This window comes from Streptomyces ficellus, from assembly GCF_009739905.1.
Lineage (GTDB): Bacteria > Actinomycetota > Actinomycetes > Streptomycetales > Streptomycetaceae > Streptomyces > Streptomyces ficellus_A.
This window is the reverse complement of the sequence record NZ_CP034279.1, coordinates 6,694,199-6,751,076: the sequence shown is the minus strand read 5'-3', so window position 1 is coordinate 6,751,076 and position 56,878 is coordinate 6,694,199. Positions and strand designations below refer to the sequence as shown.

Annotated in this window: 48 protein-coding genes (2 of these 48 cut by a window edge); 23 read left to right on the top strand and 25 right to left on the bottom strand. The window is 74.6% G+C overall.

Annotated elements, in window-relative coordinates:
• The 4 genes from EIZ62_RS30325 to EIZ62_RS30310 form a co-directional block, all read right to left on the bottom strand.
• Positions 1–968, bottom strand: the 5' portion of a protein-coding gene (locus EIZ62_RS30325) for an aminotransferase class I/II-fold pyridoxal phosphate-dependent enzyme (RefSeq protein ID WP_156695856.1). Its footprint begins 499 nt before the window's first position; the window shows 968 of its 1,467 coding nt (coding positions 1–968); it begins with the start codon at positions 966–968; the stop codon falls past the left edge of the window.
• A gap of 42 nt (positions 969–1,010) precedes the next feature.
• Entirely contained in the window at positions 1,011–1,244 is a 234-nt protein-coding gene (locus EIZ62_RS32630; RefSeq protein ID WP_156696674.1) for a hypothetical protein, read from the bottom strand.
• A gap of 78 nt (positions 1,245–1,322) precedes the next feature.
• Positions 1,323–1,736, bottom strand: coding sequence for an SRPBCC family protein (locus tag EIZ62_RS30315; RefSeq protein ID WP_156695855.1), 414 nt, complete (start codon positions 1,734–1,736; stop codon positions 1,323–1,325).
• A 267-nt stretch (positions 1,737–2,003) separates the two neighbouring features.
• Positions 2,004–3,488, bottom strand: coding sequence for an MFS transporter (locus tag EIZ62_RS30310; protein ID WP_156695854.1), 1,485 nt, complete (start codon positions 3,486–3,488; stop codon positions 2,004–2,006).
• 84 nt (positions 3,489–3,572) lie between these two features.
• Here EIZ62_RS30310 and EIZ62_RS30305 point away from each other — a divergent pair, with 84 nt between their 5' ends.
• Positions 3,573–4,364 carry an SDR family NAD(P)-dependent oxidoreductase gene (locus EIZ62_RS30305; RefSeq protein WP_156695853.1) on the top strand — a complete coding sequence of 264 codons (792 nt, stop codon included), beginning with the start codon at positions 3,573–3,575 and terminating at the stop codon, positions 4,362–4,364.
• Here the strand turns inward: EIZ62_RS30305 and EIZ62_RS30300 are convergent.
• The 4 genes from EIZ62_RS30300 to EIZ62_RS30285 are packed head-to-tail and all read right to left on the bottom strand — an operon-like array spanning position 4,361 to position 9,023.
• Entirely contained in the window at positions 4,361–5,404 is a 1,044-nt protein-coding gene (locus EIZ62_RS30300) for a 2-hydroxyacid dehydrogenase (RefSeq protein ID WP_156695852.1), read from the bottom strand. The genes EIZ62_RS30305 and EIZ62_RS30300 overlap by 4 nt on opposite strands.
• 13 nt (positions 5,405–5,417) lie before the next feature.
• On the bottom strand, positions 5,418–6,038 hold the full coding sequence (locus EIZ62_RS30295; protein WP_156695851.1) for a histidine phosphatase family protein: 621 nt from the start codon (positions 6,036–6,038) through the stop codon (positions 5,418–5,420).
• A complete protein-coding gene (locus tag EIZ62_RS30290) occupies positions 6,035–7,519 on the bottom strand; it encodes an FGGY-family carbohydrate kinase (protein WP_156695850.1) in 1,485 nt (494 codons plus the stop codon). The genes EIZ62_RS30295 and EIZ62_RS30290 overlap by 4 nt, the downstream gene beginning before the upstream one ends.
• Positions 7,512–9,023 carry an FGGY-family carbohydrate kinase gene (locus tag EIZ62_RS30285; RefSeq protein ID WP_156695849.1) on the bottom strand — a complete coding sequence of 504 codons (1,512 nt, stop codon included), beginning with the start codon at positions 9,021–9,023 and terminating at the stop codon, positions 7,512–7,514. The genes EIZ62_RS30290 and EIZ62_RS30285 overlap by 8 nt, the downstream gene beginning before the upstream one ends.
• A gap of 204 nt (positions 9,024–9,227) precedes the next feature.
• On the opposite strand from EIZ62_RS30285, the gene EIZ62_RS30280 reads away from it, so the two are divergent.
• The 17 genes from EIZ62_RS30280 (at position 9,228) to rfaE2 (ending at position 29,869) form a co-directional block, all read left to right on the top strand.
• Positions 9,228–10,010: a DeoR/GlpR family DNA-binding transcription regulator gene (locus EIZ62_RS30280; protein WP_208828106.1), complete on the top strand. Its 783-nt coding sequence runs from the start codon at positions 9,228–9,230 to the stop codon at positions 10,008–10,010.
• A gap of 278 nt (positions 10,011–10,288) precedes the next feature.
• Positions 10,289–11,632 (top strand): MFS transporter, encoded by a 1,344-nt coding sequence (locus tag EIZ62_RS30275; RefSeq protein ID WP_244376039.1) that lies wholly within the window; start codon positions 10,289–10,291, stop codon positions 11,630–11,632.
• A 2-nt stretch (positions 11,633–11,634) separates the two neighbouring features.
• A complete protein-coding gene (locus EIZ62_RS32065) occupies positions 11,635–11,799 on the top strand; it encodes a hypothetical protein (RefSeq protein ID WP_167536443.1) in 165 nt (54 codons plus the stop codon).
• A 205-nt stretch (positions 11,800–12,004) separates the two neighbouring features.
• A complete protein-coding gene (locus tag EIZ62_RS30270; RefSeq protein ID WP_156695847.1) occupies positions 12,005–13,309 on the top strand; it encodes an MFS transporter in 1,305 nt (434 codons plus the stop codon).
• 109 nt (positions 13,310–13,418) lie between these two features.
• Positions 13,419–15,203 carry an N-acetylglutaminylglutamine amidotransferase gene (locus EIZ62_RS30265; RefSeq protein WP_156695846.1) on the top strand — a complete coding sequence of 595 codons (1,785 nt, stop codon included), beginning with the start codon at positions 13,419–13,421 and terminating at the stop codon, positions 15,201–15,203.
• Positions 15,176–17,302 (top strand): prolyl oligopeptidase family serine peptidase, encoded by a 2,127-nt coding sequence (locus tag EIZ62_RS30260; RefSeq protein ID WP_156695845.1) that lies wholly within the window; start codon positions 15,176–15,178, stop codon positions 17,300–17,302. The genes EIZ62_RS30265 and EIZ62_RS30260 overlap by 28 nt, the downstream gene beginning before the upstream one ends.
• Positions 17,303–17,435: 133 nt before the next feature.
• A complete protein-coding gene (locus EIZ62_RS30255) occupies positions 17,436–18,437 on the top strand; it encodes a glycosyltransferase family 2 protein (RefSeq protein ID WP_156695844.1) in 1,002 nt (333 codons plus the stop codon).
• Complete coding sequence (locus tag EIZ62_RS30250) at positions 18,434–18,985, top strand: D-glycero-alpha-D-manno-heptose-1,7-bisphosphate 7-phosphatase (protein ID WP_156695843.1); 552 nt, start codon at positions 18,434–18,436, stop codon at positions 18,983–18,985. Before EIZ62_RS30255 ends, EIZ62_RS30250 begins: the two co-directional genes overlap by 4 nt.
• Positions 18,982–19,989: a glycosyltransferase family 9 protein gene (locus tag EIZ62_RS30245; RefSeq protein ID WP_156695842.1), complete on the top strand. Its 1,008-nt coding sequence runs from the start codon at positions 18,982–18,984 to the stop codon at positions 19,987–19,989. Before EIZ62_RS30250 ends, EIZ62_RS30245 begins: the two co-directional genes overlap by 4 nt.
• Complete coding sequence (locus tag EIZ62_RS30240) at positions 19,986–20,939, top strand: glycosyltransferase family 9 protein (protein WP_156695841.1); 954 nt, start codon at positions 19,986–19,988, stop codon at positions 20,937–20,939. The genes EIZ62_RS30245 and EIZ62_RS30240 overlap by 4 nt, the downstream gene beginning before the upstream one ends.
• Positions 20,940–21,034: 95 nt before the next feature.
• Positions 21,035–22,129, top strand: a complete 1,095-nt coding sequence (locus tag EIZ62_RS30235) for a carboxylate-amine ligase (RefSeq protein WP_156695840.1) — start codon at positions 21,035–21,037, stop codon at positions 22,127–22,129.
• Between the two features lie 463 nt (positions 22,130–22,592).
• Positions 22,593–23,561, top strand: coding sequence for a UDP-glucuronic acid decarboxylase family protein (locus EIZ62_RS30230; RefSeq protein ID WP_156695839.1), 969 nt, complete (start codon positions 22,593–22,595; stop codon positions 23,559–23,561).
• 52 nt (positions 23,562–23,613) lie between these two features.
• Complete coding sequence (locus tag EIZ62_RS30225) at positions 23,614–25,281, top strand: carbamoyltransferase family protein (RefSeq protein ID WP_156695838.1); 1,668 nt, start codon at positions 23,614–23,616, stop codon at positions 25,279–25,281.
• A gap of 16 nt (positions 25,282–25,297) precedes the next feature.
• Complete coding sequence (locus tag EIZ62_RS30220; protein ID WP_156695837.1) at positions 25,298–26,263, top strand: glycosyltransferase; 966 nt, start codon at positions 25,298–25,300, stop codon at positions 26,261–26,263.
• Positions 26,260–27,663, top strand: a complete 1,404-nt coding sequence (locus tag EIZ62_RS30215) for a glycosyltransferase (RefSeq protein ID WP_156695836.1) — start codon at positions 26,260–26,262, stop codon at positions 27,661–27,663. Before EIZ62_RS30220 ends, EIZ62_RS30215 begins: the two co-directional genes overlap by 4 nt.
• A 134-nt stretch (positions 27,664–27,797) precedes the next feature.
• Entirely contained in the window at positions 27,798–28,469 is a 672-nt protein-coding gene (locus tag EIZ62_RS30210) for a D-sedoheptulose-7-phosphate isomerase (protein ID WP_156695835.1), read from the top strand.
• Positions 28,466–29,869: a D-glycero-beta-D-manno-heptose 1-phosphate adenylyltransferase gene (gene rfaE2 / locus EIZ62_RS30205; RefSeq protein WP_156695834.1), complete on the top strand. Its 1,404-nt coding sequence runs from the start codon at positions 28,466–28,468 to the stop codon at positions 29,867–29,869. The genes EIZ62_RS30210 and rfaE2 overlap by 4 nt, the downstream gene beginning before the upstream one ends.
• Before the next feature lie 403 nt (positions 29,870–30,272).
• Here the strand turns inward: rfaE2 and EIZ62_RS30200 are convergent, their stop codons facing one another.
• Positions 30,273–31,496 carry an MFS transporter gene (locus tag EIZ62_RS30200; RefSeq protein ID WP_244376037.1) on the bottom strand — a complete coding sequence of 408 codons (1,224 nt, stop codon included), beginning with the start codon at positions 31,494–31,496 and terminating at the stop codon, positions 30,273–30,275.
• A 374-nt stretch (positions 31,497–31,870) separates the two neighbouring features.
• Between EIZ62_RS30200 and EIZ62_RS30195 the strand changes: the two genes are divergently transcribed.
• On the top strand, positions 31,871–32,605 hold the full coding sequence (locus tag EIZ62_RS30195; RefSeq protein ID WP_156695832.1) for an SDR family oxidoreductase: 735 nt from the start codon (positions 31,871–31,873) through the stop codon (positions 32,603–32,605).
• Between the two features lies 1 nt (position 32,606).
• On the opposite strand, the gene EIZ62_RS30190 is transcribed toward EIZ62_RS30195, so the two are convergent.
• From EIZ62_RS30190 to EIZ62_RS30180, 3 genes are all read right to left on the bottom strand, one after another.
• Entirely contained in the window at positions 32,607–33,644 is a 1,038-nt protein-coding gene (locus EIZ62_RS30190) for a DNA topoisomerase IB (protein ID WP_156695831.1), read from the bottom strand.
• Between the two features lie 75 nt (positions 33,645–33,719).
• Complete coding sequence (locus tag EIZ62_RS30185; protein WP_156695830.1) at positions 33,720–36,089, bottom strand: SpoIIE family protein phosphatase; 2,370 nt, start codon at positions 36,087–36,089, stop codon at positions 33,720–33,722.
• 59 nt (positions 36,090–36,148) lie between these two features.
• Complete coding sequence (locus EIZ62_RS30180) at positions 36,149–38,656, bottom strand: SpoIIE family protein phosphatase (protein WP_156695829.1); 2,508 nt, start codon at positions 38,654–38,656, stop codon at positions 36,149–36,151.
• 176 nt (positions 38,657–38,832) lie between these two features.
• Here EIZ62_RS30180 and EIZ62_RS30175 point away from each other — a divergent pair, with 176 nt between their 5' ends.
• Positions 38,833–39,765 (top strand): MurR/RpiR family transcriptional regulator, encoded by a 933-nt coding sequence (locus EIZ62_RS30175; protein WP_208828104.1) that lies wholly within the window; start codon positions 38,833–38,835, stop codon positions 39,763–39,765.
• A gap of 302 nt (positions 39,766–40,067) precedes the next feature.
• On the opposite strand, the gene EIZ62_RS30170 is transcribed toward EIZ62_RS30175, so the two are convergent.
• On the bottom strand, positions 40,068–40,322 hold the full coding sequence (locus EIZ62_RS30170; RefSeq protein WP_156695828.1) for a DUF5133 domain-containing protein: 255 nt from the start codon (positions 40,320–40,322) through the stop codon (positions 40,068–40,070).
• Positions 40,323–40,759: 437 nt separating this feature from the next.
• Between EIZ62_RS30170 and EIZ62_RS30165 the strand changes: the two genes are divergently transcribed.
• Positions 40,760–41,758 (top strand): glycosyltransferase family 2 protein, encoded by a 999-nt coding sequence (locus EIZ62_RS30165; RefSeq protein ID WP_156695827.1) that lies wholly within the window; start codon positions 40,760–40,762, stop codon positions 41,756–41,758.
• Positions 41,755–42,222: a GtrA family protein gene (locus tag EIZ62_RS30160; protein WP_156695826.1), complete on the top strand. Its 468-nt coding sequence runs from the start codon at positions 41,755–41,757 to the stop codon at positions 42,220–42,222. Before EIZ62_RS30165 ends, EIZ62_RS30160 begins: the two co-directional genes overlap by 4 nt.
• Here the strand turns inward: EIZ62_RS30160 and EIZ62_RS30155 are convergent.
• From EIZ62_RS30155 to EIZ62_RS30120, 8 genes are all read right to left on the bottom strand, one after another.
• The gene (locus EIZ62_RS30155; protein ID WP_156695825.1) at positions 42,197–43,711 is read right to left on the bottom strand and encodes a DUF6056 family protein; all 1,515 of its coding nucleotides are present in this window, start codon (positions 43,709–43,711) and stop codon (positions 42,197–42,199) included. The two genes, EIZ62_RS30160 and EIZ62_RS30155, sit on opposite strands and share 26 nt — an antisense overlap.
• 162 nt (positions 43,712–43,873) lie before the next feature.
• Positions 43,874–44,605, bottom strand: a complete 732-nt coding sequence (locus EIZ62_RS30150) for a class I SAM-dependent methyltransferase (protein WP_156695824.1) — start codon at positions 44,603–44,605, stop codon at positions 43,874–43,876.
• Positions 44,606–44,615: 10 nt separating this feature from the next.
• On the bottom strand, positions 44,616–47,360 hold the full coding sequence (locus tag EIZ62_RS30145; protein WP_156695823.1) for a SpoIIE family protein phosphatase: 2,745 nt from the start codon (positions 47,358–47,360) through the stop codon (positions 44,616–44,618).
• Between the two features lie 104 nt (positions 47,361–47,464).
• Positions 47,465–48,091: an alpha-ketoglutarate-dependent dioxygenase AlkB gene (locus tag EIZ62_RS30140; protein WP_156695822.1), complete on the bottom strand. Its 627-nt coding sequence runs from the start codon at positions 48,089–48,091 to the stop codon at positions 47,465–47,467.
• Complete coding sequence (locus EIZ62_RS30135; RefSeq protein ID WP_244376035.1) at positions 48,088–48,870, bottom strand: polysaccharide deacetylase family protein; 783 nt, start codon at positions 48,868–48,870, stop codon at positions 48,088–48,090. Before EIZ62_RS30135 ends, EIZ62_RS30140 begins: the two co-directional genes overlap by 4 nt.
• The gene (locus EIZ62_RS30130) at positions 48,867–49,127 is read right to left on the bottom strand and encodes a hypothetical protein (protein ID WP_156695821.1); all 261 of its coding nucleotides are present in this window, start codon (positions 49,125–49,127) and stop codon (positions 48,867–48,869) included. The genes EIZ62_RS30135 and EIZ62_RS30130 overlap by 4 nt, the downstream gene beginning before the upstream one ends.
• Positions 49,124–49,987, bottom strand: coding sequence for a DMT family transporter (locus EIZ62_RS30125; protein ID WP_156695820.1), 864 nt, complete (start codon positions 49,985–49,987; stop codon positions 49,124–49,126). The genes EIZ62_RS30130 and EIZ62_RS30125 overlap by 4 nt, the downstream gene beginning before the upstream one ends.
• 4 nt (positions 49,988–49,991) lie before the next feature.
• Positions 49,992–50,819 (bottom strand): SDR family NAD(P)-dependent oxidoreductase, encoded by an 828-nt coding sequence (locus EIZ62_RS30120; protein ID WP_156695819.1) that lies wholly within the window; start codon positions 50,817–50,819, stop codon positions 49,992–49,994.
• A gap of 182 nt (positions 50,820–51,001) precedes the next feature.
• Here EIZ62_RS30120 and EIZ62_RS30115 point away from each other — a divergent pair, with 182 nt between their 5' ends.
• On the top strand, positions 51,002–52,153 hold the full coding sequence (locus tag EIZ62_RS30115; RefSeq protein ID WP_156695818.1) for an MGDG synthase family glycosyltransferase: 1,152 nt from the start codon (positions 51,002–51,004) through the stop codon (positions 52,151–52,153).
• A 100-nt stretch (positions 52,154–52,253) separates the two neighbouring features.
• Here EIZ62_RS30115 and EIZ62_RS30110 read toward each other — a convergent pair whose 3' ends face one another.
• The 4 genes from EIZ62_RS30110 to EIZ62_RS30095 form a co-directional block, all read right to left on the bottom strand.
• Positions 52,254–53,105, bottom strand: a complete 852-nt coding sequence (locus EIZ62_RS30110) for an arylamine N-acetyltransferase family protein (RefSeq protein WP_156695817.1) — start codon at positions 53,103–53,105, stop codon at positions 52,254–52,256.
• Positions 53,106–53,129: 24 nt separating this feature from the next.
• Positions 53,130–54,320 carry a lanthionine synthetase LanC family protein gene (locus EIZ62_RS30105; protein WP_156695816.1) on the bottom strand — a complete coding sequence of 397 codons (1,191 nt, stop codon included), beginning with the start codon at positions 54,318–54,320 and terminating at the stop codon, positions 53,130–53,132.
• Between the two features lie 145 nt (positions 54,321–54,465).
• Positions 54,466–54,612, bottom strand: a complete 147-nt coding sequence (locus tag EIZ62_RS30100; RefSeq protein WP_156695815.1) for a hypothetical protein — start codon at positions 54,610–54,612, stop codon at positions 54,466–54,468.
• Positions 54,613–54,647: 35 nt separating this feature from the next.
• Positions 54,648–56,878 carry the 3' portion of a lantibiotic dehydratase gene (locus EIZ62_RS30095; RefSeq protein ID WP_156695814.1) on the bottom strand. 385 nt of this gene lie beyond the right edge of the window, so the window shows 2,231 of its 2,616 coding nt (coding positions 386–2,616); its start codon lies off the right edge, out of view; the stop codon is at positions 54,648–54,650.

The following is a 56,878-nucleotide window of genomic DNA, read 5'->3' as shown; positions in this document are numbered from 1 at the left end:
GGGTCGAGGTCCGCCGCGCGGCCGGGGCCGCAGAAGTCGTCCCGCCCGTGGACGTGCATGCCGTCGATCTCGGCGATGCGGGCCCGTACCGACTTGGCGAGGGCCAGCGCGTCGTCGTACAGGGCGTGGCCGTGCTGGACCATCTGGCGGCGCCAGCCGTCGAGGGCGGCGTAGAGGAGCACGGAGGGGCTGGTGGTGCCCAGCAGGTCCTCGCGGTTCTTGAGGACGTCGGGGTTGATCAGGTCGCCCTGGAGATGGAAGACCGAGCCCTGTTCGAGGCCGGAGCCCATCTTGTGGACGGAGGTGACGCAGACGTCGGCCCCGGCGTCCATGGCCCAGGTCGGCAGCTCGGGGTGGAACGGCAGGTGGGCGCCCCAGGCCTCGTCGACGATGAGCGGCACGCCGTGGTCGTGGCACGTCCGGGCGATGGCGGGCAGGTCCGAGCAGGTGCCGTAGGGCGTGGGCGTGGTGACCAGGGCGCCGCGGGCGTCGGGGTGCTCGGCGAAGGCGGCCCGGAACGCCTCGGCGGACGGCGGGTGGGCGAGGTGGCGTTCGGCGTCCCACTGCGGGTCCACCCAGACGGGCACGATTCCGGCGAGGACCAGCCCGGACACCACCGACTTGTGGGCGTCACGCCCGACGAGGAGCTTCTCGTGCGGTCCGGCGACGGACAGCATCGCCGCCTTGACGGACAGGGAGCTGCCGCAGGTGGAGAAGAACGTGTGCTCCGCCCCCACGGCGTCGGCCATCAGCTCCTGCGCCTTGGCGAGGACGCCCCGGGAGGACATCCGGTCGTCCAGGCCGCTGATGGCGAGCACGTCCGAGCGGAAGACCGCGTCGCCGAGGACGGCGCGTACCCGCGGGTCGGCCCCGAGGCCCTGCTTGTGGCCGGGCGGGGTGAAGGGGGTCTGCTTCTCGGAGTGGTACGCGGCCAGGGCGTCGAGCACGGGTGCCTGTGAATGGTCCATGGCACCCCAGTGCCCGCGCGAACCAGGGAGAAAACGGGACGATCACGGACGGGGGTCGATGCTCTGCCGGCGCGGCCGGGCGCCGTCGCCGCGGCCGGCGACGGAGGCGCAGCGGGGGCGGACCCGCTGGACCCGGTCCGCGGCGCCCCCGGTCTCGGGCAGGACGTCCTGCCGGTCGACGTGCGGGAAGCGGTCGAGGCGGGACCTGCTGAGGGACAGCCGGCAGACGGTCTGGTTCAGGCCGGGTTCCCAGGCGTGGACCTTGCCGGCGGGCAGCCGCCCGTGGCCCTCCTCCTCGTCGGTCCAGCGGCCGGAGGCGGCGACGGCGTAGCGTTCGGGCGGGGCACGGCAGGGTCAGCCCGCGGCGTTGTCGACGCGCGTGCGGACCTGGTCCTCCAGGCGTTGCAGGCTCCGGTCGAGGGCGTCGTTGACGGGCCCGCCGCCCGGGTCGTGGCTCTCGTCGAAGAACGAGAGGTGCACGGTCACCTCGCTGGCGCCGCTGCCGATTCCGGCGACCTGGAGCCATCCGGCGTAACTGCCCTGCTTGCTGGTGCCCCACTCGATGCGCATCTGGTCCTTGCGGGCCCGCAGCAGCGCGGAGGTGTCCTCGTCGGTGCGGTCCTCGTGGACGGTGACGGCGGGCAGGTCCCCGGGGTGGACGTGCAGGGCCTCGGGCAGCCAGGTGTCGAGCCGGCCGACGTCGGCCGCCTGGTCGAAGACGTGCTCCGGCAGTGCCGGCATGGTGCGGGATCGCTCGTACTCGGTCATCGCTCCACCGTTCCTCGTCTCGTCGGCTGTCGCTCTCGGTCTCGCTCTCTGTCGTGCGAGGGGACGAGTGCCCGGTCGGCGGGGACTGAAGCGGGCCGGGGCGCGGCGGGAAAAGGAGAGCCCCGGCTGGACGGGGGAACCAGCCGGGGCAGTGTGTGGCGATCGTGAAGGCGTCTTCACAACCGACTGAATGAACGATAAACCATTGAGTGGCGTTCGATCCAATCGATCGCCGTTCGAGGCTGGGTCACCGGCTTCCAGCCGGGGTCATCGGCTTCCGGCACCCTCCGCCGCCGCCTGGGCGGACAGCGGGGTCGCGATGTCCTCCAGCGACCTGCGCTCGGCGGCGACCGCGAAGAACAGCGCCACCAGGCCGGCCAGCACCATCAGGGAGGCGCCGATGCAGAAGGCGAGCACCGTGTCCCCGACCACACCGCTCTCGGTGAGCTTGGCGAAGATCAGCGGGCCCGAGATGCCGCCCGCGGCCGTGCCGACGGCGTAGAAGAACGCGATGGCCATCGCGCGGGTCTCCATCGGGAAGATCTCGCTCACCGTGAGGTAGGCGGAGCTGGCGCCGGCGGAGGCGAAGAACAGGACCACGCACCAGCTGACGGTCATCGTGGTCGCGGTGAGCCAGCCGTTGGAGAACATCCACGCCGTGACGAAGAGCAGCAGGCCGGACAGGATGTACGTACCGGCGATCATCGGCCGGCGGCCCCAGGTGTCGAACAGCCGGCCGAGCAGCAGCGGCCCGGTGAAGTTGCCGAACGCGATGACCGCGAAGTAGTAGCCGGTCGAGCCGGTGCCGACGTCGAAGAACGTCACCAGGATCGCCCCGAACCCGAAGGTGATGGCGTTGTACAGGAAGGCCTGTCCGATGAAGAGGGCCAGGCCCAGCACCGCCCGCCGCGGGTAGGCGCGGAAGAGCGTACGGGCGATCTGGACGAAGCCGACGCTGTGCCGCTGCTTGATGGTGATCGACCCGGCGGGCTCGGGCAACGGGCGGCCCTTCTCGGCCTCCACCTGCCGCTCGACGTCCGCGACCAGTTCCTCGGCGCCCTCCTCGCGGCCGTGGATGAACATCCACCGGGGACTCTCCGGGACGTGGCGCCGCACCAGCAGGATGACCAGGCCGAGGACCACGCCGAGGGCGAAGGACACCCGCCAGCCGATGTCCTTGGGCAGGATGTCGGTGTCGAGGAGGACCACGGACAGCAGGGCTCCGCCCATGGCGCCCAGCCAGAAGCTGCCGTTGATGATGAGGTCGACCCGGCCGCGGTACTTGCTGGGGATCAGCTCGTCGATGGCGGAGTTGATGGCCGCGTACTCGCCCCCGATGCCGAAGCCGGTCAGGAAGCGGAAGACGAAGAACCACCAGGACGAGAAGGACAGCGCCGTCAGCGCCGTCGCCGCGAGGTACACCGCCAGGGTGATCAGGAAGAGCTTCTTGCGGCCGTAGCGGTCGGTGAGCCAGCCGAAGAACAGTGCCCCGGAGCACGCGCCGGCGACGTAGAGCGCGGCGGCGATGCCGGTGACCTGGGCGCTGCTGATGTCGAGCCCGCTGCCCTCCTCGGACAGCCGGCCGGCCATGCTGCCGACGATGGTGACCTCGAGGCCGTCCAGGATCCAGACGGTGCCCAGGCCGATGACGATCATCCAGTGCCAGCGCGACCACGGCAGTCTGTCCAGCCGCGCGGGGACCTTGGTGGTGATGGTCCCGTTCGACGCTCGCCCGAGCTCCGGCTCGCTCATGCCCACCTCCGAGGCGTAAACACGGCAAGCGCGTACCCCATGATCAATCCGGTGAAACGGTGCCGTTCCGGGTACCCGGCGCGCATGGACGCGGTGAAGCCCCTCGCGGTGGTGACCGGTGCCTCCAGCGGCATCGGACTCGCCCTGGCCCGGCAGTTCGCCCGGCACGGGTTCGACCTCGTGGTGTGCGCCGAGGACGGTGCGGTGGCGACCGCCGCCGACGAGCTGCGCGGCCGGGACGTGGACGTCGTCGCGGTACGGGCCGACCTGGCGACCTACGACGGCACCGAGCAGCTGTACGCGGCCGTGCGCGCCACCGGCCGCCCGGTCGCGGCGGCCGCGCTCAACGCCGGCGTCGGTGCGGGTGGGGCGTTCACCCACGTGGCCCTCGCCGACCACGCCCGGATCATCGACCTCAACGTCACGTCGACGGTTCACCTCGCGCACCGGCTGCTGCGGGACATGGTCGCGGAGGGTTCCGGCCGGCTCCTGATCACCTCCTCGGTGGCCGCGATGGCGCCGGGCTCCTTCCAGTCGGTGTACAACGCCTCCAAGTCGTTCCTCCAGTCCTTCGCCCAGGCGCTCGCGCAGGAACTGCGGGGCACCGGGGTGACGGTGACGTCCCTGCTGCCGGGTGTTACGGACACGGCGTTCTTCCGCCGCGCCGGACTGGACAGGACCCGCCTGGGGCGGATGCGCAAGGACGACCCGGCGAAGGTCGCCGAGGACGCGTTCACGGCCCTGATGCGCGGCCGGAACCGGGTGGTCGCCGGGTCGGTGGCCACCAAGGTGCTGGGCGCCGTCACCAAGGTGGCCCCCGACCGCCTCAAGGCCGCCGGGCAGCGTTTCCTCTCCGAGCCGCGCTCCAGGGGTTAGCGCCCCAGCACCTCCGGGTTGGCGCAGTGGGCGAGCGGTTCGCCGCGCAGGAAGCGGGCCGCCTCGGCCGCGACGATGCGGGCCGCCTTGTGGGCGACCTCCCGGCTGGCGCCCGCGATGTGCGGGGTGAGGACGACCCCCGGGGTGGACAGCAGCCGTGCCCCGGCCGGCACCGGTTCGGCGGGGAACACGTCGAAGCCGGCGCCCGCGAGGTGGCCCGAGTCGAGCGCGTCGCACACGGCGTCGTAGTCGACGAGGGCGCCGCGGGCGCAGTTGACGAGCACCGAACCGGGCGGCATCGCGGCGATCTGCGGGGCTCCGATCACGCCCGTGGTCTCGTCCGTCACGCGCGCGTGCAGGGAGACGATCCGGGAGCGGCCCAGCAGCTCGTCCAGCGGGACGAGCCGGGCGATGCCGTGCACCGCCTCGGGTGCCACGTACGGGTCGTGGACCAGGACCGTGGCGCCCATGGCGGACAGGACGCGTGCCACGCGTGAGCCGATCGCGCCGTAGCCGACCAGGCCGACCACCGAACCGTCGATCTCGATGCCGCAGTTGTCGTAGTCGTAGTAGTCGCCGCGCCAGGTGGCGTGCTTGAGGTCGGTGTGGACCTCGCCGATCCCCCGGGCGGCGGCGAGGATCAGGGCGAGGGTGTGTTCGGCGGTGGCGACGGCGTTGCGGCCGGGGGCGTAGCAGACGGCGACACCGTGCCGGGTGGCGGCCTCCAGGTTGGTGTTGACCGGGCCGCCCCGGCTGACGCAGAACAGCTCCAGGTCGGGGCAGGCCCTGAGGATGCGCTCGGTCAGGGGCGCCAGCTGGGTGAGGCAGATCCGTGCGCCGCGCAGGGCGTCGATCAGCTCGTCCTCGGTGCCGGACGCCTCGTCGACCTCGGCGACCTTCCCGAACGGGGTGTGCGGCCAGGGCAGTTGGATTTCCGTCACGTCGAGGCCGGCCGCGGAGGGCGCGGCGGCCCGCAGTTCCTCCTGGAGGAGGCGCGGCAGGACGAAGTGGTCGCCGGCGGCGAGGACGGTGGTGGTCACGGTGGGGCTCCCGTCAGTGGGTGGGGTGGGCGGCGGGTGCGTTGAGCCGCAGCAGGGACGCCGGTCCGCCGGCTGGCAGCCGCAGTTCGGTCAGGGCGCCGTTCTCCAGGGCGGGGAAGACCTGGCGGTAACGGGCGAGGGGGATGCCGAGCAGCCGGCACAGCACGAGGCGTACGAGGGTGGAGTGGGCGACGACGAGGACGCGGCCCTCGGGGAGTTCCCGGGCGGTCTCCTCCAGGCAGGCGACGGCCCGGTCGGCCGCGGCCACCGGGTCCTCGCCGCCGGGCAGGTGGTGGGCCACCGGGTCGGTCAGGAAGGCGGCGAGCGCGTCGGGGAACTCCTCGGCCATCTCGCCGCGGGTGAGCCCGTCGCCGCGCCCGAAGTCGACCTCGTACAGCCGCTCGTCGACGCGCGGGACGAGACCGAGCGCGGTGGCGGCGGGTCCGGCGGTGAGGCGGGCGCGGGACAGGGGCGAGCAGAGGACGGCGTCCAGCCGCTGTCCGGCGGCCCACGCGCCGAGCGCGGCGGCCTGTTGGTGGCCGCGTTCGGTGAGCGGCACGTCGGTGCGGCCCGCGTAGCGGTTCTCGGCGTGCCACGCGGTCTCGCCGTGGCGTACGAGGATGAAGTCGGTCACTGCTGGGCCTTTCTGCGGGCGTGCGCCGCCACGGCCCCGTCCAGCAGGCCGCGTCGGGTCAGTTCGTCGACGAAGCCGAGGTACACGGGGGTCAGCCGGGCGGTGCGGGAGGGGTCGGGGGGCAGTTCCTCGCGGGTCCGCACCATGGCGGCCGCCGCCTCCCGCAGGGTGGCGCCGGACGCGGTCGCGGCGAGCACCGCCATCCCGGTGGCGCTCTCGGCGTGTTCGGGCAGGGTGACGGTGCGGCCGAGGACGTCGGCGCGCAGCCGGCACCAGTAGGCGTTGCGGGCGCCGCCGCCGGTGAGGGTGAGCGGTCCGTCGACGGGTGCGCCGATGTGGTCGAGGTAGTCGAAGCAGAGGCGTTCGACACAGGCCACACCGAGCAGCAGGGCGTGGAACTCCTCCGCGTCGCCGTGCGGTTCGCCGAGGACGAAGGGGGTGGCGTCGGGGGCGCGGAAGGGGAACCGTTCACCGGCGGTGCCGGCCAGGGGGTAGGCGACGGCGGTGGATCCGGTGGCGGCGGCCGCCTCGGTCAGGGCGTCCAGGTCGGCGCCGGGGAACCGCCGGGCGACGGCTCCCGCCCCGCTGCTGGAGGCGCCGCCGGGCAGCCAGGTGCCGCCCGGGCCGCGGTGGCAGTAGACCACTCCCCCGGGGTCGCGGACGAGGCGGGGGCTGACGCCCTTGAAGACGAGGGTGGTGCCGAGGACGGAGTTCCACGCGCCGGGGGCGAGAGCGCTGGCGCCGATCTGCGCGGCGCAGCCGTCGGTCATGCCGGCGACGATCGGTGTGCCGGCGGGGATCCCGGTCTCGTCCCGCGCGCCGGCGCACACCGTGCCGAGGACGGTGCCGGGGCGGACGACGTCCGGCAGCAGGCCGGCCGGGACGCCGAGCCGGGCCAGTTCCCCGTCCGGCCAGCGCTCGTCGACCAGGTGGTAGCCGGTCTTCAGGGCGTGGCTGGCGTCGGTCGCCACCTGGCGGCCGGCCAGCCGCCAGGTGATCAGGTCGGCCTGGTGCAGCAGCCGGGCGTCGGGGAAGTCGGTGTTGTCCAGCAGCCACAGGAGTTTGGGTAGCGCCCAGGTCGGCTGCATGGCGCGGTAGCCGAGCGCGGTCCAGACGTCCTCGCCCGCCCTGTTGACGCGGGCGGTGTAGGCGCGGGCCCGCCCGTCGTCGTACATGAGGCCGGGTGTCAGGGGTCTGCCGCGCCGGTCGGCGAGGAGGACGGTGCCGGAGGTGGCGTCGACGGCCAGGCCGCGGATCCGCTCGGGCGCGATGCCGGCGAGGGCTTCCCGGCAGGCCGCGGCGAGGGCGGACCACCACTGCTCGGGGTCCTGTTCGTGGCGTACGCCGTCGCGCCGGCCGGTGAGCGGGCGGGACGCGGCGGCGAGCAGCCGGCCGGTGCCGTCGACGGCGACCGCCCGTGCGCTCTGGGTGCCGAGGTCGAGGCCGAGGTGGACGGCGTCGCCGGTCAGGGCGTCAGGCATGCGGTGCTTCCGTGATGTCGGCGGGGGCGGGCGACCAGCCCAGGGATCGGGCGGCGGCGCGCCAGGTCAGGAACGATTCGTACAGTCCGTCGTAGTGGGCGCGGCGCCCGGGGTCCGGTTCCCAGCCGGAGCGCATGTGGACGTACGTGGCGGCGGCCTCGGGCATGCTGCGTTCGGCGCCGCTGAGGACGAGACCGGTCAGGAACGCGCCCTTGGCGCCCAGTTCGGTGTCGGCGCTGCGGGCGGTGGGGACGCCGGTGACGTCGGCGATGAGGCGGCACCAGGAGTCGCTGGCGGAGCCGCCTCCGCACAGGCGCAGTTCGTGGACGTCGGTGCCGGACGCGCGGAGGCAGTCGCGGACGACGAGGGACAGGCCCTCGAAGACGGCGCGGGCGAGGTGGGCGGGGGTGTGGTCGAGGGACAGGCCCCAGAAGGTGCCGCGGGCGCGGGTGTCGAGGAACGGGGCGCGTTCCCCGGCGGGTGCGAGGTACGGCAGGAACGCCGGTCCGCCCGGCCCGGGTTCGGTGGCGAAGGCCAGCTCGCCGAGGGCGGCGGGCCCCTCGACGGCGAGGAGGCGGGCCGCCCAGTCGAGGACCTCGGTGCCGGACAGGGTGGGGAAGGCGCGCAGGATGCGGTCCCGGCCGCCGTAGGCGATGTTGATGCCGCACGGCTCGCCGTCGGTGTCCACTTGGCGGGTGACGATCTCGGTGCACAGGGTGGTGCCGAGGATGGCGCACGCCTGGCCGGGTTCGACGACACCGGCGCCCCGGGCGGTGGCGGCGATGTCGTAGGGGGCCATGACGACGGGCAGGCCGGGCGGCAGGCCCAGTTCGCCCGCGGTGGGGTGGGTGATCTCGGCGATGCGCTCGTGCTCGCCGAGCACGCGCGGCAGGAGGCGGGCGTGCGGCCCGAAGCCGAACAGGTCGATGAGGGCGGGGTCGTAGGTGCCGGTGGTGTGGTCGAGGAACGGGGCGGACGCGTCGGACTCGTCGACGGCGCTCACCCCGGTGAGCTTCAGGAACAGCCAGCCGGCCGCCGTCAGCGCCGTACGGGACCGTTCCAGGCGTCCGGGGTCGTGGGCGGCGAGCCAGCCGATCACCGCGTTGGGCATGCCCCCGCAGGTGAGGGAGCCGTTGCGGCGGTAGGCCTCCTCCAGGAGCCCGTCGGCGGCCCACCGGTCGAGCAGGTCGCCCGCGCGGCCGTCGGACCAGAGGATGGCGGGCCCGGTGGGGCGTCCCTGCGCGTCGACCAGCCAGCAGCCGTCGCCCTGTGCGGTGAAGCTGACCAGCCAGACCGGGTCGTGGCCGGGGCCGAGCCCGGACAGGGCGCTGCGCACGGTGAAGACCACCGCGTTCCACACGGCGTCCATGTCCTGTTCCGCCCAGCCGGGCCGGGGGCGCAGGACTTCGGTGCCGATGCGGGACAGCGCTATTTCGTTTCCCTGGTCGTCGAAGACGACCGATTTGATGACGGACGTACCGACGTCGATGGTGAGAACCGACATGACTGGAATACCTGCCCCTTCACTCGCGGACGCCAGGTAAACGCCTGGCCGGGCGGAGCGTCAATCAGCTGCGCGATTATCCCGCGGCCGGGCGGGGCCGCCGTGTGAGGTCGTGGCCGCGCCGCTCGGACGGGCGGCGGCGACCCCGTACCGCCGTGTTAAGTTCACGTGAGATTCGCACCACGCGGCAAGGAGCGGGACGCCATGACCCGGATGGACACCCAGGAGGAGCGGCGGCGCAGCCTGCGCGAGCTGGTGACCGCGAAGGGGTTCGTGCGGACCGGCGAGCTGGCCGAGGAGTTCGGTGTGAGTGTGATGACCGTCCACCGCGACCTGGACGCCCTCCAGGCGCAGGGCTGGCTGCGGAAGGTGAGGGGCGGGGCGAGCTGTCTGCCGTCGACGCAGTTCCACGGCAGCGTCCATGAGCGCATGACGACGATGGCGCAGGCCAAGCAGCGGCTGGCGCGGGCCGCCGCCGAGCTGCTGGCGCCCGGGCAGATCGTGATGCTGGACGACTCGACGACGTGCCTGAGCCTGGCCCGGCAGATGGCCGACCACACCCCGCTCACGGTGATCACCAACTCGCTGCCGGCCGTCACCGCGCTGTCCCGGGAGGCCGGCGTCTCGCTGATCGCGCTGGGCGGTACGTACTTCCCGGCCTACGACGCCTTCATGGGGCTGCACACCGCGCAGAGTGTGGAGTCCTTCCGGGCGGACGTGCTGTTCATGTCGACGACCGCGGTGACCGGGGACCGCTGCTACCACATGTCGCCGGAGACGGTGCAGGTCAAGCGGGCGATGATGGCGTCCGCCGCGCGCCGGGTGCTGCTCATCGACCACACCAAGTTCGCCAACCAGGGGCTGTACGCGCTGGCGCCGCTGACCGACTTCGACCTGGTGCTGGTCGACGACGCGGCCCCGGCGGCGCAGGTGCGGCGGCTGCGGGACATAGGTGTGGACGTGCGGACGGTCGGCACCTCGCGCTGACACCGGGCGGAGATCACAACGCCCACGTGAACGTAACACCGTCTTCACCTGGCCGTCCTCCGCGCTTCGCTCTCCCCTCGCGCCCGTGAGCTGCGGCGATGCCCAGCGTACGGCCCTCCGGGGCGGATGCGGAGCGTCTACTTCACGCCACCGGCGGGAGCCGTGACGGGGTTTTCCTCCCGGTCGATTGACGCCCTTCTCACACGGCCGTTTCATCGTGACGCCTCAGCGCGCCGCTTCCCCGCGCATTCCCCGACCTTTTCGAAAAGGTGGTTTCCGTGGCCGTCGTACTCGACCCTTCGTCCTCCGCCGAAGACACCCCCGCGAGACATTGGCTGGACCGGATCGGTATTCCCCGGCCGCTCGCCTGGGGATTCCTGGGCGTACTCGTCTTCATGATCGGAGACGGCGTCGAATCGGGTTATCTGTCGCCCTATCTACTGGACGAGGGCCTGTCCGGGCCGCGGGTGGCACTGCTGTTCAGCGTCTACGGCGTCACCGCGAGCGTCGCCGCCTGGTTCTCCGGCGCCCTGTCGGACCTGTGGGGCCCGCGCCGGGTCATGATGCTCGGCCTGGGCGTCTGGGGTGTGTTCCAGGTCGTCTTCCTCGTCTTCGCCGTACCGACAGCCGACTTCCCGCTGCTGCTGGTCAGCTACGGGCTGCGCGGGTTCGGCTATCCGCTGTTCGCGTACGGCTTCCTCGTCTGGGTGACGGCGGTGACGCCCCGGCGGCGGCTGGGGTCCGCGGTGGGCTGGTTCTGGTTCGCCTTCACCGGCGGTCTGCCCACGCTGGGGTCGCTGGTCGCCAGTGTCGCGGTGCCGCGGATCGGCGCGTACGAGACGCTGTGGCTGTCGCTGGGGCTGGTCGTGACGGGCGGTCTGATCGCCCTGCTGCTGGTGCGGGAACCCACCGGCCGCAGCCGGCTCGCCCCGGCCGGGGAGCGGCCGGTCGCCACCCTGCTCGGCTCGCTGTCGATCATCTGGCGCAACCCGCGGATCGGCGCGGGAGCGGTGGTGCGGGCCATCAACACGGCGCCGCAGTTCGGCTTCCTGGTGTTCCTGCCGGTGTTCTTCACCGACACGCTCGGCTTCACGCTCAGCGAGTGGCTTCAGCTGCTGTCCGCGATGTTCGCCACGAACATCTTCTTCAACCTGATCTTCGGTGTCGTCGGCGACCGCATCGGCTGGCAGCGCACGGTCGCCTGGTTCGGAGGCGTCGGCTGCGCGGTGACCACGCTGCTGCTGTACTACGGGACGGTGTCGGCGGGCGACGACTACGCCCTGGCCATGGTGCTGGTGAGCCTGTTCGGCGCGACGCTCGCCGGCTACGTACCGCTGTCGGCGCTGATGCCGTCGCTGGACCCGGCCCACAAGGGGCGGGCGATGTCGGCGCTGAACCTGGGCGCCGGTGCCAGCACCTTCCTCGGCCCGGCGCTGGTCGGCCTCTTCCTCGGGCCGCTCGGTGTCCCGGGCGTGATGTGGATCTTCGCGGTCCTGTACCTCGCGAGCGCCGTCCTGACCCTGTTCCTGCGGCTGCCGGAGCCGGTAGCCGCGGCGGGCGCGGGGTACCCGTCCGGCCCCGGCCCGGCATCGCGGGCGCGGAACGATTCGCCGGAGGCGTAGTCATGAGTGATGCGTGGGACTACCCGACCCCTTCCCAGGCGGAGGGCGAACGGGAGCCGGGTGTCGACGAACACCCCGACGTGGCGCGCTCGACCCCCTCCCAGGCGGAGGGCGAGCGCGTCGGCGAGCAGGAGGAACAGGCGGGGCCCGGCAAGGACGGCCGATGAGGTGGTGACACAGGGGGCGGGCGCGGCGGCGCCCGCCCCTCGGCGTCCCCCGGGCCGGCGACAGGGCGTGGCCGGCCCCGGATTGGCCCACGCGCGAGGGCGCGGAATGGACCAGGGAGTGGGCCGGTCGGGGACCTAGGTTTAGGGCTGCCGCCGTCGCCCGTGCGCGGCGCCTCCACCACCGTTTCTCGTCCGGGGGAAGTCCATGTCCGTGCGGTTGCTGCCCACCGCCGGCCCCGCCCGGGGCCTCGCACTCGCCCAACTGGTCAACGCCGTGGGCGACGGCGCCTACTACGTGTGTTCCGCGCTGTACTTCTCCCAGGTCGTGGGGCTCTCCGCCGCCCGGATCGGGCTCGCGCTCACCCTGGCCTGGGCGGTCGGCGCCGTCGCCGGGGTGCCGCTGGGGCACCTCGCCGACCGGCGCGGGGCGCGGGGCACGGCCGTGCTCCTGGCGGCCGCGACCGCGCTGGCGGTGGCGGGGCTGCTGCTGGTGCGGTCGTACGCGTGGTTCCTGCCGGTCGTGTGCGCCTACGCCACCGCCCAGTGCGGGCTCGCGGCGGCCCGCCAGTCGCTGCTGGCCGGGCTGGTCGAGCCCGGTGCGCGGACCGGGGTGCTGGCGCACCTCCAGTCGGCCGCCAACGCCGGTCTGGCGGTGGGTGCGGCGCTGGGCGCGGTCGCCCTCGGCGCCGGTACGCCGGCCGCGTACCTGCTCGTCCTCGCCCTGGACGCGGTCGCGTTCGCGGGGTGCGCGCTGCTGCTGTGGCGGCTGCCGGCGGTGGGCCCGGAGGCGGTGCCCGCGACGGCGGCCGACCGGGGGAAGGGCGGCGGGCTCGCGGTGCTGCGGGACCTGCCGTTCGCGCTGGTCACGCTGCTCAACATGGTGATGCTGCTGCGGATGCCGCTGATCAGTCTCGCCCTGCCGCTGTGGATCGTGGGGCACACGGTGGCGCCGGGCTGGACGGTGTCGGCGCTGCTGGTGCTGAACACGGGCGCGGTGATGCTGTTCCAGGTGCGCGTCGCGGCGTCGGTCACCGACCTCGCCGGTGCGGTACGGACGGTGCGTTCGGGCGGCGCGGTGATGCTGGCCGCGTGCGCGGTGTTCGCCCTGTCGGGGACCGTCGCGGGGCCGGTGTGGAGCGCGGTGGGGGTGCTGCTGGCGGGGGCGGGGCTGCTGGTGTGGGGCGAGATGCGGCAGTCGGCGGGCGCCTGGAAGATCGCGTTCGACCTGGCGCCGCCCGGACGGCAGGGCCAGTACCAGGGCTTCTTCCAGGCCGGTGTGCCGGTGGCGCGGATGTTCGGGCCGGTGCTGCTGACGGCTGTGGTGCTGGGCGGGGGCGGGCCGGGCTGGCTGCTCCTCGGCGGGCTGTTCCTGGCGGCGGGGGTGGCGACGGGCCCGGCGGTGCGCTGGGCGGAGGGCCGCGGCGCGGCCGGCCGTGGCGGAGGAGGTCAGGAATGCTCCGAGATCAACGGGGCACTCGACGGTACGGAGCGGGCTGCCGCGCACAGCTGAGACCGACGGCAGAAGGATGCCCGCTCCCCGTTCCTGGAGGAGTTGTGGTGATCGAAACACGTGGGGTTGAGGAGGACGCTGAGGTCCCGGGCGCGCTGGGGGGTGTCTCATGTGCGGGCTGAGCGGAGAGATCCGCTTCGACGACCGCCGGCCCGACGTGGCCGCGGTGGAACGCATGACCGACCGGCTGGCGGCCCGCGGTCCTGACGGCCGGGGCATCTGGTCGCAGGGACCGGTGGCGCTGGGGCACCGCCGACTGAAGATCATCGACCTGTCCGAGCGCGGCGCCCAGCCGATGACGGACGCCGACACCCGGCTCACCGGGGTCTTCAACGGCTGCATCTACAACTACCAGGAGATACGCGCCGAGCTGCGCGCCCTGGGACACCGGTTCTTCTCCACCTCCGACACCGAGGTGATCCTGAAGGCCTACAGACAGTGGGGCACCGACTGCGTCGACCGTCTCATCGGCATGTTCGTCTTCGTCATCGTCGAGAGCGACACCGGCCGGGTGGTGCTCGCCAGGGACCGGCTGGGCATCAAGCCCTTGTACCTGGCGCACACCCCCGGCCGGCTGCGGTTCGCCTCGACCCTGCCCGCGCTGCTCGCCGGCGGCGGCGTCGACACCTCGATCGACCCGGTGGCACTCCACCAGTACCTGAGCTGGCACGCCACCGTGGCGGCGCCGCGCACGGTGCTCGCCGGGGTGCGCAAGCTGCCGCCCGCGACGGTGCGGGTGGTGGAGCCGGACGGCTCGTACACCGACCACCGCTACTGGCAGCCGTCGTACACGCGCCGGGCCGAGTTCGCCGGCATGGACGCCGGTGACTGGCGGGACGCGGTGCTGGACTCGCTGCGGACCGCGGTGCGCAGACGGATGGTCGCCGACGTGCCGGTCGGCGTGCTCCTGTCCGGCGGGCTCGACTCGTCGCTGATCGTCGGTCTGCTGGCCGAGGAGGGCCAGAAGGACCTCGCCACGTTCAGCGTGGGCTTCGAGTCCGAGGGCGGCGAGGAGGGCGACGAGTTCGCCTACTCGGATCTGATCGCCCGCCGCTACGACACCGACCACCACCAGCTCATGGTGCCCTCCGACCGGGTGTCCACGGCGCTGGACGCGACGGTCGCGGCGATGAGCGAGCCCATGGTCAGCCATGACGTCGTCGCCTTCCACCTGCTGTCCGAGCTGGTCTCCAAGGAGGTCAGCGTCGTGCAGAGCGGCCAGGGCGCCGACGAGGTGTTCGCCGGCTACCGCTGGTACCCGGACATGGCCGCGGTGGAGCGGGAACGCGAGCCCGAGAGGTACGCCGAGGTGTACTTCGACCGGCCGCACTCCGACATGGCCCGCATCCTCCAGCCGCACGTGCTCGCCGACCACGACGTCTCCGGCCGGTTCGTGCGCGAGCACATGGCCGCGCCCGGCGCCGAGACCGCCCTGGACGCGGCGCTGCGGCTCGACACACACGTGATGCTCGTCGACGACCCGGTCAAGCGGGTCGACAACATGACCATGGACTGGGGCCTGGAGGCCCGGGTGCCGTTCCTCGACCACGAGCTGGTCGAGCTGGCGGCGGCCTGCCCGCCGGAGCTGAAGCTGGCGCAGGGCGGCAAGGGCGTGCTCAAGGACGCCGGGCGCAAGCTGCTGCCCCGTGAGGTGGTCGACCGGCCCAAGGGGTACTTCCCGGTGCCGGCGATCCGCCACATGGCCGGTCCCGTCCTCGAACGGGTCCGGCAGGCCCTGTCCGCCCCCGAGGCCCGGGCGCGCGGGATCTTCCGCGACGAGTACCTCACCGAGCTGCTCGCCGCCCCCGACGACCACCGTACGCATCGCGGGGCGAACGCCCTGTGGCACGTAGCGTTGCTGGAGATATGGCTGCAGACGCACAGGATCAGCTGACCAGGCCCACCTCGGCGGCACCCCTGCTGGTGCCGCTCGCCGACGCGGCGGGCGCGCGGGACACCCCCCAGCCGCTGATCTCGCACGGCTGCTGGTACCCGTCGGCGGACCCCACCGGCGAGCACGTCGCGTTCATCTGCGACCGCACGGGCGTACCGCAGCTGTGGACCGGCCCGGTCCACGGCGGGATCGACGGCGGTGAGCTGCACCTGCTGGACTCCGACCCGGATCCGGTGACCGAGGTGGCGTGGTCGCCCGACGGGCGGTGGATCGCCTACACGGTCGCACCCGGCGGCGGCGAGCACACCCGGGTGCTGTGCGTGCGCCCCGACGGCACCGGACGCCGGATCGTGGCGGGCGCCGACTCCGGCAGTTCGGCGTACCTGGGGTGCTGGACGCGCGACGGCTCCGCCGTGGCGGTCACCGTCGCCGAACCGCCGCCCGCCCCGCCGGGGGCGCCCGACCGCCCGGACGCCCCGGGCGGGGACGACCGGGTGGAGTTCGGCGAGCTGCCCGCCGACTGGGCGGAGCGCGACGGACAGGCCACCCTGCTGGGCGGCGCCCGCCGGGGCGTCGTGGGGCCGGAACCGAACGGCGCGGCGCCCGACGGGGCCGTGCGGGACCGGCTGACCGCCTACCTGGTCGACCCCTACGGGGCCGCCTCCCCCGTCCTCGTGGCGGCCGAGAGCGGCGCCGCGACGCTGCGGGTGTGCGACGTCAGCCAGGACGGGCGGCTCGCCCTGGTGCGGCGGGGGCCGCGCGGGCGGCGGGAGGCCGTCGTCGTGCGCACCGCCGACCTGGGCACGGGCTCGGTGCTGCGGGTCGCCGACGGTGACCCCTGGATCGGCCGGTTCTCGCCCGACGGGCGCACCGCGTGGCTGCGCAGCGACCACGAGCGGGAGTTCGCGGCGCTGCTGGCGGCGGGGCTGGACGACGACGGGCGCCGCCGCGGCCTGTCGGTGGTCGCCGAACGCGAGGGCTGCGACCTGGAGCTGCTGGCGTTCGCCGAGGACGGTCGCACCGCCGCGCTCGCCTGGAACGTGCGGGGCGCGAGCGAGTTCCAGACCCTGGGCCTGCCGCCGGCGGGACCCGCGGCGCCCGCGCCCGGCGGCGGCGCCACCGGGACGGCGCCGCCCCACGACGTCGGCCTGCCGCACGAGGTGGTCACCCGGATCGGCCGGGCCGGGCCCGGCGGGCTGGTGCTGGCCCTGTCGGGTTCGCAGCGCCGCCCCGGCGTGTGGTGGCTGCCACGCGCCGCGTCGCCCGCGCGCACGCCCTGGTCGTCGCGGGACGAGGACGCCGTACCGCCCGGACGGACGCCCGTGCGGCCCGCTCCGCTGCGGCCCACCGCCCGCGACGGGCTGGTGCTGGGCGGCTGGTACTACCGTGCGCCGGGGCGCGGCGAGGGGCGCCCGGCGCCGTGCGTGATCCATCTGCACGGCGGGCCGGAGGAGCAGGAGCGGCCGGTGTTCGAGCCGCTGTACCACGAGCTGACCGGGCGCGGTCTGGACGTCTTCGCGCCCGACGTGCGCGGGTCGTCCGGCTACGGACGCTCCTTCGTGGACGCCGACCTCGGCAGGGGCCGGTTCGCGGCCATCGAGGACGTCGCCGACTGCGTGGCGCACGTCGTCCTGTCCGGCCGGGCCGACCCGACCCGGCTCGCGGTCATGGGCCGCAGCTACGGCGGCTACCTCACGCTCGCGTCGCTGGTCTGGCACCCGGGCCTGTTCCGGACGGGTGTCGCGGTGTGCGGAATGTCGGACTTCGCGACGTTCTTCGCCGGGACCGAGGCGTGGATCGCGGAGTCGGCGGCGCACAAGTACGGCCATCCGGTGCGCGACCGGGAGCTGCTGCGGGAGCTGTCCCCCATGAGCCGGATCGACGCGCTGCGCGTACCGCTGTTGGCGGTGCACGGCGAGCACGACACCAACGTGCCGCCCGGCGAGTCGGAGCAGGTCGTCCGGGCGGCCCGGGAGCGGGGTCACGCCGCGGAGCTGCTGACGCTGCGCGACGAGGGTCACGAGTTCCGGCGGGCGGACAACCGGCGGCTGTTCCGGCGTACCGCCGCCGACTGGATGGAACGCCACCTGACCGGCTGAGGACGGGCCCCACCCCGGCGGGCCCCACCGGGCCAACCCCGTGCGAGCGATCCGGCATGCGCATAAAGTGACTGGAAACAGGCATTCCGTACACCACTTCGGTACCCGACCCAGAATGTGGAGACGCGGACGCATGATCCCCTCGCTCGCCTCGTACGCCGTGGTCGTCCCCACCATCGGCCGGCCCTGCCTCGCCGACTGCCTCACCGCGCTGGCCTCCTGCGAGGGGCCCGAGCCGAGCCGGATCGTGCTCGTCGACGACCGCCCCGGCCCGCCCGGCGACCCGCTGCCCGTCCGGGCGCTCGGCGCGCTCGCGGACCGGGCCGTCGTCCTGCGCAGCGGCGGACGGGGCCCCGCCGCCGCCCGCAACACCGGGCTACGCGCGGTGGACGAGCCGTGGACGGTGCTCCTCGACGACGACGTACGCGTCAGCGCGTACTGGCGCGAGCAGCTCGCCCGCGACCTGGCCGAGGCCTCCCCCGACACCGGCGGCGTCCAGGGCGTCCTGCGGGTGCCACTGCCCCCCGGCCGGCGCCCCACCGACTGGGAACGCAACACCGCCGGCCTCCAGGGCGCCCTCTGGGTCACCGCCGACATGGCCTACCGCACCGAAGTCCTCACCTCCGTCGGCGGGTTCGACGAACGGTTCCCCCGGGCCTTCCGCGAGGACGCCGACCTGGCGCTCCGGGTCGTCGACGCCGGCTGGCGGATCGTACGCGGCGAGCGCCGCACCGAACACCCGGTGCGCCCCGCCGACCGGTGGGTGTCCGTCCGGCTCCAGAAGGGCAACGCCGACGACGCCCTGATGAAACGGCTCCACGGCCCCGACTGGTGGGAACGGGCCGCGGCGCCCCGCGGCCGGATCCGGCGCCACGCGGCCGTCACCGCCGCGGGCCTCGGGGCCCTCCTGCTGGCGGCCGCCGGCAAGCGGCGCCCCGCGCTGTTCGCGGCGGCGGGCTGGGCGCTCGGCACCGCCGAACTCACCCGGGCACGCATCGCGCCGGGACCCCGCACGGTCGACGAGATCGTCACGATGACCGCGACCAGCGTGCTCATCCCCGCCCTCGCCACCTGGCACCGGCTCTCCGGCGAACTGCGCCACCGGTCGGCGGACCGCTGGGACGGCGTCCTGTGACGCGCCCGGCGGCCGTCCTGTTCGACCGGGACGACACCCTCGTCGAGGACGTGCCCTACAACGCCGACCCTCGGAAGGTGCGGCCCATGCCCGGCGCGCACGAGGCACTGCGCACCCTCCGCGACCACGGCATCCTGCTCGGCGTCGTGTCCAACCAGTCGGGCGTCGGGCGCGGCCTGCTGACGGAGGCCGACGTGCGGGCGGTCAACGCCCGCGTGGACGCCCTGCTCGGCCCGTTCGACGTGTGGGTGCACTGCCCGCACACCCCCGAGGACGGCTGCCGCTGCCGCAAGCCCGCCCCCGGCATGGTGCTCGAGGCGGCGCACCGGCTCGGCGTGCCGCCCGGGCACTGCGTCGTCGTCGGGGACATCGGCGCCGACATGGGCGCCGCCCGTGCCGCCGGCGCCCGGGGCGTGCTGGTGCCGACGGCACGAACCCTGCCCGGCGAGGTGGCCGCCGCACCGCACGTCTGCCGGGACCTGATGAGCGCGGTACGGCACGTGCTGCGCGCCGACCGGGCGTCCGTCTCCCCCGGGAGCCCCGCGTGAAGGCCCTCGTCGTCCGCCTCGACAGCTTCGGCGACGTCCTGCTCGCCGGGCCCGCCGTGCGCGCGGTCGCCGGGCGGGCCGACCGGGTGACGCTGCTCTGCGGGCCGCGCGGGGCGCCCGCCGCCCGGCTGCTGCCCGGCGTGGACGAAGTACTCGTGTGGGACGCGCCCTGGGCGGGCTTCACCCCGCCACCGGTACGGCGCCCCGACATCGACCGGCTGGTCAACCGCGTCGCCGCCGCCCGCGCGGACACCGCCCTCGTACTCACCTCGTTCCACCAGAGCCCACTGCCCGCCGCGCTGCTGCTGCGCATGGCCGGAATCGCGCACATCGCCGCCGACAGCGAGGACGCCCCCGGCTCACTCCTCGACGTACGCCACCGGCGGGCACCCCACGCCCACGAGGCACAAGCCGCGCTGGACCTCGCCGAAGCGGCCGGCTTTCCCCGGCCCGCCGGCGACGACGGACGGCTGTGCGTACGCCACGCTCCCGGCGCACCCGACCTGACCGGGCCCGCGCCCTACGTGGTCGTCCACCCCGGCGCCAGCGTCGAGGCCCGGCGGTGGAGCCCGGAACGGTGCGCCCACGCGGTGCGGCTGCTGGCCGGAGCCGGCCACCGGGTCGTCGTCACCGGCGGCCCCGACGAACGGGAACTCACCGCGCTGGTCGCCGGCCGGGACGGGCTGGACCTCGGCGGCCGCACACAGCCGCCCCAGCTGGCGGCGGTCCTCGCGGCGGCCGGCGCCGTGGTGGTCGGCAACACCGGCCCGGCCCACCTCGCCGCCGCCGTCGGCACCCCCGTCGTCTCGCTGTTCTCCCCGGTCGTCCCCGCCGAACGGTGGGGCCCCTACGGCGTCCCCCACGTCCTGCTCGGCGAGCAGCGGGCGCCGTGCGCGGACAGCAGAGCCCGCCAGTGCCCCGTCCCCGGCCACCCGTGCCTCGACGAGGTGACCGGCGAGGACGTGGCCGCCGCCGTGGAGAAACTCCTGAAGGGCGGCGCGTGAGACCGCGGCTGCTCGTGCTGCGGGCGCTCGGACTCGGTGACCTGCTGGCCGGGATCCCCGCCCTCCGCGCCCTGCGGCGGGCCCACCCCGCCTACGAGATCGTCCTCGCCGCGCCGGAACAGCTGGCCGCACCCGCGAACGCCTCCGGCGCCGTCGACCGGCTCCTGCCCGCGTCCGCGCCCGGTCGCGCCGTACCCGCCCACCTGGACTGGACGGGCCCCCCGCCCGAGGTCGCGGTCGACCTGCACGGCAACGGTCCGCCCAGCCACCGGCTCCTGCAACGGCTGCGACCCGGACGGCTCCTCGCCTTCGCACACCCCCGCACCCCGGAGATCCAGGGACCCGCGTGGACCGCCGACGAACACGAACGCGCCCGCTGGTGCCGGCTCCTCACCTGGTACGGCATCCCCGCCGACCCCAGCGACCTGCGCCTGCCCGCACCCGCGACCCCCTCCCCCGCCCCCGGCGCGGTCGTGGTGCACCCCGGCGCCGACTCCGGGGCGCGCCGCTGGCCCGCCGAACGGTACGCGGCGGTCGTACGGGCCCTGCGGCAGCGCGGCCACCGCGTGGCGCTGACCGGCGGGCCCGGCGAGGACGAGCTGCTGGACCGGGTCCTGGACGCCGCCCGCACGGACGGCGTCCGCGCCTTCCGGGGCGGCCTGCCCTTCGACCGGCTGGGCGCGCTGTTCGCCGGGGCCTCGGCCGTGGTGAGCGGCGACACCGGCATCGCCCACCTCGCCGTGGCGTACGGCACCCCGTCCGTCACCCTCTTCGGGCCCGTCGCACCCGGATTGTGGGGGCCGCCACCGGGTACGCGGCACGTGGTGCTGTGGCACCCGGGGCCACCCGGCGACCCGCACGGACAGGACCCGGACCCCCAGCTGCTGCGTATCGGGCCCGACGACGTCCTGAAGGCCCTGCTCGACCACCCGGAGGTGCCGAGGCCATGACCAGCCCCACCGCCTCCGCCCCCACCGGCCGCACGAGCTGACGGGCCACCGCCATGTCCGATTCATCCGAGCGTTCCGAGGGTACCCGGGTCGACATGATCACCATTGGGGTCGAGGAAGAGTACCTGCTGCTCGATCAGGACACCTGCCTGCCGGTGCCGCTCGCCGACCAGGTCCGCACCGCGGCCGGCCTGGAACCGATCGTCGACGACGCCGAGGTCCAGTCCGAGCTGCTCCAGGCCCAGGTCGAGGTCGCCACACCCGTGTGCACCGACCTCGAGGAGGTCGGCGGCCACCTGCTGCGGCTGCGGCACGCCCTCGGCACGGCGGCGGAGAAGAACGGCTGCCGGATCGCCGCCTGCGCAACCGCTCCGTACCGGGAGATCGCCCCCGTACCGGTCACCCAGAAGGCCCGCTACCTCGCGATGCGCTCCCAGGCCCCCCAGCTGGTGGCCGAACAGCTCGTCAACGGCATGCACGTGCACGCTGCCGTGCCCGACCGCGAGATGGGCGTCGCCGTCCTCAGCCGGATCCGGGTATGGCTCCCCGTCCTCGTCGCCATGTCGGCCAACTCACCCCTGTGGGACGGCAACGACACCGGCTTCGCCAGCTGGCGCACGGTGATCTTCGGACGCTGGCCGGTCAGCGGACCGCCACCCCGCTTCACCTCGCTCGTGGACCACGAGACGAGGGTGCAGTCGCTCCTCGACACCGGCATCATCACCGACACCGGCCAGCTCTACTGGCAGGCCAGGCTGTCCGACAAGTACCCCACGGTCGAAGTGCGCTGCGCGGACGTGCAGCTGCGCGCGGACACGGCGGTCATGTTCGCCGGAATCGTCCGGGGCCTGATCGCCACGGCCATCCGGGACGAGAAGGCGGGCCTGCCGCTGCCGAACTGCACGCCGGAGCTGCTCCAGGCCGCGAACTGGCACGCCGCCCGGCACGGCCTCAGCGGCCTGCTCGTCGACCCGACCGGCAAGGCCCGCCGGGCCGGCGACGTCCTCGTCATGCTGCTGGACCACGTCACGCCCGCGCTCGACGACGCCGGCGACACCCGCGAGGTCACCTCGCTGGTCCACCGGCTCCTCCAGCAGGGCACCCCCGCCGACCAGCAGCGCCGCGCCCTCGCGGAGGGCGGCCTCCGGGCCCTCGCGGACCTCATCACCAGCGAGACGGTCGCCCCGTAGCCTGCGGCCGGTGGGTACGGTCGGGGCCCCTCCGGGCTCACCTCCTCGGGGTCGGCGGGGCACCCACCTACTCTTCTCACCGTTTCGCGCCGCCGATCCCCTGCGGGGGCGACCCTGCACGGCCCCTCCGCGCCGCGGTTGATCGCCTGCGCGCCGCAGTGAGTCCGGCCCGCAGCCGGGACACGACCCGGGCCGCGGCCGTGCAGGGTCGCCCCCGCAGGCGTTGGCGGCGCCGACACGGCTCCCTTACGTGTGACCCAAGGCCGCCGGCGCCGAGGAGGTGAGCCCGGAGGGGCCGCGGCCCCCACCCACCGGCAGGCAACCGACCCGCACGGAACCGCACCGCACCGCCCACGCTGACCCTCCGTGACCACCCCAACGGCGCACACCACCGCGCCCCGCGCTCGCGACCGGCAGAGCCTGGTCGCAGGTTCGCGTTCCGCACCTGTCCGGAGGAGAACGAATGACCACCGCTTTCTCACGCAGATGGGAACACGCCGTCGTGACCGGCGGCGCCGGCTTCGTCGGTTCGCACCTGTGCCACGCGCTGCTGGACTCGGGATCCGCCGTCACCTGCGTCGACGACTTCAGCACCGGACGGCCGGAGAACATATCCGGGCTGCTCGACCACCCCGGCTTCACGCTCGTCCGGGCGAACGTCTCCGAGCCCTTCTTCGTGGACCGGCCGCCGGACCTGGTGCTGCACTTCGCGTCGCCCGCGTCGCCCGCCGACTACCTGCGGCTCCCGCTGCACACGCTGGAGACCGGCAGCCTCGGCACCCGCCACGCGCTGGCCCTCGCGCACCGCTCCGACGCCCGCTTCCTGCTCGCCTCCACCTCCGAGGTGTACGGCGACCCCCAGCAGCACCCGCAGAACGAACGGTACTGGGGCAACGTGAACCCGGTCGGCCCGCGCAGCGTGTACGACGAGGCCAAGCGGTTCGGCGAGGCGCTCACCACGGCGGAGGCCGAGGTGCACGGCACGGACGCCGGCATCGTGCGGCTGTTCAACACCTACGGCCCGCGGATGCGCGGCCACGACGGCCGGGCCGTCCCCACCTTCGTACGCCAGGCACTGGACGGTGAGCCGCTCACGGTCACCGGCGACGGGCGGCAGACGCGGTCGCTGTGCTACATCGACGACACCGTGCGCGGCATCCTCGCCGCGGCGGCCCACGGGCTGCGGGGGCCGGTGAACATCGGCAACCCGACCGAGATCACCATGCTGGAACTGGCCCGGCTGGTCATCGAACTCACCGGCTCCGGTTCGGAGATCCGCTTCATCGAACGGCCGACGGACGACCCGGCCGTGCGCTGCCCCGACATCACGCTGGCCCGCGACAAGCTCGAGTGGGAGCCGCGGATCGATGCCGAAGAGGGTCTGCGGCGCACCATCGCCTGGTTCCGCGAGCACGCGGACGCCCGTTCCTGACGCGCGCCCGTCCGTCCCCGTATCCCCGACTCGCCGAAAGGCCTGGCACCCCATGCGCATTCTCGGAATCAACGCCCTCTTCCACGATCCCGCCGCCGCGCTGGTCATCGACGGCCGTACCGTCGCCGCCGCGGAGGAGGAGCGGTTCTCCCGCCGCAAGCACGGGAAGCGGCCGGTGCCGTTCTCCGCCTGGGAACTTCCCGAGCAGGCGGCGGCCTGGTGCCTGAAGCGGGCGGGTCTGCGTCCCCAGGACCTGGACGCGGTGGCGTACTCGTACGACCCGGAACTGGCGCGCTCCGCCGCCGACTTGGGCCTGGACGACCCGTGGGACGGCCTTCGCCAGACGTACGCGCGGGAGGCGCCCGGCTTCCTGAAGGCGGCGCTGCCCGGCCTGGACCCGGGGATCGTCCGCTTCGTACCGCACCACATGGCGCACGCCGCGTCGGGCGCCTTCGCCGCGGAGGGCGCCGACACCTCGTCGGTGCTGGTCCTCGACGGGCGGGGCGAGCGGGCCTCGCACCTGGCGGCGCGCCGCGTCCACGACCGGCTGGAGGCGCTGCACGCCCAGGAGCTGCCGCACTCGCTGGGTCTGGTCTACGAGGAACTGACCGAGCATCTGGGGTTCCTGCGCTCCTCCGACGAGTTCAAGGTGATGGCGCTCGCCTCGCACGGCCGGCCGCGGATGCTGCCGGAGCTGCGCCGGTGGGTGTATCCCACCGGGGACGGCGGGTTCCACGCGACGGGTGTGCCGTGGGCGGAGCTGTGCCCGCGCCGCCGCCCGGACGAGGCGTGGACGCAGGACCACGCGGACACCGCCGCCAGCGCGCAGGCCGTGCTGGAGGAGACGCTGCTGGACCTGGTGCGCTGGCTGCACGGGCAGACCCACGACGGACTGCTCACCCTGGCCGGGGGTGTGGCCCTCAACTGTGTGGCCAATGCGCGGATCGCCCGGGAGGGGCCCTTCGACCGGGTGTGGGTCCAGCCGGCGGCCGGTGACGCGGGTACGGCACTCGGCGGGGCACTGCTGCTGGCGGCGGGCGGTGGGGACGACCCCGACCCGATGCGCGGCGCTGACCTGGGGCGCGACTGGTCCGACGCGGAGCTGGGCGCGTGGCTGAAGACGGCGGCGGTGCCGTTCGACCGGCCGGCCGACATCGCGGAGACGGTGGCGGAGGCGCTGGCGGACAACGCGATCGTGGCCTGGTTCCAGGGGCGTTCGGAGTTCGGGCCGAGGGCGCTGGGGCACCGCTCGCTGCTGGCTCACCCCGGGCACGCGGGCAATCTGGAGCGCCTCAACGACGTCAAGGGGCGCGAGCAGTTCCGGCCGGTGGCGCCGATGGTGCTCGCGGAGCGGGCGGGCGAAATCTTCGACGGTGTGACGCCGAGCCCGTACATGCTGTTCGTGCACGACGTGGCGCCCGAGTGGCGGGAGCGGATCCCGGCGGTGGTGCACGTCGACGGCACGGCGCGGATCCAGACGGTGGACCGGCGGGCGGAGCCGCTGGTCGCACGGATGCTGACCGAGTTCGAGCGGCGCACCGGGCTGCCGGTGGTCGTCAACACGAGCCTCAACACGGCCGGTCGGCCCATGGTGGACGACCCGCGCGACGCCCTGGAGTGCTTCGGCTCCTCCCCCGTCGACCTGCTGGCCATCGGCCCGTACGCGGTCCGGCGCGGCGACTTCTTCCGGTCCGACGACACCGACGACGCGTCGCGGTGACGGGAGGAGACGGCCGATGAACATCCTGCTGTGGCATGTGCACGGGTCCTGGACGACGGCGTTCGTGCAGGGGCCCCACACCTACCTGGTGCCCGTGACGCCCGACCGGGGCCCCGACGGGCTGGGCCGGGCCCGGACCTTCAGCTGGCCCGACTCGGTACGGGAGGTGACGCCCGAGGAGCTGCGCGAGGAGCCGGTGGACCTGGTGGTCCTCCAGCGTCCCCACGAACTCGACCTGGCCGAACGCTGGCTGGGAGGACGCCGTCCCGGCCGGGACGTACCGGCGGTGTACCTGGAGCACAACGCGCCCGACGGGAACGTCCCCGCCACCCGGCACCCCTGCGCGGACCGTGACGATCTGACGCTGGTCCACGTCACGCACTTCAACCGGCTGTTCTGGGACAACGGTGCGACGCGGACCGAGGTGATCGAGCACGGCATCGTCGATCCGGGACACCAGTACACCGGGCGGCTCGCACGGGCGGCGATCGTGGTCAACGAACCGGTGCGGCGCGGCCGTCACACCGGTACGGACCTGCTGCCCGCGCTGTCGGAGGCGGCGCCCCTGGACGTGTTCGGGATGCGCACCGAGGGGCTCGCCGCGCACCTCGGCATCCCGGAGGACCGCTGCCGGAGCGCCGACCTGCCGCAGCGGGACCTGCACGCGGCGATGGCGGAACGGCGGCTCTACCTGCATCCCGTCCGCTGGACGTCGCTCGGCCTGTCGCTGCTGGAGGCCATGCACCTGGGCATGCCGGTCGTGGCGCTGGCGACCACGGAGGCGATCGAGGCGGTGCCCGCGGGCGCCGGGACGCTGTCCACCCGGCCCGAAGTCCTCGCCCGGGCCGCCCGGCACTACCTGAACGAGCCGGAGGCCGCCGCTTCGGACGGCGCGCGGGCGCGCCAGGCGGCGCTCGAACGGTACGGGCTCAAACGCTTCCTGGACGACTGGGAGCGCGTGATGACGGAGGTGCGCGCATGACATCGCTCGATCCCCTGGAACCCGATCGCACCGCGGCCGGTGACGTCGGCGGAATCGGTGAAGTCGGTGATGTCGGTGACATCGACACGGAGGCCGAAGTCCTGGAAGTGCTGGACGCGGAGGCGAGGGGACTCGGTGCCGGTGACGTCGTCGGCGCCGGGCCCGGAGACGGGAACGGGAACCGGCTGTCCGTCGCCCTGGTGTCCGAGCACGCGAGCCCCCTCGCCGCGCTGGGCGGGGTCGACGCCGGCGGGCAGAACGTGCACGTCGCCCGCCTCGCGAGCGCCCTCGCCGACCGTGGCCACCGCGTCACCGTCTTCACCCGTCGCGACACGCGGGACCTGCCCGACCGGGTCGCGCTGCGGCCCGGGGTCGAGGTGCTCCACGTGCCCGCCGGGCCGCCCGAGCCCATCCCGAAGGACGCGCTCCTGCCGTACATGGCGGAGTTCGGCCGCTGGATGGCCGGCGAGTGGCGGGCCCGCCCGCCCGACCTGGTGCACTCGCACTACTGGATGTCCGGCGTCGCCACGCTGCGGGCCGCCCGGGAGGCGCGGCTGCCGTTCGTGCACACCTATCACGCGCTGGGCACGGTGAAGCGCCGTCACCAGAAGCACGCCGACACCAGCCCGGCGGAGCGTGTCGACCGCGAGCGGGAGGTCGGCCTCGGCTGCGACCGGGTGATCGCCACCTGCCACGACGAGGTGTACGAGCTGAGCCGGATGCGGATACCGGCCGACAAGGTCGGCGTGGTGCCGTGCGGTGTGGACACCGGACAGTTCACCCCCGACGGGCCGGCCGCCGACCGGGACGGCGGCCTGCGGTACCGGCTGCTCCAGCTGGGCCGGCTGGTGCCCCGCAAGGGCGCGGCGGTGTCCATCACCGCGCTGACCCGGCTGCCCGACACCGAACTGCTCGTCGTGGGCGGCCCGCCGCCCGAGCGGCTCGACGAGGACCCGGAGGTGCGCCGGCTGCGGGAGATCGCCCGGGTGGCCGGGGTCGCGAGCCGGGTCCACTTCGCCGGGGGCGTACCGCCCGAGGAGGTGGCGCCGCTGCTGCGCAGCGCCGACGTGGTGCTGTGCCCGGCGGACTACGAGCCGTTCGGCATCGTGCCGCTGGAGGCGATGGCGTGCGGGCGGCCCGTCGTGGCCAGTGCGGTGGGCGGCCAGCTCGACACCGTCGCCGACCCGGTCACCGGGCGGCTGGTGCCGCCCCGCGACCCCGACGCGCTGGCCCGCGCGGTGGGGGAACTGCTCGCCGACCCGGCGCAGCGGGCCGCGTGCGGCGCGGCCGGCCGTCGCAGGGTGCTCAGCCGGTACGGCTGGGCGGAGGTCGCCGCGGCCACCGAGAAGGAGTACGCCGCGGTGCTCGCCGCCCGGCACGCCGTGACGGGCGTGGCCTGATCCCGCCCGGTCCGGGCCACGGCACCGGTCCACGGTGACGCGGCCCCGGTCCACGGTTACGACGAAGACCGAAGGAGGTGCGGGCTCCGCCGCCGTCCCCGGGGGTTCCCGGGGACGTGGTACGCCCGAACGCCATGACCGATCCCCTCGCCCCCCCCACCCTCGAAGCGGCGCACGAGCACTGCCGGGCGCTTCAGGACGCGCTCGCCCGGTTCCGGCACGACCACCTGGACCGGATCACGGAGTGGGGCGGCCACCTCGCCGCCGTCCTCCCGGTCGGCGGCCGGCTGCTGGCCGCCGGCAACGGCGGCAGCGCGGCGCAGGCCCAGCACCTCACCGCCGAACTGGTCGGCCGCTACCAGCGGGAACGGCCCGCGTTCTCGGCCATCTCCCTCCACGCCGAGACGTCCAGCGTGACGGCCATCGGCAACGACTACGGTTTCGACCAGGTGTACGCCCGGCAGGTCGCCGCGCACGGCCGCCCCGGTGACGTGCTGGTCCTGTTGTCCACCTCCGGCCACAGCGCCAACCTGATCGCGGCGGCCATGACCGCCCGGCGGGCCGGGCTGCGGGTCTGGGCGCTGACCGGGTCGCGGCCCAACCCGCTCGCCGAGGCGGCCGACGAGGCCTGCTGCGTCGACGCCGGCTCGACCGCGACCGTTCAGGAAACCCATCTCGTGGCCGTTCACCTGCTGTGCGAGTCCTTCGACGCGGCGGTGGCCACGACAGTTGACGCGACGGCGGGGCGGCCCGCTCGTGCGGCGGGCGCGGCGGCGCCCGTCGCGGCCCGGCGGAGGATGTCATGAGCGCGTACAAGCCCCTGGTCGTGGTCGGTGACGTCCTGCTGGACGAGGACATCCAAGGCGTCTCCACCCGGCTCGCGCCGGACGCCCCGGCACCCGTCGTCGACGTCACCGGAGACCAGCGCCGCCCCGGCGGCGCCGGACTGGCCGCCACGCTCGCCACCCACGGCGGGCGGGACGTGGTCCTGGTGACCGCGCTGGGCGACGACCCGGCCAGCGAGGCCGTGCGCCGCTCGCTGCGCGGCCGGGTACGGGTCGTGGAACTTCCGCTGAACGGCACGCTGCCCGTCAAGACCCGGGTGCTCGCCGGTGGCCGCCCCCTGGTACGGATCGACCGCGGCGGCGGCGACCCCGGCGAGCCGGACGCGGCGGTGCGCGACACCCTCGAACAGGCCCACGCCGTGCTCGTCGCCGACTACGGGCGGCACACCGCCGGCGCCGTACGCGCACACCTGGCCGCCGTCGCGCCCAAGGTGCCCGTCGTGTGGGACCCGCACCTCAAGGGCGACGCGCCCGTGCCCGGCTCGCGGATCGTCACGCCCAACGCCGCCGAGACGATGGCCCTGTGCCGCGGCGGCGACGACTCGCTGCGCGCGTTCGCCGAGCGCGGCGCCGACCTCGCCGAACGCTGGGGCGTGGCGGCCGTCGCCGTGACCCTCGGCGAACGGGGCGTCCTGCTGACCCGGCCGGGCGCCATGACGCCCATGCTCGTCCCCGTGCCCTACCGGGCCGACGGCGACGCGTGCGGCGCGGGCGACTGCTTCGCCGCCGCGACGGCCGCAGCGCTGGCCGACGGCGCCCTGCCCGAGGAGGCGGTGCAGCGGGCGGTCGCCGAGGCGGCCGCGTTCGTCGCCGCGGGCGGCGCGGGCAATCCGTCGCTCTGGCGCACGCCGCTCCCGGTCACGCCCCGGGAAGCGCCGGACGCCGCCGATCCGTTCGTGCTGGCCGAGCAGGTCCGGGCGCGGGGCGGGACGGTGGTCGCCACCGGCGGCTGCTTCGACCTGCTGCACGCCGGGCACGTGGGCCTGCTGGAGAGCGCCCGCCGGATCGGTGACTGCCTCATCGTGTGCGTCAACTCCGACGAGTCCGTCGAACGGCTCAAGGGCCCCGGCCGGCCCCTGAACCCGCTCCCCGACCGGGTGCGGGTGCTCGCGGGCCTCGGCAGTGTCGACGCGGTCGCCGTCTTCGACGGGGACACCCCAGCGGAGCTGCTGGGCCGGCTGCGGCCGGACGTGTGGGTGAAGGGCGGCGACTACTCGGCGGAGGACCTGCCGGAGGCGGAGGTGCTGCACACCTGGGGCGGCCAGGCGGTGGTGCTCCCGTACCTCGACGGCCGCTCCACCACGCTCCTCGCCCGCCGTGCCGCCGAAGCCGCCACCCCCATCCGCCCCCCGGGCCGGTAACCCGCGCCCGCCGGGCTCCCACCCACCCGTTGTGGGCAATCGTCCCGCGGAGCGGCTCCCCACCCCCCGTTGTGGGCAATCGTCCCGCAGGGCCGCTCCCCCCGTTGTGGGCAATCGTCCCGCAGGGCGGGACGGGTGGGCACAACGGGACTGGGGCGGTGCCTGTGCTCGGTTCGCTCCGGTGCAGCTCGGTGGGCTGCCGGTGGGGGTGGGGCGTGGCCCCTCCGGGCTCGCCTCCTCGGGGCCGGCGGCCTCGGGTTACGCGTAAGGGGAGCCCCGGTAACGCCGCCGGTCCCCTGCGGGGGCGACCCTGCACGGCCCCACCCCGGCCGGATGCCGGCTGCGGGACGGTGGGGGGCACGGCCCCGCCCCGGGTACGTCGCCGGGTGCGGGGCGTGGGCCGTTACGCGGCGGTGGAGAGCGCCGGGCGGGGCGCGGGGACGGGCGTCAGCACGGGGGTGGGAGCGCGGCGGCGCAGGAGGTGGCCCGCCCCGATCGCGCCCGCGATGAGCAGGCCGCCGGCGACGAGCGCGCCGCGGGCGCCCGCGAGCTCCATGAGGAGGCCGAGCGCGGGCGGGCCCGCCAGGCCCCAGACGGTCTTGATGCTGCCCCAGACGCCCAGGACGCGGCCCCGCATCTCGGCGGGCGGGTCGGTCTGGAGGACGGTCGTGCCGGCGGTGTCGGAGACCGACTCGACGACGGCCATGGGCAGGACGAGGATCAGCAGGACCGCGAGGGACGGTGAGAGCCCGGCGACTACCTGGAGCAGCGCGCCGGCGGCGGCGAGGGTGCCGACGAGGCGTACGGAGGGCTTGCGGAGCCGTGCGCCGAGGACGGCGCCGATGATGCCGCCGACGGCCAGGACGGTGGAGACCGTACCGAAGGAGCCGGCGCCTCCGGCGAGGGGTCCGGTGACGAGGACGGCGAGGGTGAGCCCGTAGTTGCGGCCGAAGATGGCGCTGATGCCGGTGATGCCGGCGAGGGCGACGAGCCGGGGGCGGCGGGCGAAGAAGCGCAGGCCCTCGCGGACGGACATGTCGTCGTCGGTGTCGGCGGGTGCGGCCTTGCGGGTGACGGTGTGCGTCACGGGGCGCAGGAACGGGATGACGGCGGCGACGAACAGGAACGAGACGCCGTTGGCGACGTACGCGGCGCCCGTGCCGAAGACGCCGACGGCGAGGCCCGCGAGTCCGGTGCCGGCGAGCCGGCCGGCGTTGCTGACGAGGGACCCGACGCCGATGGCGGACGGCACGTCCTCGGCGCGGACGAGGTCGTTGCCGAGCAGGGAGCAGGCGGGCCCGTCGACGGTGGCGATGAGGCCGGTGACGGCGGCGAGGGCCATGAGGGCCGGCAGGTTGAGCTGGTCGAAGGCGATGAGGAGCGCCGTGGTGAAGGCGACGGTGCCGAGCAGGGCCTGGCTGACGGCGGCGGTGAGCTTGCGGGGCCAGCGGTCGACGGCGGCGCCGCCGGCGACGCCCATGAGGAGGCCGGGCGCGGCCTGGACGGAGAGGGACAGGCCGGTGGCGGCGGCGGAGCCGGTGATCTGCAGGACCAGCAGGTTCTGGACGGTGAGCTGCATCCAGGTGCCGGCGTTGGACACCAGGTTGGCGAGGGACCACCAGCGCATGCTGCGGTACGTCAGGGAGCGCCACGGGGAGTGGGGAGAGGAAAGAGACACGGTTGACCGGGGGACTCGGATGGCGGAACACGGCGGAGATGGGGGCTCTTGCTGCGCTGCACGGCCGGTCCACCGGTATCGGTCTGCTGCCGCGGGCCTCGTGGGAGGCGTTCCGGCGGCGTCGACCATGGTGGCAGAAGGGTTGGGGGGAAGCGGCCCCGTGAGGGGTCCGCCGACGGGTGGTTTCGGTGGTTGCGGGGGTGCTGAGCTGCGCTTTCGTACTTCTGGTGCGCTTGCTCACAGTGACTGGCCGAGGTGCTTTGCGTAGTGGCGCAGGCCACAGTGGAGGTTCAGGCCGTGAGCAGCACATGGAGGTGCGGAGGATGGACGGCGTTCTTCGGGGCAAGCAGGCGCTGGTGACGGGTGGGGCGCGTGGGCTGGGTGCTTCGATCACCCGGAGGCTGGCCGGTGCGGGCGCGTCCGTGCTGGTGGCGGACGTGCGCAAGGAGCAGGCGCGGGAGCTGTGCGACGAGCTGGCCGTGGAGGGGCGGGACGCCCGGTTCGTGGAGCTGGACGTGCGGGACGCGCGGGCCGTCGGGGAGGTGTTCCGGGAGCTGGAGCGGGACGGTCAGGCGGTGGACGTGCTGGTGAACAACGCCGCGGTGGACGTCTCGAAGCCGATCGAGCACCTGACGGCGGAGGAGGTGACCCGGGTGGTCACCACGAACCTGCTGGGGCCGATGTACCTGTGCCTGGAGGCGTACCGCCGGATGGTGGCCAGGGGTGGCGGTCACATCGTGAACATCCTGTCGACGGCGTCGAACCGGACGTGGACGGAGGCGGGCCCGTACTCGGCGGGCAAGTCGGGGCTGCGGGCCTTCACGCACACGTTGTTCAAGGAGGCGCAGCGGGACTGTCCGGGCATCGGGGTGACGGGGGTCATCGCGGGCGGTATGGAGACGCCGTTCATCCTGGAGCGGTTCCCGGACGCCGATGTGTCGATGCTGCAGAGCCCGGACATCGTGGCGGACACGGTGCTGTACGCGTTGTCGGTGCCGGCGGGCAGTGCGGTGTCGGAGCTGGTGGTGGTGCCGCGCAGGGAGCCGTCGTGGCCGTGAGTCAGGTCTTTCCGGGCGGGCGTCCGGTGCGGATCATGTGCAGTACGGCGCGTTCGGTCGGTCCCTGGGTGGCGGGGACGCCGTAGACGCCCTCGTCACCGAGGCGGGGCAGTGTGGCGGCGACGGTGACGCCTTCCTCGTAGAGTTCGATCACGCGGGGGTTGATGTAGGAGGCACGGCAGACGGCGGGGGTGTTGCCGAGGTATCCGGCGACTTCGTGCGCGGCCCGGGCGATGGCGCGTTTGCGGGCGCTCTCGCTGCGTGCGACGGGCTGGGAGACGGCGAGCGCGACGGCCGCCATGACGGTGGCGTGCCAGGTGCGGAAGTCCTTGGCGGTGATCTCGACGCCGGCCTGTTCCTTGAGGTAGGCGTTGACGTCGGCGCCGGTGACGTCCTGCCAGGCGGGGCGTTCCCAGTAGGCGAACAGCCGGTCGCCGCCGCCGCCGCGGCGGCGGAGCAGGGCGGTGAGGCTGCGGCAGGTCGGTGGGTCGGCGACGGTCTGGACGAGTTCCCTGCCGTGCTTGCCGGGATAGGTGAAGACGACGGCGCCGGCCTGGCAGTGGGAGTGTTCCCGCAGGAGGGTGGTCAGGCCGTAGCTGCTGTTGACTTCGGTGTAGCGGTCGCTGCCGATGCGGAAGAAGCCGAGGTCGAGAAGGCGTACGGCGGTGGCGAGAACGCGCCGGCGGGTGAGGCCGCGGTCGCCGAGGTGGGCGTCGACGGCTTGGCGTACGTCGGGGAGCCGTTCGGCGATGTCCAGGACGTGTTCGTGTTTGGCCTGTTCCTGTTCGGCGCGGAACTGCGGGTGGTAGAGGTACTGGCGGCGGCCGGCGGTGTCGGTGCCGACGGCTTGCAGGTGGCCGTTGGCACGGGTGCAGATCCACACGTCCTGCCAGGCCGGGGGGATGACGAGGGCTTTGATGCGGGCGGTTTCGGCCGGGTCGCGCAGGGGGTTGCCGGAGGGGTCGAGGTAGCGGAAGCCCCGGCCGTGGCGCCGGCGGCGGTGGCCGGGGTCGGTGGGGCGGCTGTGGTAGAGGCGCAACGGGTCCTCCTCGTCGGTGTGACGCTACGGCCGCTGGGGATTCACCGTGTTTCCGGGTGGGTGTGGGTGCAAACGTCAGGGTGGGATGGGTTGTTCGGCCCAGATGGTCTTGCCGGTGGGGGTGTAGCGGGTGCCCCACTGCTGGGTCATCTGGGCGATGAGGAACAGGCCGCGGCCGCCTTCGTCGTCGCCGGCCGCCCGGCGGAGGTTGGGTGAGGTGTGGCCGGTGTCGGAGACTTCGCAGATCAGTGCGCGGTCGCGGATGAGGCGGAGCTGGATGGGTCCGGAGGCGTACCGGATGGCGTTGGTGACGAGTTCGCTGACCACGAGTTCGGTGGTGAAGGACAGTTCGCCGTCGAGTCCCCAGGCGTCGACCTGCCCGGTGGCCAGGGCGCGGGCGCGGCCGACGACTTCGGGTTCGCCGGTGAGGTCCCAGGCGGCCACTTCGTGGCTGTCGAGGGTGCGGGTGCGGACGAGGAGGAGTGCGGCGTCGTCGTCGACGGGGCCGGGGAGGAGGGTGGTGACGACGCGGTCGCACAGCTCTTCCAGGGGGAGCCGGTGTTCGGCGAGGACGGTGTGCAGGGCGTCGAGTTCCGTGTCCCGGTCCCGGTCCCTGCCCTGGACGAGTCCGTCGGTGAAGAGGGCCATGAGGCTGCCTTCGGCAAGGGTGAACTCGGCGCTTTCGAAGGGCAGGCCGCCGAGGCCCAGCGGTGGTCCGGCGGGTACGTCGGGGTGGGTGATCTCTCCGGTCGTGGGGTCGACGACGGAGGGCAGGGGGCTGCCGGCGCGGGCCATGCTGCACCGGCCGGTGACCGGGTCGTACACGGCGTAGAGGCAGGTGACGCCGAGCGCGGGGTCGTCGGGCTCGGCCTGGACGGCGGTCTGTTCGTGGGCGTCCTGGGTGATGAGTTCGTCGAGGCGGGTGAGGAGTTCGTCGGGCGGGAGGTCGAGACGGGCGAGGGCGCGGACGCTGGTGCGGATGCGGCCCATGGTGGCGGCGGCGCGTACGCCGTGGCCGACGACGTCGCCGACGACGAGGCCGACGCGGGTGCCGGAGAGGGCGATGACGTCGTACCAGTCGCCGCCGACGCCGGCGCTGCTGTCGGCGGGCAGGTAGCGGTGGGCGACGTCGACGCCGGTGAGGCGGGGCAGTTTGCGGGGCAGCAGGCTGCGCTGGAGGGTGAGGGCGGCGGCGTGTTCGCGGGTGTAGCGGCGGGCGTTGTCGATGCAGACGGCGGCGCGGGCGACGAGTTCGTCGGCGAGGGGTACGTCGTCGTCCTCGAACGGGTCGGGGTGGTGGTCCCGGCGGAAGGTGACAACGCCCAGCGAGGCGCCGTCGGTGCGCAGGGGGACGGCGAGGCGGGAGTGCGCGGGGCCGTCGTGTGCGGGGTTCTCGAGCACGGGGCGTCCCGCGGCCAGGCAGCGGGCCTGGAGCGAGTCCGCCGGGTGGTCGATCACCTGGGGTGTGGTGTCGGGGGCGGGGCCTTCCCAGACGCGTACGACGCGGGTGCTCGTGCTGCCGGGGGCGGGCTGGTCGCCTTCGAGGACGATGTCGATGAGGTCGACGGTGACGCCGTCGGCGAACTGCGGTACGGCGACGGACGAGAGTTCCTGTGCGGTGCGGGTCATGTCGAGGGAGGTGCCGACCCGGCGGCCGGCGCGGACGAGGAGGTCGAGGCGCTGCTGGGCGAGGTAGCGGTCGGTGACGTCGACGGTCTCCTCGCACACGCCGAGTACGCGGCCGTTGCCGTCCTGGAGCCGGTAGTAGGAGCAGGACCAGACGTGGTCGTGTTCGGGGTCGGCGGGCGGGCGGCCGCTGTAGTGGAGTTCGATGACGGTGTCGCCGGTGTCGAGGACCCGCTGCATGGCCTCGGTCAGGGTGGCCGGGTGGCCGTCGGAGAGGACCTGGCCGTGGGTGACCATCTCGTCGGGGCCGAGGCCCGCGTACTGGAGGGTGCCCATTTCCTCGTAGAGGGCGTGGTTGGTCCATACGACGCGCAGGTCGGTGTCGTAGATGGCGAGGCCGACGGGTGACTGGGTGGCGAGTCCGCGGAGCATGGACTGGAGGGCTTCCCAGCGTTCCGTCTCGTCGGCGTCGGCGATGGCGAGCAGCCGGGCGGGGCCCTTGCCGGTGTGGGACAGCGGGAGGGTTGCCGTGGCGACGCGGACGATGTGGCCGTCGCGGCGGCGCATGTGGACGACCTGGCGCCGGGCCTGGGCGGCGCCGGGCAGGGGGGTGGCCATGTCGTACTCGCCGGGGCGGTCGACGATGAAGGTGCCGATGGGGCTGCCGACGGCTTCGTCGGGCGGGTAGCCCAGCAGGGCGTGGGCGGCCGGTCCCCAGCCGACGACGGTTCCGTCGGCGTCGAGGACGGCCGTGGCCGCTTTCGTGACGTCGAGGGGGCCGCGGAAGTCGGCACCCTCGGCCGCGTGCACCGCGCTCATGGCACCTGCCTTCTCCGTCTCCTCATGGTCGGTCGGCGCTCCGTGCGGCACAACCGCGCTCACCCCGTCCGGGGCGGGCCCGGGGCGTCGTCGGGTGTGCGGGCGGCGAGCAGCAGGGCGATGTCGTCGGGCCGGTCGCCCGCGCCGGCCTCGCGGATGAGGCCTTCGGCGGTTTCGGCGAGCGGGCCGGTGCCGACGGCGGCGAGGGCGCGGCGCAGCCGCTCGATGCCCAGGTCGATGTCGGTGCCGGGTTCTTCGACGAGTCCGTCGGTGTACAGGGCGAGGACGTCGCCGGGGACGAGCCGCAGGGGGGTGACGGGGTAGGTGGCTTCGGCGTCGACTCCGAGGACGACGCCGCCGGGGAGGTCGACGACGTCGGTTGTGCCGTCCGGGTGACGCAGCAGGGGCGGGAGGTGTCCGGCGCGTACGGCGTGGGTGGTGCCGGCAGCGGTGTCGAGGAGGATGTAGCAGCAGGTGGCGAACTGGCCGGCGTCGAGGTCGATGAGGAGCCGGTTGGTTCCGCTCATCACTTCTTCGGGGTCGTGGCCGCTGAGGGCGAAGGCCCGTACGGCGCTGCGGAGCTGGCCCATGGTGGCGGCGGCCGCGACGCCGTGTCCCTGGACGTCGCCGATGACGAGGGCGATGCCGCGGCCGGTGTCGATGACGTCGTACCAGTCGCCGCCGACTTCCATGCCCTGGGTGCCGGGGAGGTAGCGGCCCGCGGTGTCGACGCCGGGGAGTGCCGGCAGCCGGTGCGGCAGCAGGGCGGACTGGAGGCCGCGGGCGAGGGCGGCTTCGGAGTCGTAGCGCCGGGCGCGCTGGAGGGCCTGGGCGATGAGGCCGGCGAGGGCGGTGAGGACGGTGCGTTCCTCGGGGCTGAAGCCGCGGGGCTGGTCGAAGCCGAGGATGCAGGAGCCGACGGGGCGGCCGGAGGCGATGAGGGGCAGGAAGGCGCGGGCGCCGACGTGGGCGTCCATGGGGATGCCGGGGTAGGCGGCGGCCAGGTGTTGCATGGATTCGAAGAAGATGGGGCGGCCGGTGGTGAGGGTCTCCACGCCGGGGAGCCGGGCGTCGAGGCCGACTCCGTCGAATCGGTCGAGGAAGCCCTGGGGGAATCCGGTCTCCCAGGCGAGGTGGAGCTTGCGTTCGTTGAGGAGGTAGATCGCCAGCTGGCGGCCGCCGAACGCGGGCAGGAGTTCCTCGGTGACGACGGCGGACACCTGGCGGGCGGTGACGGCCTCGGTGAGCGCGATGGCGAGGGCGACGGGGCGGTAGAGCACGGAGGCGCGGTCGGCCGGGGAGCCGAGTCCGGCGCCGGGGGCGACGAGGGAGCCGGGTGTGTAGGCGGGCTGGTCGGAGGCCGTGAGGGTCATGGTGACGCCTTCGTGGCCGGGGTAGAGGGAGACGGACAGCCAGGCGTCGGGGTCGCGTTGGGCGGGGAAGTGGACGGGTTCGTCGGAGAGGAGGGCGGCGCGGAAGTGGTCCTCGTAGGCGGGTCGTCCGAACCAGGGCAGGGCGTCCCACAGGGTTCGTCCGACGAGTTCGGGCCTGCCGCGGCCGAGGAGGGTCTCGGCGGTGCGGCTGACGAAGGTGATCCGTCCGAGCCGGTCGAGTGAGCAGACCCCGCTGGGCAGCCGGTCGGCCGCGGTGGCGACGACGGGGCCGGCGCCGGGTTCGACGAGGGTTCCGTGCAGGTGTCCGGCGCCGCCGGAGAGTTCCAGGAGGCAGGGGCGGCCGTCGGGGGCGCGCAGCCAGATGCGGCGGGTGAGGGGGCCGTCGGCTTCGGTGACCTGGCGGGCCACGGTCCACAGGCCGTACCGGTCCTCCGGTGCCAGTACGGAGGCGAGGTCGTCGAGGCCGGTGAGGCGAAGCGGGGCGGGGTGGGCGCGTGTCGCCGGGTGCCGGCCCCGGTCGGGGTCCCGGCCGGCGGCGAGCAGGGTCTGGAGCGTGTCGTCGAGGGTGAGGGCGCCGGTGGCGCGGTCCCAGTGGAACCGGCCGCCGCGGACGGGTGGGGTGGTGCGGGCGGGGAGCTGGACGTTGAGGGGCGGGCCGGTCCAGGTGACGGGGGTGCGGGTGGCGAGGGCGGTGAGGCGGGTGGCGAGGGTGTGCGCGGTCTGCCGTATGCGGCGGCGGTCGGCGGTTTCGACGGGGCGTCCGGGGGTGGCGGCGCGGATCACGACGAGGACGCCGTAGCAGTCGGAGCCGTCGGTGACCGGTTCGTTCAGGGAGCCGAAGGGGAAGGGCAGGCCGGCCATGAGCTGGGGGTAGCGGCGCATGGCGTCCTCGGCGTCGGCGAGGTGGATGGCGGAGCCGGAGCGGTAGGCGTCGGCGACCGGGAAGGGGCGGTTGACGTGCATGTTCCACCAGGGGTGGAACAGCTGGACGGGCAGGCCGGCGAGGGCGGCGAGCCGCAGGAGCTCGGGGGTGTCGGTGCGCAGGTAGACGCCGCCGGCGAAGCCGCCGGTGGCCTCGACGGCGCCCACCGTGGCGTGGGCCAGCTCCAGGGCCAGTTCGTCCGGCGGGCCGGTGGCGGTCCCGGGGCCGTTGCTGTGCGATTTCCCTGGCATGTCCCAGCCTCACTCAGCGGGAGGGTCCGGCGGCGCGGCGCCGCTGCCGGTGCGGCGCCGGGGGCACACAGCCAGCATGCTCCCGAGCGGCCGCGTCGCGCACATCGGTGGGCCCGGGGGCGGCGGGGCGGGTTGAGCTATGTTGAGCGCAATCGGGACGAGAAGGAGGCACACCGGTGCCATCAGGGCAGCAGGCACGGGCGCAGGCGGCTGCGATTCAGCCGGGCGAGCGGTCCTCCGCGGAGGGTCCGGCCTCCGCGGTGCCCATGGACCGGGTCATGGCGCTCTTCGGCGGGCACCGGCTGTCGCCGGCCCAGCGCCGCATCGCCCAGTACATGACCGACCACCTGACCGAGGCGGCGTTCCTGTCGATCACGGACCTCGCCGAGCGGGTGGGCGTCAGCCAGCCGTCGGTGACGCGGTTCGCGACGTCCTTGGGGTACAGCGGGTTCCCGGCGCTGCGGGAGGCTCTGCAGCCGATCGCGCTGAGTGCGGTGGCGGGTGCGCCGGAGACGCGGGAGGAGATCCGCCGCAACGAGCTGCAGGCGGCGATCGACGCCGAGATCGAGAATCTGGAGCAGTTGCGCCGCCTGGTCGCCGATCCGGGCCAGATCCTCGACGTGGGGCGTGAGCTGGCCGGTTCCGTGCCCTTGACGATCCTGGGTCTGCGTATCTCGGTGTCGCTGGCGGAGTACTTCGCGTACGCGGCGCGCCGTATCCACCCGGACGTGCGGCTGGTGACGCGTGGCGGGAGCGTGGCCTATGACGCGCTGTTGCAGTCCCGGGAGGCGGGTGGGACGTGGGTGCTGGCGTTCGCGATGCCGCGGCACGCCCACGAGACGCTGTCGGCGATGCGGGCGGCCCGGCGGGCCGGTCTGCGGGTCGCGCTGATCACGGACCTGACGTTCGGGCCGCTGGTGGAGGAGGCCGATGTGGCGCTGACGGCGGCGACGGGGTCGCGGTTGGTGTTCGACTCGTACGCGGCTCCGGGTGTGCTGTCGGCGGCCGTGCTGCAGGCGATGGCGGACGCCAATCCGGAGCGGACCCAGGTACGGCTGGAGGGGTACGAGCAGGCTGCTGAGCAGCACAACTTCTTCCTGGACGACTGACGGGACGCCTGGTCGGGCGGGAGGGTCCGGTCCGGCCGGTCCGGGGGTCGCCAAGGGGGTTTTCGGGCGTTTTCATGCCCCTCGTGGGCATGAAAAATTTCATGCACTTGCTTACTCGACGGTAAATATATTTACTGCTCGGACACCCCGGTGAAACGACCCGGGGAACGAGCAGAACACCGTGCGACGGCGCTCCCTCCTCGCGCCGCCCCCGGTGTTTTGACCGGGCGCTCCGCACTCCCCGCGGACACCCGTGGCGGCCCCGGTCAACCCCTGGGCCGGGGCCGCCGAAAGTCTTCCCGTCAGGTGGCGGTGACCGCCGCGGTGGCCGTGGCCACCGTCGCCGAGGCCACCGTGGTGGTGGCCGCGAGCCTGGCGCGTGCGGCGGCCAGGGCTTGGTCCAGGTGCCGCGTTCCGGTGGTCACGCAGAGCGTGTACGTGACATCGTCGAGCCGTCGTTTCAGGTCGGGCGCGAGGGCCAGCTCCTGGGAGGCGGTGCACAGGGATTCGTAACGGGCCACCAGCTCACGAAGCACTGCGGGGTGCGCCAACAGCATGAACGTACCTGCCTTTCCCACGCCACGAAGCAACGAGAGAGGGGACGCCGATGCCTTCTGCGGGCCGGCCTCCCCGGGACCGGACGATGCGCCGGTCCCCGGACCGGGTCGCCCTCCCGCACATGGATGTGCCCACGCTCTCCGGTCCTCACACGACATTGTGATGCAACCGTGACGGATCCGCGCTGCGTGGGGAGAAACGGTTCTTGAGCGTCGTTTCGTGACAACACCGCCGCCCCTCCTGCGACGTGCGCGCCCGTCACCCGAGTGGACGGCGCCGGGCTGTGGACCGGCGCGCGGCGCGCTCCACTGGCGGGACGGGACCAATTCCGCCGCCCTGTGCAGGCAACCCCGGGGCCCTCATGGTCATCCTCCCTGTGCGGCGGCCCCGAACCCCCGGGCACCGCCTCGCACACCAGTGCTGGAGTGAGCAGCCCATGGTCCATCTGTCGGTCGTCGTCCCGTGCTTCGACGAGAGCGAGGTGATCGACGCCTTCCACACCGCCCTGGTCGGAGCCCTCGAACCGACCGGTGTGACCTTCGAGGTCGCCTACGTCGACGACGGCAGCACGGACCGGACCGTGGACCGGCTCCGCGGCCTCGCGGCCACCGACGCACGGGTGCGCTTCACCTCCTTCAGCCGCAACTTCGGCAAGGAGTCCGCACTGCTGGCCGGGATGCGCATGGCGCGCGGCGAGGTGGTCGTCCTCATGGACGCCGACCTCCAGCACCCGCCCGCGCTCCTCCCCCGCATGCTGGAACTGCACCGGCACGGCTACGACCAGGTGATCGCCCAGCGCGACCGCACCGGCGAGGGGCCCGTGCGGGCCGCGCTCAGCCGCGCCTACTACCGGCTGGTGCGCCGCTTCATGGACGTCGAAATCGCCGACGGGGCGGGCGACTTCCGGCTCCTGTCGCGCCGTGCGGTCGACTCCCTCCTCTCGCTCCCCGAGAGCAACCGCTTCTCCAAGGGCCTGTTCTCCTGGATCGGCTTCGACACGGTCAGCTTCCGCTACGAGAACGTCGAGCGGGCCGCCGGCCGGTCCAAGTGGGGTGGCCGCCGGCTGCTCAACTACGGCATCGACGGGCTGCTGTCCTTCAACAGCCGCCCGCTGCGCCTCGCCATCCACACCGGGCTGTGGCTGTTCCTGTCCGCGCTGCTCTACGCGCTGTGGATCATCGCCAACGCGCTCCTCGACGGGGTCGACACCCCCGGTTACGCGACCCTCATCACCGCGATCGTCGGGCTCAGCGGCATCCAGCTCGCCACGCTCGGGGTGATCGGCGAATACGTGGGCCGGATCTACCACGAATCCAAGCGCCGCCCGCACTACATCGTGCGGGAGACGGAACGGTCGGCGGTCGTGCACCCGGACCACCGGCACGTGCCCGACGTCGTGCTGGAGCCGGCGGGGCGGGCCCGGCCCAAGCCGTGAGACCGCCCGCCGCGCTGCGGGCGCCCGCCGTCCGCCAGTTCGCGCTCTTCGCCGTGATCGGCCTGGCCAACACGGCCGTGTACTACGTCGTGTACGCCTCGCTGAACGTCTGGCTGCCCTACCTGGCGGCGCACGCCGTGGGGTACGCGGTGAGCGTGGTGGGCTCGTTCCTGCTCAACTCCTGGATCACCCTGCGCACCCGGCCGACCTGGCGGGCCTTCGCCCGCTATCCGCTGTCGGGCGTGGTCAACGTCGTGGGCAGCGGCCTGCTGCTGCACCTCGCGGTGAGCCGGCTGGGGATGGACGAGAACCTCGCGGCCCTCGCGGCGGGCCTCCTCGTCACTCCGCTGTCGTTCCTCCTCGCCCGCTGGGCCATCACGTCCGGGGCGGCCGCCACGCGCCGTTCCGCGTCGCGGCGGCCGCCCGGGGAGGAGCCGGTCAGGGAAGGCGCGTCCCGCGAGTGACCTTGTCGAGGTGGTAGTAGTCGGCGACGCAGCCCGCGGGCCAGATCCTCGTGCCGTTCGCGCTGAACGGCTCCAGCATGGCGCTGACCGACACCGGCTTGTACGGCAGGACCTTCGCGCCCGCGGCCGCCCGCTCCCGCAGCCACCGGTCCTGGTGGTCCCACTTCTGCGCCCGCACCCGCATGTCGTGCCCCAGCTCGTACAGCGGCACCGCCAGCCCCGCGACCGTCACCGCGCAGACGGCGGCGGCGAGAGCGGTGACCACGCCCGTACGGATCCCGCGCTGCCGCAGGGTGCGCCCCAGGAAGGCGCCGGCGCCCACCAGGAGCAGCACGAACAGCAGCAGGTAGTCGTTCCAGGTGCGCTCCGCCGTCACCACGCGCGGCCCGAACACCGGGTAGGTGATCACCGTGCACAGGTAGCCGGAGACGAGGAACGCCGCCGCGCCGAGGCCGGTCAGCAGCAGCGGTCGGCCCGGCAGCAGGACCCGGTCCGCGCGGTGGGCCGCGTCCCGGCCGGCCAGCAGGCCGAGCAGCACACCGGCGGCGACGGCCCCGGCGTACTGCCAGGTCGTCAGGACGGTCTCCAGGATGCGGACGAAGGCCTTGAGGGAGGCGATCAGCGATTCGGGGGCGAGCATGGAGGTGGTCTCGGCGCCGAACCGCTCGCGGCGGTTGCGCGAACCGGGTGACGTCACCAGCACGAGCGTGCCGATCGCGACGCCCGCCATGCCGGTGAGGGCCCAGATGCGGGCGAAGGCCCTGACCCGCTCGGTGAGGACGAGCCCGGCACACAGGACGACTCCCGACAGCACCACCAGGGCCACCACGGACGCCTCTTCGGAAAGCGTCCCCATGAAGACGCCCGCGAGGAGGACCACCACGAGCGCGGCGATCCGGCCGCGCCGGCCGTGGCCGCGCAGCAGCGGGATCGCGGCGGCGCAGGCGAGGACGGGGGCGAGAGTGTGCGACACGGACGCGGCGGGCCAGTAGAACGTCTTGTACGTGTTCGGCGTGGCGAACAGGAACACCGCCGTGATCATGGACGCGACGAGCAGCGGCACCCCGCGCGGCACGCCGAGGCCGGTGCGGCGCAGCAGCAGCGCGGTGAGCGCCCAGAGCAGCCCGAGCATCAGGGCGCCGCTGACGAGCCCGTACCACTGGTGCCCGGCGACCGGGAACTTGGCGTACAGCCCGACGAGCAGTCCGTTGCCGACGCGGCCGTTGTCGGTGAAGTAGAACTTGCCGACCAGGCCGGAGACGCCCTCGTCGCGCACGACGGGCAGGAAGCACCATTCGTCGGCGCTGGGCCGGACGTACCGGCCGAGGTAGGCGGCGGCGGCGAGCAGGCCGAGGGGCAGCAGGGCGAGGCCGGTGGTCCAGGCCGTCGTGGCGGACCCGCGCGGGTCGCCGTCACCCTTGTCGCGCCCGGGCCCGGGGCCTTGGCCCGGGTCCGGTGGGGTGGTGACACTCGATGCGCCGACGGCCATCTCTTCTTCACTGCCTCTCGGGAAACCACTGGTACGACACCGAAGAGGGGTTTCGGGGCGGTGTCGTTGTCCGCCGGCCGCACCGGATTCGGCGGATCGCGGACCCGTCTCCACTGGACCGGCCCGCCGGCCGGGCCGCAAACCGGCCGTCGTCCAGGTGGCTCACCCGCGGTGGGCGGTCACCGTGCGGCAGTAGGGCGAGCCGTCGGACCGGCGGCCGAACTCCTCCAGCGGGGACAGCTCGACGGTGAAGCCGGCGCCGGTCAGTTCGGTGAGGACGTCGGTGAGCCGGAAGGTGCGGTAGTACATGATGAAGCGGGGGCGCCAGAGCAGGTTGCGCACCCGCATCGCCGCGTCGAAGGCCCACAGTTCCCAGTAGGCGCGGGAGCCGACGGGCGGCGGCGCGGGGAGGGGGAAGACGAACCGGCCGCCGGGGCGCAGCGCCCGGTGCACCCCGGCGAAGAGGCGGGGTCGTTCCGCCGGGAGGAAGTGGCCGAACGCCCCGAAGCTCACCGCCAGGTCGAAGGACGCCCGGAACGGCAGGGCGCGGGCGTCGGCGCGTACCCAGGTGACCTCGGCGGGCCCGCCGGGCGCCCCGGCATGGGCGGCGCGGGCGCGGTGGAGCATGCCGGTGCTGAAGTCGACGCCGGTGACGCGCTCGTGGCACAGCTCGCGCAGGACGCCGACGCCGGCTCCGGTGCCGCAGCAGACGTCGAGGCCCGCGCGGAAGGGTCCGAGGGGGCGCAGGGTGTCGGCGACGGCGCCGAGCAGGCGGTCGGGGGTGCGGTAGGGGGTGTGGTCGAACTTGGGGGCGAGCAGGTCGTACCCGGTTTGGGTGGACGACAGCGCCTGGTTGGCCAGTTCGCCGAGCGTCGGGCCGTGGGGGGTGAACAAGGTGGGCTCCTCAGATGAGACCGGCGTTGAAGACGTCGAACGGCAGGGTGCCGGTGCCGTCGGCCCCGGTCGTGCCTGCCCCGGGGAGCGGCAGTTCGGCCCAGATGACCTTGCCCTGGGCGGTGTACCGGGTGCCCCAGCGGTCGGCCAGCTGGGCGACGAGGAAGAGACCACGGCCGCCCTCGTCGGTGCTGGCCGCGTACCGCAGGTGGGGCGAGGTGCTGTTGTTGTCGGCGACCTCGCAGGTCAGGCCGCGGTCGTGGAGGAGCCGTACCCGGACGGGGGCGGCGCCGTAGCGGATGGCGTTGGTGATGAGTTCGCTGAGGATGAGTTCGGCGGCGAAGGACAGGTCCTCCAGGCCCCACTCGGTGAGCTTGCGCACGGCGGCGGCGCGTATGCCTCCGACGGCGCCGGGGTGGAAGGGGACGTCCCAGTCGGCGACGCGGTCGCCGCCGAGGGCGCGGGTGCGGGCGACGAGCAGGGCCACGTCGTCCTTGGGCCGGGCGGGCAGGAGCTCCTCGAGGACGAGGCGGCAGCGGTCCTCGGGGGTGGCGGCGGGCCGGCCCAGGGCCTCGCGGAGCAGTTCGATGCCGACGTCGATGTCTCGGGTGCGGTCCTCGATGAGGCCGTCGGTGTAGAAGACGATCTGGCTGTCCTCGGCGAGTTCCAGTTCGCGGGTCTCGAAGGGGATGCCGCCGAGGCCGAGCGGCGGCCCGGCGGGCAGGTCGGGGAACTCGACGTGGCCGTCGGGGTGGACCAGCGCGGGCAGGGGGTGTCCCGCGCGGGCCATGGAGCAGCGCCGGGAGACGGGGTCGTACACGGCGTACAGGCAGGTGGCGCCGGTCATGCCGGCGGCGCCGGTGTCGTCCTCGTCCTCGTCCTGGTCGATGCGGCCGACGAGGTCGTCGAGGCGGCCGAGGAGTTCGTCGGGTGGCAGGTCGAGGGTGGAGAAGTTGTGCACCGCGGTGCGCAGGCGGCCCATGGTGGCGGCGGCGTGCAGGCCGTGGCCGACGACGTCGCCGACGACGAGGGCGACGCGGCTGCCGGGGAGGGGGATGACGTCGAACCAGTCGCCGCCGACGCCGGACTGGGCGGGGAGGTAGCGGTGGGCGACCTCGAGGGCGCTCTGTTCGGGCAGGGCGCGGGGCAGCAGGCTGCGCTGGAGGGTGACGGCCATGGCGTGCTCGCGCGTGTAGCGGCGGGCGTTGTCGATGCAGACGGCGGCGCGGGCGACGAGTTCCTCGGCGAGTTCGAGGTCCTCGTCCTCGAAGGGTTCGGGTTTCTCCGAGCGCCAGAAGTTGGCGACGCCGAGGACGACGCCGCGGGCCTTGAGGGGGACGGCGATCAGCGAGTGGATGCCGTACTCGACGATCCGGCCGGCCCGCTCGGGGTCCTGGGCCTGCCAGCCGGGTGCCTGGGACAGGTCGGGGACGAGTTCGGCGCGGCCGCTGCCGAAGCCGCGGGCCTGGGGGGTGGAGGCCACGAAGCCGATCATCTTGCCGCGCGGGTAGAGGGGGTGGTCGTCGCGGATCCCGGCGACGGCGGTGCGGCGCATGTCGGCGGCGGAGCGGCTGGGTTCCTCGCCGCGCAGGACGGGGTCGGCGAGGTCGACGGTGACGAAGTCGGCGAAGCGCTGGACGGTGACCTCGGCGAGTTCCTCGGCGGTGCGGACGACGTCGAGGGTGGTGCCGATGCCGACGCCCGCGTCGTAGAGGAGGTTGAGCCGTCTGCGGGCGCCTTCGGCGCGGCCGGTGAGGGAGCGCAGTTCGGTGGTGTCGCGGATGGTGGCGACGGTTCCGGCGGGGCCTCCGTGCCGGTCGGTGTGGCGCTGGTTGACGGCGAGCAGCCGGTCGGCGGCCGGGACGACCTCGTCGGTGGCGACGCGGCCGGAGCAGAGCAGTTCGGCCATGCCGGGCTCCAGGCCGGGCAGGTCCCGGACGCTGAGGCCCTCGGCGTGCGGGGGCAGCTGGAGGAGGCGTTGGGCCTCGTCGTTGGCGAGGAGGAGCCTGCCGTCGCCGCCGACGATGACGACGCCCTCGCGCACGGCGTGCAGAACGGCGTCGTGGTGTTCGTACACCCGGGTCATCTCGGTGGGTCCGAGGCCGTGGGTCTGGCGGCGCAGCCGGCGGGCGACCAGGGCGCTGCCGGCGGTGGCGACGGCGAGGCCCGCGGCGGCGATGCCGAGGATGACGGGCAGCTGCCGGTTGACGACGCCGGTGACGTTGCGGACCTCCAGGCCGGCGGAGACGAGGCCGATGATCTCACCGTCGGAGCCCCTGACGGGGACGATGGCCTGGACCTCCTCGCCGAGGGGCCCTTCGACGCTCTCGGTGTGCACCTCGCCGGCGAGGGAGGGCTCTATGGTGCCGACGAACCGTCCGCCGATGCGGTCCGGCTGGGGGTGGGTGTAGCGGATGCCGTTGGTGTCCATGACGACGATGAAGTCGACGCCGGCCCTCTTGCGGGCCTCCTCGGTCATCGGCTGGAGGACGTTCGTCGGGTTCGGGTCGTTCTCCAGGACGTCTTCGAGGCCCGGGGAGTGGGCGAAGGTCTCGGCGACGGCGACCGAGCGGTTGCGCGCCTCCCGGTCGCTGTCGTTGCGCGACTGGAGGAGCAGCGCGAGGACCGCCCCGAGTACCAGCAGCACGACGAGCGCCACCTGCAGGACGAAGACCTGTCCCGCGACACTCCGTGGGAGCCTCTCGGCCAGTGATCGAACCGAGGCACCACGGAATCGGTCGAAAAAGTGGACCACGCTCCCCTTTCTAACACCGCAGGGCCCGCGGCGACCATCAGTCACCGGCGGTCCGCGTCCGGCCACGCCCCGCGTGCGGGCCGCGCGGGCACCCTGTGGGCGGGTCAGCGCACGCCGTGCGGGCGGAACTGGACGCTGATCCGGGGGCCGACTCCCTTGGTGGTCTTGGGGACGGCGTGCTCCCAGGTGCGCTGGCAGGAGCCGCCCATGACGATCAGGTCGCCGTGTCCGAGCGGCACCCGTCTCGACGGGCCGCCGCGGCGGGGGCGCAGGGCCAGGTCGCGGGGTTCGCCGACCGAGAGGATGGCGACCATCGTGTCGTGGTGCGCTCCCCGTCCGGTGCGGTCCCCGTGCCAGGCGACGCTGTCGCGGCCGTCGCGGTAGAAGCACAGGCCCGCCGTGGTGAACGGTTCGCCCAGCTCGGCGGCGTAGTGGGCGGAGAGGGCGGCGCGGGCCTCGTCGAGCACCGGGTGCGGCAGGGGGTCGCGTGCGCCGTAGTGGGCGAGGAGGCGGGGTACGGCGACCTCGTGGTCGTACATGGTGCGCCGTTCGGCCCGCCACGGGACGGTCCGGGCAAGGTCCTCGAACAGGGCGTCGGCGCCGTGCAGCCAGGCGGGGAGCAGGTCGATCCAGGCGCCGTCGCCGAGCGTGGTGCGCGCGAGGCCGGTCAGCGGTCCGAGGCGTACCTCGTCGGCCTGGTCGAAGAGGGAGCCCTGCAGGTGCGCGGTCATGTTCCCAGCGTACGAGAAAATCGAAAGTTTGAGCTATTCGGTGAGCGGGTGCGGGCGGTGAGCCCGTGGTCGGCGAGCGTCCCCACGCGCAGGCCGCGCCGCCGGCACTCCATGACGAGCCCGGGCAGCGCGCCCAGCGCGGCCTGCCACGCCCCCGGCGCGCTCACCACGTCGGAGTCGTGCAGCAGCACCGTCCCGCCGCCGCGCAGGGTCCTCGTCACCTCCGCGTGCACGCTCGTGGCGGTCGCCCCGGCGGTCCAGTCGCGGCCCCACGCCGACCACAGCACCGTGCGCAGCCCGGCGGCGCGGGCCGCGTTCCACCGGCCGCCGGTGAGGATGCCGTACGCGGGGCGGTACCACAGCGGGCGGCGCCCGGCGGCCTCGGCGACCAGGTCCGCCGTACGGGCCACGTCGCGGGCGTCGCGCAGCGGGTGCGGCCACCAGGGGCGGTCGTGCCGCCACCCGTGGACGGCCAGCTCGTGACCCTCGGACGCGATCAGCCGCCCCAGGGCGGGGTGGCGTTCCAGCCGGTGACCCAGCACGAAGAACGTGGCGCGCACCGAAAGGGCGTCGAGGGCGTGCAGGAACCGGGGCGTGCTGACCGGGTCGGGGCCGTCGTCGAAGGTCAGGGCCACGTGCGAGGGGTCGCCCCGCCCGTCGAGCCCCGGCCACAACGCGCCCCGCACCCCGGGCAGCCAGGTGGCGGCGGGCCCGATGTGAGCGGCGCCCACGACGGCGCCCGCCGCAGCGGCCAGCAGAGCCACGCGCGCCGGGCTCACCCGCTGCTCCCGTCGTCCGTGGCCAGTGGGGGCCGGGCGAGGCCGGTGCGGCCCGCGAGCGGCAGCGGGGACCGGGCGAAGCCGGCGCGGCCCGCGACCAGCAGGGGCGGCCGGGCGAGGCCGACACAGCCCGCCGCCGGCAGAGCCGCCCAGCCCGCCACCAGCAACACCGCCCGCGCCGGGCCGGCAACCAGCAGCGGGGACCGGGTCAAGCCGACGCGGCCCGCCGCCGGCGAAGCCGCCCGCCCCGCGCTCACCAGCGGCTTCCGTCGTCCGTGACCAACGGGGACCGGGCGAGGCCGACACAGCCGGCGACCAGCAGGGCCAGGGCCAGCACTTCGAAGAGCGCCCGCCAGCCGAGGTGCACCCGTTCGGCGAACAGCGCCACGCCGAGGACCACGCTCAGCAGCGCGTCCCCGAGGGTCAGCGCGGGCTGGGAGGCCACCAGGCTCCCGGCCCGTAGCGTGACCTGGAGCAGCACGAAGCTCCCCAGGCCCACCGCCACCGCGGCGTACGGCTGCCAGGTCGTGAGGACCTCGCCCACGCCCTCCGGCAGGTGCCCGAGCGCGTCCTTCAGCAGCGCGGCCGTGCACGCGAAGCCCGTCGCGGTCGCCGTGCCGAGGACGGCGGCCCGCGGGGACGAGGACAGGCGCGGCGCCACCGCGCCCAGCACGATCACGAACAGGCCCGTCCCCAGGGCCGTCCAGCCCCAGTCGGCCAGGGGCACCGTGGTCCGGCCGCCCGTCGGGGAGGCCAGCCCCAGGAACACGCCCAGGCCCACGGCCATCGCGGCGAACGCCCACAGGGTGCGGGTGTCCGGGCGGCGCCGGAAGACCACGCCGCCGACGACGAGCGTGAACATCAGCTCCGTGCTCATCACCGGCTGCACCACCGACAGCGGGCCGGTGGCCAGGGCGAGGGCCTGGAGGATGCCGGACACGGCCAGCAGCACCGCGCCCCACACCCACACCCGGCGGTGCACCAGCCCCGCCATCCACGAGCCGTGGCGGGCCGACCTGCCGGGGCCCACGGCGGCGGCACCCTGCCGCTGGAGCACGGACGCCCCGGCGTTGCCCAGCGCGGCCAGCAGCGCCAGGCAGATCGACAGCGCCAGCACCGGCTCAGCCGAACCGCTTGGCCATGGCGCGGAAGAAGCCCGGCACGGCGCCGTGGAGGCGGGCGGGCATCCCGAGCCACGACGGTACGAACACGTCGTCCCGGCCGCGCACGGCCGCCCGCCACACCACCTCGGCCACCCGTTCGGGTGAGACCGGCCGCGGGTGGTCCCGGTGGTACGGCACGCCCCGCCGGCTGAAGAACGGCGTCTCCACCGCCCCCGGGAGCACGACGGTCACCCCTACGCGGGTGCCCGCCAGCTCGTAGCGCAGGCTGTCGGCGAAGGCCAGCATGCCGCCCTTGGTGGCGGCGTAGACCGCCTCGTTGCCCACGCCCACCCGCCCGGCCATGGAACCGATCATCACCACCCGTCCCCTGTTCCGCTCCACCATCCCCGGCAGCAGCAGGCGCACCAGGTGGATCACCGAGGTGAGGTTCAGCGAGATCAGCCGGTCGACGGCGTCACCCGGCATGTGCGTGAACGGGCCGGCCCAGCCGATGCCCGCCGCGGCCACCAGTACGTCGACGCGCCCCTCCCGCTCCAGGGCCTCGGCGGCCAGCCGCTCCACCCCGGCCCGCTCCCCCAGGTCCGACCGCAGCGCGCCCCCGCCCGTGCGCCGCGCCACGGCCGCGAGCCGCGCCTCGTCCCGCCCGCCCAGCAGCAGCCGGCAGCGCCCGTCCGCGGCGAACCGGTCGGAGACCGCCTCACCGATCCCGGACGACGCGCCCGTGACGAGCACCACCGGGCGGGCCGCCGGCCGTGCGCCGGACCGTTCCCTTCCCGGCTCGGCCTCGCGACGCGGCGGGGCCTCGTGGCGGGGCGTAGGGGGCATGGCGGTCCTCCGGACTCTCGTCGAGCGTGCCCTTCCAGCCTCCCGGTTTCCCGCCGGTTCGCCTCCCGGCAGCCGCCACCGCGCCCACCGATCCACCCGAACAGTCCGATTCGCCCGCCCCCCGGGCCGCGCCGCGGGGCGCGGCGGCCCACGATGGAGGGGCATGGAACGGAGGGCGCCACATGGGTCGGCGATGCCTGGTTCTCAGCGCGAGCATGGGCGCGGGCCACGACGCGGTGGCCGGCGAACTGGCACGCCGGCTGCGCGCCGACGGCCACGACGTCCTCGTACGGGACGTGCTGACGCTGCTGCCGCCCGGGACGGGCGCCGCGGTGCGGGGCTTCTACCGGTTCGTCGTGCGGCGGCTGCCCGTGGTGTACGCGGCGATCTACGCGCTGTTCCTGGCGCCCCGGCCCGCGTCCGGGCGTGGACGGGGCGGGCCGGCGGCGGACGTGTCGCCGATGGCCGCGCTCGCCGAGCGGCGCCTCGGCACGCTGGTGGCGGCGTGGCGGCCGGACGTGATCGTGTCCACGTTCCACCTCGCGGGCCAGCTCACCGGCCGGATGCGCGGGCGGGGCGCGCTGCACGTGCCGTGTGCGGTCTTCGTCACCGACTTCGCCGTGCACCGCGCCTGGCTGGACCCGGGCAACGACCTGTACCTGTGCGTCACGGAGGCCGCCGCCCGGGCGGCCCGCGACGGCACGGGGCGGCCCGCCGTCGCCACGGGCCCGGTCGTTCCGCCGGAGTTCCGCACCCCGCGCGCCCCCTCCTCCGGGGCCGGGCCGGAGGGCGGACCGGAGCGGCCGGTGGTGCTGTTGTCCGGTGGGGCGTGGGGCGTGGGGCCGGGGCTGTTGCGGACGGCCGGGGCGCTCGCCCGGCACGGCTTCCGGCCGGTGCTGCTGTGCGGGCGGGACGAGCGGCTGCGCCGGCGCGCCGGGCGGCTGCCGGGGGTCCGCGCGCTCGGCTGGACGGACGACGTGCCGGGGCTGATGGCGTCGGCGCGGGTGCTCGTCGACAACGCGGCGGGCCAGACCGCGGTGCAGGCCCTCGCGGCGGGACTCCCGGTCGTCGGCTACCGGCCCATCGCCGGGCACGGTGCCGTGGGGGTGCGGCGGATGGCGGCCGAGGGCCTGACCGCGTACGCCGCCGACCTGCCCGCGCTGCTGGCGGCGGTGGACGAGCTCGCCCACCCGGGCGCCGCCCGCGACCGGCGGACGGCGGCCGGTGCGGCGGTCTTCCGCGCGGACGCCGCCCATCTGGTCGCCACCCTCGGGACCGCCCGCGCCACCGGTGACCCGAACCAGGCGGCGGGCCGGGGCGGCCGGGTGCGGTGAGCGACGCCGGCCACCTGGTCGCGGGCCACGGGAACGCCCGCCCCGCCCGTGACGCGAACCAGGCGCGGCACACCGGCCGGGCGCACTCAGCGGCGCCGCGCTACGCCTGCGGCGCCGCCTGCGCGGCGAGCCACGCGTCGTGGGCGCGGGTCACCCGGTCCCAGAGCGCGGTCCGGTCGGCGGTGTCGAGGGCGTCCAGGTTCCGGTCGAAGACGTCCGTGAGGACGGCGAACCACTCCCCCGCCGTGTCCAGGGGGCGCTCGGTGCGTCCGGCCGCGTCGATGCGGGTCAGGACGCGGCCGCGCAGCAGGTCGAGCCCCTTGGCGTCGCGGCGCAGGGCGGCGAACGTCGACAGGAAGGGCGAGTCGGGCGCGGTGGACAGCCGCACGTGCTCGGCGGCGAAGTCCGCCATGGTGACGGGGCGGGCGGCGAACTCCATCACGGGGAAGGAGCTGCCCGGGTCGTTGTGGAAGGTCCAGCCGCCCGGTTCGGTGACGGACGCTTCCATCCGGTACGTGAACGGGCCCTGGCGGTAGGTGCCCTGACGCAGCGGCAGCGGCTCGTACGGGCCGTCGCCGAGTCCCGTGTCGACGAACCAGGCCTCGCCGTCCACCCGCACGGTCAGGGCGAGGTGGTTGCCGTTGGCGCCTCGTCCCTCGGGGTCGTGGTGGACGCCCCCGACGTGGCGGGTGACGTCGTAGCCGAGCGCCTCCAGCAGGGCCGCGAAGCCGCCGTTGAGGTGGAAGCAGTAGCCACCGTGCCCGGCGGCGAACCGGCGTACGGACAGCTCCGGTTCGATGCCGGGCGGGCGGCCGAGCTGGATGTCGACGTTCTCGTACGGGACGCGTTCCAGATGGGCTCGCTGCAGTGCGCTCAGCGCCTCGGCGGAGGGCGCACCGGGGTCGGTGATGCCGAGGCGGGCCAGATAGCCGTCGAAGTCTTTGGTGATCATGGTGGTTCACCCTACGAAGGGCGTTCAGCGCAGCCCGAGGCAGGGCAGCCAATCGCGTGGGGCGCCGCCCGCGGTGAGCAGTGCGCTCAGGGCCCCGGGGGCGCCGGTCAGCAGGGTGGGGGGCCATGGGGTGCGGAGGGCCGCGGGCAGGTCGGCGCGCAGCCGGGCGGTGAGGCGGCTGCGCAGGAGGGCCGCGGCGGGCAGGCGGGCGTGGCGGGCGAAGGCGTCGGCGACGGCCAGTACGCCGGCGGCGCCGTGGCACAGTCCGAGGCGGTCGGCCGGGGCGTCGCCGAACAGGTGGAACTCCTCGTCGTACCGTGCGGCGAGGGTGCCGAAGGCCGCCAGCGCCCAGTGGGCCGCCTCGGGGTCGCCCAGGGCGTCGGCCGCGTCCCACAGGGCCCAGGCGACACCGGGGGTGCCGTAGCACCAGGCTTGGCGGGGGTGGGCGTCGACGGGGGGCGGTCCGTCGGGTCCGGCGCCCGGCCAGGTGCGGATGGCGCGGCTGTCGACGTGGGAGTGGTGGGCCAGCCAGCGTGTGGCGCGGTGCAGTGCCGTCGCGGTCGCGGGGTCACCGGTGACGCGGAGGGCGGTGGTGAGGGCGGTGACGACTCCGGCCACGCCGTGGCCCATGCCGGTGTTGACGCGTCCGTGCGTCCAGGACAGGTGCGGGTGGTGTGCGTAGGCCCCGGTGCGCAGGCGGGGCAGGTCGTCGTGGTCGCAGAGTGCCGTCAAGTGGACGGTCATGGTGGTGAGTTGGGGTGCGGTCGGGTTGCTGCCGGCGTGGAGCGCCAGGAGGAGCCCGGCGGGGCCGGTGATCAGGTCGTAGTCGGGGAAGGCCACGTCCGAGGTGCGCCACCGGGTGGCGACGGCGGCACCGGTCAGGTGGTCGCGCAGCCGGTCGGCGGCCCGGTGGAGGGCCGGGTGGAGCCGGGCGCCGAGCCGCAGTCCGGCGAGCGTGCCGGCCAGGCCGCCGTCGTAGAGGCCGGGGTGTCCGGGGCCGCGGCCCGCCGCCGTCGCCCAGGTGGCGACGGCTCGGGCGGCCGTGCCGGTCGCCCCGGGGCCGCCGGTCGCGGCGACGAGCCGGGCGAGGACGGGGATGCCGGGGTCGGGGGCGGTCGTCGGCCGGTGGCCGTGGCGGGCGGGGTCGCCGCCGTCGGCGTACGCGTCGAGGTACGTGAGGGACAGGGCGGTGGCCGCGTCGTGCAGCGTGTCCATCGTGCTCCGGCTCGGTGGCGTGCGGGACGGGTGGGGGCGGAGGTGGGGGGTGGTGCTGGGCGGAGCCGCCCGGACCTGCCGGGCGGCTCCTGGATGAGGCGGGAACGCCGCGCGGGCGCGCCCGCTTCGGGTGCGGGGCGTCCGCTCAGGCGCAGATGACCACGGTCCCGCAGACGATCACCGTGCAGACCTGGCTCATGGTCTGGGTGGCGGGCAGCTCGGTGTCGGTGATCCGCTCGTCGAGGGCGTCGATGAGGGCGTCGAGGTCGGTGAGTTCGATGGTTCCGGGCATGGGTGGATCCCTTCTGTTCGTCTCACGGGTGCGTCTCACGGGTGAGCGATGGCCGCCCCGAGGTGCCGGCCGCCGGATGCGGGCGGCCCGTCGGGGACGTCGTGGGGGGCGCCGCGCGGCAGGGCGCCGGCGGCGGCCGTGGCGAGCCGCTCGGTGGCGGCCGCGTCGGTCCGGTACGGAAGTCTCAGCAGCACCTGCGCGGCGACGGGCGCACCGCCGTGGAGCGGGTCGCGCAGCGGCAGGTCGGCGGGGGCGGGCAGCATCTCCTCGGCGAGCAGGTCGCCGTCCGGCCGGCCGGCGCGCAGCCGGTCGACGACGTACACCGCCGGCAGCGCGTCCAGGTCGGCGGCGACGGGTTTGCCGCCCGCGGAGGTGCGGAGGAAGACGTGGCGGGGCAGGCCGTGGCGGTGCCGCAGGAGGGCGAGGGCGCGCACCTTGTGCGGGGTGTCGTCGCCGGGCCGCCACAGCCGGGTGTGGTCCAGCCGCCAGGTGGCCGGTGCGAGGACCAGCTGTCCGCCCGCGGTCAGCCGGGGCAGCCGGCGGTGTCCGGTGAGGGCTCCGTCGAGGGCGTCCAGGCGCAGGAGGGTGGCGGCGGCGGGGTGCCCGGCGGCGAGCAGCATGCGCAGCAGCAGGTCGTAGGGCGGTGCGGGGGTGCGGGTGGCGTGGTGGACGGGCAGGAGGCGCCGGCCGTCGGCCTCGGCGATGATGTGGCGGCCCTGGCGGCGCAGGGTGATCCGGTCCAGTGGGAGGTACCGCGCGCCGCGGGTGTCGGGCCCGTAGTAGGGCGTGGGGTCGGGGTCGCCGGTCCACCAGCCGGTGGTCACGGGACGGCGTACGGCGTTGGCGGCGCGTTCGCCGAGCGGTGGTACGAGGACTTCGACGAACCGTGCGCCGGTGCGCCGTTCGACGGTGGCGAGGAAGGCGCGGTGGGCGTCCGCGTTGGCGTGCCCGCCGTGGGTGCGCGGGGCGCGCAGTCCGTCGGCGAACCGGGCGTCGAGCACCCCGGCGGGGGACGCGGTCTCCAGGACGGCGACGGGGCCGGTGGCCGGTCCGGGGAGCGGTCGCAGCAGGCAGTCCAGGGGCCAGGGGGGCAGGTCGTGGGCGGCGGGCGGGGCGCCGAGGGAGTCCAGCAGGGCGTCGTCGACGTCGGCCGTGCCGGGGCCGGCGTGGGTGGCGAGGTGGGCGAGCAGGCGTGCGTAGCCGGACCGGGGGTCGGTGGGGGCGGGCCAGCCCTCGTAGCGGTGCACGGTGGCCGTGCGGGGGCGGGGCGTGGCGCCGGTGGTGGGCAGCAGGTCGGCGAGGAGTTCGCTGACGGGTCGCGGTCGTGCGGTGATGCCGGCGAGTTCGGGCGCCGGGTGCGGGGCGGCGCCGGTGTCCGCGTCGCGCAGGGCGGCGATCCGTGCGGCGACGCGCAGGCCGCGCCGTACGCGTTCGGCGGCCGCGGCGGGCACCGGGGCGGCCAGGGTGCGGTACGAGTCGAGGAACCAGCCGTCGGGGGCGCCGTCGGCGGGGGTGAGCGGTGTCGGCAGGGTGCCGTGCGCGGTCGCCTCCCGGGCGGGCATCCAGGCGCTGTGGCGGGACCGGGGCGCGGTGCAGACCTGGAGGACGCCCATGGTGTGCAGGTGCTGGAGGAAGCCGCGCAGGACGGAGGGGCCGGGGGTGGTGGGGCCGCCCGCCGTGCCGAGCAGGGTGTGTTCCAGGTGGCCGAGCGGGAGGGGTCCGTGGGCGAGGAGGGCGAGCACGGTGTCGAGGAGGGGGGTGCGGCGCAGGACGACGTGGCGCAGCCGGCCGGGTTCGCGCGGGTCGACGACGTAGGCGCGTACGGAGGCGGGTGGTTCGGTGAAGTGCAGGGGTGCGGGGGCCAGCAGGGTGGTGGCGTCGGCGGTGCGCAGGTCGGGCGGGCCGGGGGGTCGGGAGCGGACGAGGTGGACGTTCTCCGTGGCGGTGGCGGCGAGGGCGCCGAGGGTGGCGCCGGGGGGCACCAGGTGGGTGCCCGGGGCGTCGGTGCGGAGCGGGGTGGTGGCGAGCTGGCCTGTCCAGCCCCGGGGGGTGGTCTTGGCGGCGGCGCGGGCGAGGACCCGCCACAGGTGGGCGACGCGTTTGCGCAGGCCCTTGTCGGTCCAGGTCTCGCCCGCGGCGAGGCGTCGTTCGATGTCGGTGAGGAGTCCGGGGGCGGTGGTGTCCAGGACGTCGCGGAGGACGGGGTGGGTGCGGGCCAGGTCCGGTCCGAGGGCGGCGATCCGCTGGTGTCCGGCGGCCACCGCCC

What these genes read in the sequence shown, in the direction of transcription:
- EIZ62_RS30265 (WP_156695846.1), top strand. Translation starts at nt 13,419, where the DNA reads ATGTGCGGGCTGAGCGGAGAGATCCGCTTCGACGACCGCCGGCCCGAC.
- rfaE2 (WP_156695834.1), top strand. Translation starts at nt 28,466, where the DNA reads ATGAGCGCGTACAAGCCCCTGGTCGTGGTCGGTGACGTCCTGCTGGAC.
- EIZ62_RS30165 (WP_156695827.1), top strand. Translation starts at nt 40,760, where the DNA reads ATGGTCCATCTGTCGGTCGTCGTCCCGTGCTTCGACGAGAGCGAGGTG.
- EIZ62_RS30290 (WP_156695850.1), bottom strand. Translation starts at nt 7,519, where the DNA reads ATGCCTGACGCCCTGACCGGCGACGCCGTCCACCTCGGCCTCGACCTC.
- EIZ62_RS30260 (WP_156695845.1), top strand. Translation starts at nt 15,176, where the DNA reads ATGGCTGCAGACGCACAGGATCAGCTGACCAGGCCCACCTCGGCGGCA.
- EIZ62_RS30180 (WP_156695829.1), bottom strand. Translation starts at nt 38,656, where the DNA reads ATGCCAGGGAAATCGCACAGCAACGGCCCCGGGACCGCCACCGGCCCG.
- EIZ62_RS30105 (WP_156695816.1), bottom strand. Translation starts at nt 54,320, where the DNA reads ATGGACACGCTGCACGACGCGGCCACCGCCCTGTCCCTCACGTACCTC.
- EIZ62_RS30115 (WP_156695818.1), top strand. Translation starts at nt 51,002, where the DNA reads ATGGGTCGGCGATGCCTGGTTCTCAGCGCGAGCATGGGCGCGGGCCAC.
- EIZ62_RS30200 (WP_244376037.1), bottom strand. Translation starts at nt 31,496, where the DNA reads ATGCGCTGGTGGTCCCTCGCCAACCTGGTGTCCAACGCCGGCACCTGG.
- EIZ62_RS30170 (WP_156695828.1), bottom strand. Translation starts at nt 40,322, where the DNA reads ATGCTGTTGGCGCACCCCGCAGTGCTTCGTGAGCTGGTGGCCCGTTAC.
- EIZ62_RS30155 (WP_156695825.1), bottom strand. Translation starts at nt 43,711, where the DNA reads ATGGCCGTCGGCGCATCGAGTGTCACCACCCCACCGGACCCGGGCCAA.
- EIZ62_RS32065 (WP_167536443.1), top strand. Translation starts at nt 11,635, where the DNA reads ATGAGTGATGCGTGGGACTACCCGACCCCTTCCCAGGCGGAGGGCGAA.
- EIZ62_RS30215 (WP_156695836.1), top strand. Translation starts at nt 26,260, where the DNA reads ATGACATCGCTCGATCCCCTGGAACCCGATCGCACCGCGGCCGGTGAC.
- EIZ62_RS30285 (WP_156695849.1), bottom strand. Translation starts at nt 9,023, where the DNA reads ATGTCGGTTCTCACCATCGACGTCGGTACGTCCGTCATCAAATCGGTC.
- EIZ62_RS30220 (WP_156695837.1), top strand. Translation starts at nt 25,298, where the DNA reads ATGAACATCCTGCTGTGGCATGTGCACGGGTCCTGGACGACGGCGTTC.
- EIZ62_RS30280 (WP_208828106.1), top strand. Translation starts at nt 9,228, where the DNA reads ATGACCCGGATGGACACCCAGGAGGAGCGGCGGCGCAGCCTGCGCGAG.
- EIZ62_RS30230 (WP_156695839.1), top strand. Translation starts at nt 22,593, where the DNA reads ATGACCACCGCTTTCTCACGCAGATGGGAACACGCCGTCGTGACCGGC.
- EIZ62_RS30235 (WP_156695840.1), top strand. Translation starts at nt 21,035, where the DNA reads ATGATCACCATTGGGGTCGAGGAAGAGTACCTGCTGCTCGATCAGGAC.
- EIZ62_RS30255 (WP_156695844.1), top strand. Translation starts at nt 17,436, where the DNA reads ATGATCCCCTCGCTCGCCTCGTACGCCGTGGTCGTCCCCACCATCGGC.
- EIZ62_RS30225 (WP_156695838.1), top strand. Translation starts at nt 23,614, where the DNA reads ATGCGCATTCTCGGAATCAACGCCCTCTTCCACGATCCCGCCGCCGCG.
- EIZ62_RS30100 (WP_156695815.1), bottom strand. Translation starts at nt 54,612, where the DNA reads ATGCCCGGAACCATCGAACTCACCGACCTCGACGCCCTCATCGACGCC.
- EIZ62_RS30310 (WP_156695854.1), bottom strand. Translation starts at nt 3,488, where the DNA reads ATGAGCGAGCCGGAGCTCGGGCGAGCGTCGAACGGGACCATCACCACC.
- EIZ62_RS30315 (WP_156695855.1), bottom strand. Translation starts at nt 1,736, where the DNA reads ATGACCGAGTACGAGCGATCCCGCACCATGCCGGCACTGCCGGAGCAC.
- EIZ62_RS30185 (WP_156695830.1), bottom strand. Translation starts at nt 36,089, where the DNA reads ATGAGCGCGGTGCACGCGGCCGAGGGTGCCGACTTCCGCGGCCCCCTC.
- EIZ62_RS30140 (WP_156695822.1), bottom strand. Translation starts at nt 48,091, where the DNA reads ATGACCGCGCACCTGCAGGGCTCCCTCTTCGACCAGGCCGACGAGGTA.
- EIZ62_RS30110 (WP_156695817.1), bottom strand. Translation starts at nt 53,105, where the DNA reads ATGATCACCAAAGACTTCGACGGCTATCTGGCCCGCCTCGGCATCACC.
- EIZ62_RS30195 (WP_156695832.1), top strand. Translation starts at nt 31,871, where the DNA reads ATGGACGGCGTTCTTCGGGGCAAGCAGGCGCTGGTGACGGGTGGGGCG.
- EIZ62_RS30305 (WP_156695853.1), top strand. Translation starts at nt 3,573, where the DNA reads ATGGACGCGGTGAAGCCCCTCGCGGTGGTGACCGGTGCCTCCAGCGGC.
- EIZ62_RS30270 (WP_156695847.1), top strand. Translation starts at nt 12,005, where the DNA reads ATGTCCGTGCGGTTGCTGCCCACCGCCGGCCCCGCCCGGGGCCTCGCA.
- EIZ62_RS30210 (WP_156695835.1), top strand. Translation starts at nt 27,798, where the DNA reads ATGACCGATCCCCTCGCCCCCCCCACCCTCGAAGCGGCGCACGAGCAC.
- EIZ62_RS30120 (WP_156695819.1), bottom strand. Translation starts at nt 50,819, where the DNA reads ATGCCCCCTACGCCCCGCCACGAGGCCCCGCCGCGTCGCGAGGCCGAG.